Source organism: Actinoplanes aureus (genome assembly GCF_015704865.1).
Classification (GTDB): Bacteria; Actinomycetota; Actinomycetes; order Mycobacteriales; family Micromonosporaceae; genus Actinoplanes; species Actinoplanes aureus.
The window spans coordinates 1-57,671 of record NZ_JADQTO010000033.1; the positions used below are offsets into that span (position 1 = coordinate 1).

Genomic DNA, 57,671 nt, shown 5'->3' on the forward strand with positions numbered 1-57,671 from the left:
CAAGATCGAACGCTTCCACCGCACCCTGGCCGACGGCTGGGCCTTCGCCAAGCACTACACCAGCGAAAAAACCCGCCGCGCTGCCCTACCCGGCTTCCTGCACGACTACAACCACCACCGGCCCCACCGCGATCGGCAAGCTGGCACCCATCACCCGGTTGAACAACCTGGCTGGACATCACAGCTAGCGCGGCCGCCGCATGCCGGCGGTAGACGCCTCTGCGGCTACCAGCCTGTCGGCGGCCTCCAACGCGCCAGGCCCAACGGCCTCGGCGATCATCGGGCTCACCGGTTTCGGCCGTGAAGTCGACAATTTGCAGCTCTGCAGATGAGTCGAGCGCGTGTTGATCTTGTTTTGGGGTAGTGCGTGGCGGGTGGCGGGGCGCTCAGGATGATCGTTCGTGAGCCGATCCCTATGGACCTTGATGACCTTGCGCAGTCCCAAGACCGCCAGCACCCGCTGCAGGGTGAGGTACGCGGCTACACCTCCGAGGTCGGCGTGCCGGTGCGCAACGCGGCGGCTGACGAGCCGGGGACCGGCAGGTACGCATGGACGCTGCCGGTCAACGGTCAGGACCAGCACATCCTGATGCCGGACACCGACCTGGCCGGCGGTGAAGGGCCTGAGCTCCGCAGCGCCCTGCCTAAAGATCAACGACTCCTGGTCATGGTGGAACGACGCCGCCAGCGCCGCGGGCCTGTCCGCCCAGGGTGGGCTATCCGTTACACTGCCGCCGTGACCGGGATCTTGGTCGGCTACGCCCGCTGTTCCACCGACAAGCAAGACCTCGAAGCGAATCGGCAGATCCTGCTCAACCTCGGCGTGAGTGCCGGTCAACTCTTCCTCGACCGGGCGTACTCCGGCACCAACCGCGCCCGCCCCGGCCTGGACCAGGCCCTCGCCGCAGTCCGCCCCGGCGACACCCTCGTAGTACCGAAGCTGGACCGGCTCGCCCGCTCCGTCCCGGACGCCCGGCAGATCGGCGACTCCCTCGCCGCGCGTCGCATCCGGCTTCAACTCGGCACGATGATCTACGACCCGACGGACTCGATGGGCAAGGTGTTCTTCAACATCCTGGCCACCTTCGCCGAGTTCGAGATCGACCTGCTGCGCCTGCGCACCCGCGAAGGTATGGCGATCGCGAAGGCCAAAGGCAAACTCAAAGGCCGCGCGCCGAAGCTGTCACCGACCCAGCAGGCACACCTGGTCAAGCTGCACGCCGCCGATGAGCACACCATCGTTGAACTGGCCGAGCTGTTCGGCGTGTCGCGCCCGACGGTGTACCGGGTACTCGAGCGCGCCGCGGCCACACGGTCGAGTACCGCCACGTGATGCTTCTAGACAGCACGGCGCAGCGCGAGAGCGACACGACCGTACGGCTGCGGGTCACCGGCGAGGTGGACATGAGCTGCGCAGAGCAGCTCGTGTCCGTAGCGTGGGAGGTCATCACGGCCGGGCAGGTCCACGCGATCCTGATCGACTTTGCCGCCGCCGGGTTCCTTGACGCCGCCCGGCATCACCGCGCTGCTGACCGCACGCCGCGCCGCCGGCGAACACGGGAGCAAACTGCGGGTGGCCGACTCCCACAGCACCGCGCGGCGCGTCCTGAGCCTCGTCCACGTACTCCCATTGCTGGAGGGCGCGCTTCCCGAAGCCGTGTGACTTCTCCTTCCCGCTCTGACAGGTCGACCGGCGACCCGGCCGCCACCCACCTTGCCGGGCCTGAAAGCCCCTTTCTCGGAAAGTGAGCACCACACCGTGTCGATCAGCACTGACAGCACCGCCGCCCGCACCGATCCGGCGCGACTGGCCGCGGTGCACCGCTACGAGATCCTCGACGCTCCCACCGACGGCCAGTTCGACACCATCGCCGCCGCCGCGGCCGCCGTGTGCGGCACCCCCATCGCCACCGTCAGCATCGTCGACGCTGACCGGGTGTGGTTCGCCGCCGCCAAAGGCCTGGACGGTGTGACCCAGGTCGGCACCGAGCCTGGGCTGTGCGCCTCGGCGTTCTGCGCCGACGACCCGTACGTGGTCACCGACGCCGCCCTCGACCCGCGCACCCTCGACCACCCGCTGGTTCGCGGCGAACTAGGTCTGCGGTTCTACGCTGCCGCCCCGATCGTCACCACGGACGGGCACCATTTGGGCACCGTCACCGCAATCGACGCCATGCCGCGGGAGCTGACCGAGGCACAAACCACGGTGCTCGGCCATCTCGCCGACCAGGTCGCGCAGCATTTGGAGCTACGCCTGGCCGCCCTCACCGCGGTACGCGCCGAACGACAACTACGCGACGACGCCGAGCAACGCGCCGCCGCCGCCGCCGAACTCGCCGACCGGATGCGCGCCGCCGCCGCCACGCACGCCGCCACACCACACCCCGAGCACTGCCAGCTCGGTGGCAGCAACGGGTGCACCGCACCGGCCGAACTGAAGATTGCCGACTCGTGGGGCGACTCCGCATGGGGCTGCACCGCCCACGTCGAGGAAGCAATCATCAACGTGCGATCGGTGTTCATCGCCAACGAAGAACTCGGCGGGCTGAGCGCCTACCTGCACCGCTGAACCGCCGCGGGCAGGGCCGCCGAAGCCGACCGTCGACCAACTCGCTCTGATCCACGCCACCCTCTTCCCCTGGAACAGCGATGGCAGCCCGGGCGCCATGGCTGAGGTTCCACGCCCGGCTCTACCAGCGGTTCATGGCGGCCCGTAGCACTACCAGGCGATTACGGGCCGCCGGCTATCGACGTATTCATTGAGCAACGCACACCGGGCGCCGGAGCTTAACCTGGGCATGACAGCGCCGCCCGCGCCCCCAGGCCGACTGCCGCCGCCCGATCACGCCGTAGCCACTGGGGGAACGATGCCAGCAGGATCCGTACCGCTGCGCAGCGCGGAGCCCGCACTGCTCGAGTCGCCGGCAGTGCTCGCCGCCGCGTTGGAGGCCTACTTCGCTTTCGACGCCACCGGGCGGGTGGTGGCATGGAACCCCGCGGCCGAGACCACATTCGGCTACAGCACGGCGCAGGCATGCGGCCGATCGATCGAAGAGTTGATCGTGCGGCCCGAGGCGCGGGTGGCGGGCCGCGCGGAAGTGGCCGCGTTGGCGTGCGGCGAGCCCGGGCAGACCCTGGACCGGCGGCGGCAGTGGATGGCCTGGCACGCCGACGGCCACGCGTTCCCCGTTGAGATGACCTTGACCGCCACCGACGAACCCGGCGGGCGGGTGTTCCACGCATTCGCCCACGACATTACGACCGCCCGGCGCGCTCGCCGCTTCACCGCGGTCGAGGCCGCCGTCGCCCGGGGCCTGGCCGAAGCGGACTCGAGCGCGACCGCCGCGGCCCGGGTGGTCGAGGCCCTGGGCGTGAAGATGGACTGGCCGGTGGCCGAGCTGTGGCTGGCCGACGACGACCGGCAGCTACTGACCTGCGCCGCCCGCCACGTGCAACCGGGCCGGCGGCTGCGTGACTTCGCGCTCGACCAGCTCGAACCCCGCGTCGGGCTACCCGGCCGGGTCTACGCCGAGGCTCGCTCGCTGTGGATCCCCGACCTGAGCGCCGACAGCGGATCGATACGCAGCCGCGCCGCCGCCCGGGCCGGACTGCGCGTCGCGGTCGGCGTCCCGTTGTGCACCGGCCGGCACATACTCGGAGCACTGTGCATCTACGGCGACCGCGCCGAAGACCCCGAGGACACCCTGATGAGCCTGCTCAGCGGCCTGGCCGCGCAGGTCGGACAGTACGTGGAACGACGCCGCGCCGAAGAACTCACCATCGAACTGGCCCGCACCAAGGACGAATTCCTGGCCATGGTCACCCACGAACTGCGCAACCCACTGGCGGCGATCACCGGCACCGCCGCACTGTTTAACGACGACCTCGACGAACTGACCCGTGACGAGCAGCGCGAGTACCTGCAGATCATCACCCGCAACGCCGAACGGCTGTCGATCATGGCCGAGGACCTGCTCGACCTCGCCCGCCTGGAATCCGGGCACCTGGCCATCAACGCCACCGCCACCGACCTGTGCACCGTCATCGAGCAGGCCGTGCACGCCGCCACGCCGGCCGAGGACAAGCAACTCACCATCGCCCTGCACCTGCCCGAGCAGCTCGAGTTGTACGCCGATCCGCACCGGCTGCGCCAGGTCGCCGACAATCTCATCGGTAACGCGATCAAATACACGCCCGCCGGCGGCACCATCACCATCACCGCTTCCAGCGACGACGTCGAACAGAACATCAGGTGGACCGTCGCCGACACCGGCATCGGCATCCCCGCCGCGGAACGACCCCGGCTGTTCCGCCGCTTCTACCGCGCCTCCACAGCCCTGGACCTGCGCATCCCCGGCACCGGACTCGGGCTGGTCATCACCCGCGCCATCGTCGAACGCCACCACGGCACCATCACCCTGGCCGAGCACCACGGCCCGGGCACCACCTTCACCGTCGACCTGCCCGTCAAACCGCAGTGATCCGACACGAAAGACGGGGCGAATAGGCGGACCGACGACGTCCCGCTTGGGACACGATCATGTCGTCATCGATGACACGATCCTGCCGCTCAACAAGCCGTTTGGCCGATCGCGCCAAGTCGACAAGAGTTAGTCGAACATAGGTTCGACTGACTCACCAGCCCACACCGTCGGTGGGGTGACTCTGTGCGGACGAAGCTGCACGCTCGCCTGACCGGCAGGAGCTAGGTCATGGGCGCCTTGATGCCCAGGAGGCGCACGTACCGCTGGCCGAACTTGCCGCATCGATCTGTCATCCCCGGACCAGGTGCTCTTGAGTCAGCGCAGGCAGGATCCGGCCACTGAGATCATCCTTGCGCCCACATACCACCCGATGATCCGATGTCCCTATATCGGCAGGTCAGCGGCTATGGCTAGCCGCCCCTGCAGGGAGCAGGTTTGGGTTGCATCCGGCCGTCCACATCCACCTGCGTCTCGGTCACGTTAGCGCAGGTCATCCGCCGGGCGTGGCGCGGTTGGATACTCGTTTCGGCCGCGCTATCGGGATACCAATCTGCTCCGTCGAGACTCGATCTCGGCAGCCGCGAGCACACGTGCCCCCGGCCGGCAGCCGACGTCGGCAACTCGTCTACATCATGGACCGGCGTTCTGATCACCGCTGAGCGCAGACCCGGGCCGCCTGTCACCGAGGTACCCCTAGCCTTGACCGGCGGAGCGGGTCATGGGCGGGACGGTGTGGACATGGCGGACCTCGCCGAGCCGTCTGCCCTCGCCATCAGCGAACGCAGACGCATGGCTACCGGCGACTCTGCCCCGCCTGAGCGGCTACTTGAGCAGGGCGATAATGGCCGCCACCGCCGCGACTCCCGCCATGATGGTATTGGCCCACGAGAGCCGGTAGGCGTTGCGTGCGAGGTTCTCCGTCGCCTTCATCGCCCGGTTCCGCTCCCGGCGGTCGAGCTCGGAGAGGTAGTAGTTAACCCCCACCGCCGTGTGCTTTGGCAGCTCGTCGTGCTCCTTGACCAGATCGTCGTCGGGAGTATTCCGCAGCTGCTCGATGTTCTTGGACACGGGCTTAGGGTAGGACGACGGCACCACTGGTCATCCAAACAAGTGAGCACCTGGAGCCTCGGTTCCGCGGCCTACCGTGCGGTGTCGGCGTACAGGTTCCGACTCGTACGCCCACACGCGGCCGGCTCCGGGTGTGGGCTCGACGAGGGATGGCCGCCGGTGGCGTCGTCTGCGAGGTCTGCGGTGCGCCAGCGGGGCCCGGCCATCACACTCCACCGGGGGCATCACGCCCCAGCAGGAGAGCGTCGCCGTAGCGGACATGTCGTCGACATCAATTCCGCCGCCAGGCAGCCGTCGCGAATCCCGCTGACGTCGAGATGACGAGCCAGCCCTAAGTGGTCCCGACCTCCGCCGGGGCAGTCAGTCAGACCAGCACGATCAGCGCGTTGGGGCCACCACGCGCGTCGCGACGGTTAGATGGGCAGGACAGTCAGCCGTGATGGCCAGGCGTCCCCGTGGGAAGCAGTTTAGGAATCGGCTGCTGCGGCCGCGCTCGATCTCCACCGAACCAGTGTGCGGCCGCCCCAAAATCCGATGCCTCGTGGCCCACAGGGCTCCGTTGCGTTGAGCGAGGCAGACTTGGGCGGTGAAGTCGTCGATCCGCTCATCGCGTTGGCTGCCTCCGACTTCGGCGTTCGCCGGCTTCCGGTTTCCGGCCGAGGAGATCGTGGTGGCGGTGCGCTGGTACCTGCGTTACGGGCTCTCCTACCGTGACGTTGAGGAGCTGCTCGCCGAACGCGGCGTCGAGGTCGACCACGTCACGGTCTATCGCTGAGTGCAGCGTTTCACTCCGCTGCTGGCCGACGCCGCCCGGTTCCGCCGTCACCGTCCGGGAGACAGGTGGTTCGTCGACGACACGTACGTGAGGGTGAACGGGGTCTGGCGCTACGTGTACCGGGCGGTCGACCAGTACGGCCAGGTCATCGACGCTTTGGTGTCGGCCCGCCGCGACAGTGCTGCGGCTCGCCGGTTCTTCACCCGTGCTCTACGGATGCCGCGGGTCACGCCGGGAGAGGTGGTCACCGATGCCGCGCCGGTCTATCCCGGCGTGCTCGACGAGCTGGTTCCGTCGGCCTGGCACCATGTCGAGCGGTACGCGAACAATCCCATCGAGGCGGACCACGGGCAGCTCAAACGCCGGCTGCAACCGATGCGCGGGCTGCAGACTGATCGCACAGCCCAAGTCATCATCGCCGGACATGCCTTCCTGCAAAACCTGCGCCGCGGCCACTACGAACTCGCTACCGACGCCCCGCCGGCAACGCGGGTCGCCACGGCCTTCACCGAACTCGCCGCAGCCATCTAAAGGCACTCTTCACCGACCAACCCGCGCCCCGGATCGATGAATGCAACAGCCCCCCGACTTACCTGCCCGGTGCGTCACGGGTATCCGCACATGCCGAGGTGAGTGCGTTGGATCATGCCGATGAGGGCCCATTCGCTTATGTAACTGACGTAGCTGACGCACCCCCACTTGGATGGGTTCGCCGTTCTATGGGTCCCCTCAGTTTGTATTGGCTGTCCACCGGCCGGCGCCGATGACGCGACGGCGGACACGATCCCCGGCGCCGACGGTTCGGCCGTCGGTGAGTACCTTTCGCATGCCTATGGCTGGACAATTGATCGTGGGCACGATAGGACAGCAGGTTCGGGCTCTCGGCCGAGGGTGCCGAACGGATGAGAGGTCGGCTTGCCAGGTTTTGCCTTAACCGCTTGGGTTACCACACTCAAGGTGTTCTTGATGCGAACGAACGTGCCGATGAGTGGCGGCCGCCGGGATCATCCGCCCGATGTTGCCTGGTTGCAGCATTTCGACGGCGACGGTGTATCGCAGTTGCGCCGGACATTGCACTGCTGGGCCGAGCGGGCCGGGCTCGACGGGGACACGCTGGAGGACTTCCTTACCGCGGCCTACGAGCTGATTACCAACGCGGTGCGGCACGGCGGCGGCCACGGCACCGTACACGTGTGGACGCAGGCCGACGCGGTGGTGTGCGAAGTCCGCGACGAAGGTCCGGGTTTCTCGGTGCCGCCGCCGGCCACACTGCGTCCCCCTGCGGCGAACGTGCCCGGGGGTCGGGGTTTGTGGCTGGCTCAGCAACTTACCCACACGTTGACACTGCAAAGCAGTAAAGCAGGTGTGACTGCCTCTGTTACGGTGCTGCGTCAGGCTCAGGCGTCGGCAGGTCAGTTGCGGCGTTAGCGTAAGCGCGCCTTTGGCGGGAGTACGTTCGCGCGTCTGCACGGTCATGGTGAAACGGTTGGCGCATCCGGCGCATCGTTTCGTCGCTGCGGTCCATGCTGAGCCCGTTGTTCGAGGGCGCAGAACGGCGTGGTGACGTATTTCGCCTGTTTGCTTCAGCGGCTTTGTCATTCTGGTATGGGAGTGTCGATTGCTGTTTGTCGGCGTATGGCGAGTACGGCGATGTCGTCCAGGGGCTGGTCGGGGCCGAGGCGGGACATCACCGTAGCGCAGACGGCTTCTGGGTTGTCGGGTGTAACGACGTCGATCAGGTCTTTGATACCGACGTCGATGATCTGGTGGCGTCGCTCGACGAGGCCGTCGGTGTAGCTGAGCAGGAGCGCACCGGCCGGTAGTTCGATGGTGGTCGCGCGCCGCGGGCTTCGGAAACGGCCGACGCCCAGAGGCGCGTCGACGGGCAAGTCCAGGAGAGCGGCGGGTCGGTCCGGTAGCGCGATCACTGGGCGTAGGTGTCCGGCGGAGGAGATCCGTACTGATTGGCGATCGGGAGAGATCATTGCGTACAGGGCGGTGGTGAGGGCTCCCGCCTCGAAGTGCTGGATTTTACGGTCGAGCAGAGTCAACGCTTGGGCAGGATCCTCGGTGTTGAGGGCATAGGCGCGTAGGGCGCTGCGGATGCGGCCCATTACGACCGCGGAGGCAAGGCCGTGACCGGATACGTCGCCGATGACCATGCCTACCCAGCCCGAGGGGAGGCGGAATACGTCGTACCAGTCGCCGCCGATGCCGAAGGTGTGGCCGGGTACGTAGCGGGCGGCCATCTGCAGGCCGTGGATGTCGGCGAGTTGCGGGGGCAGCAGGCTGCGTTGCAGGGCAAGGGCGGCGGTCTGTTCCGGTTTGCGGAAGCGAATCTGTCCGGCCGCGCTGGCACGGTCGGCGGCGTGTTCCAGCAGAGCGATGTCGTCGGTGGTGAACGACCGCGGGTGCAGGGTGCCGATGTGCAGCACCCCGATGACGTCACCGGCGGCGAAGATCGGTACGCCGAGCAGCGACCGGATTCCCTTGCTGAGTAGCAAAGGATTTACCACGTCGGCAGGCGTGACGTCGGCGATGATCACCGGCTGGCGGGTCTGGGCCACTCTGCCGGCGAAGCCGCGACCGATCTCCAGCCGGAAGGCCTGCCGGACTTCTTCCTCCAGGCCTTTGGAAGCGGTGGCGACGAGCTGGCGGGTGTACGGGTCGACCAGCAATACTGCGGCGGTGTCCGCAGAGAGCACAGTACGGACTCGTTTCAGTAACTCATCCAGTAGATCGGCGACATTGAGCCGGGACAACGCGGTGTCGGTGATTGTCTCCAGATGGCGCAATCGCTGCTGGTCGCGTATCGCACCAGGGGTATTCATGGCCGAAGCCTAGTCTGCGGATAGCTCACTCGCCTTACCCGATCTACTGGGGGAATACGGCCGTCATGACGTCACCGACCGTATCTGTATGGCAATGGGGTGTGGCGGGAGGTCGTCATGCCGGTGAGCATCGGTAGGTCCCGTCCGTTTCATGAATGTCGTTCGCCGTCTGGGCTCAGCTTCGTCACGGCTAGGCAGTGTGTCGAAGTCGGATGTGTGGTCTGAACTGGCCTGACGTGATTGGGTGTGTGTCGGAAATCGACAATGAGTGAGGTCTCCGGTAGTTGGTTCATCGACCAAGAAAACCTGCACCGGAGACCTCGTGGACACGATAGCGGTGACCAGGCGGCACGACCTGACCGACGCGCAATGGGCGGCACTGGAACCGTTGCTGCCCGGACCTGTCCGGCCGGGGCGGCCGTCGTTGTTCAGTGAGCGGCAGTTGATCGATGGGATCCGGTGGCGGGTCCGTGTCGGCGCCCATGGCGGGACGTACTGTCCTGTTACGGATCATGGTCTGCGGTCGCCGGGGTGTTCCGGCGGTGGCAGCGAGCCGGGGTCTGGGCGCAGATCCTGACCGCGTTGCAGGCTGTTGCCGACGCGGCCGGGCAGATCGTCTGGGACGTATCGGTGGACTCCACGACCGCCCGGGCGCATCTGCACGCCGCCGGCGCACGGAAAAGGGGGATCTGCAGGCTGCGCCGTACCTGCTCGTGCGGGAGCTGACCCCCCTGCTCGCCGCGTCCGCACCGGTCCGGGTCGTCAACGTCGCCTCCATGGGACAGGCCCCCATCGACCTCGACGACCTGATGTTCACCCGCGACCACGACGCCGTGCAGGCCTACTGCCGCAGCAAACTCGCCATGATCATGGCGACGTTCGAACTCGCCGCCCAGCTCGAAGAACGCGGGATCACCGTCAACGCCGTACACCCGGCACACCTCATGGACACCTCGATGGTCCGCGAGGGCGGCCTCACCCCCGTCACCACCGTCGACGACGGCGTGCTGCCCACCCGCCAGCTGATCACCGACTCGGACCTGCGCGGCGTCACCGGCCGCTACTTCTTCCGGTTCGACGAGGCCCGGGCCCACGAACAGGCCTACGACCCGGCCGTCCGCGCAGCCCTCCTCGCCCGCACCGACGCCATGACCAGCGCCGCCGCGCTCACCCCGCAGCAGATCTGAAACAGGCCACGCCGCCGGATCTTGTACGGTGCCTGCGTGGAAGACGTGAACCTGCGCCTCGCGGTCCTCGACGCGCTCCTCGAGTCCGGTGCGATCCCGCGCGGCGACGTCGAGGCGCGCATCGGCGCACCGGCTGGCGACCTGGACGACGACGACCTGGACGACGACGACGATGACGAACGTGACTACCGGTACCGCCCCGAGGTGACCGAGGCGCTGCTGGCCGTCCCGGTCACCGCCGCACAGCGCGCCACCGTCACCCGCCTGACCTGGCAGGCGGGCTGCGGCGACGTCATGACCATGATCTGGAAGTACTGGGACGGCGAGAGCGACGAATTCTGCATCCGGTCCTTCGACGGCATCGCCGAGGCCCTGCCCCACCTGCGGGAACTCGCCGTCGACATGCACTCGGTCAGCGACCTCACACCCCTGGCCGGCTGCACGGACCTGCACACGCTGCACCTCGACGGCGGGTTCAGCGTCACCGACCTCGGGCCGCTCGCCTCGCTCACCGCCCTGCGTGACGTCTGGCTGGGCCACCAGGCGTTCACCGACCTCGCGCCACTGGCCGGCACCGCGATCGAACGGCTGGAACTGTTGGGCAACGGCGGCGGCGGCACCGGCCCCTGGGTGGTCGACCTCGCTGCGCTGCGCGACATGCCGGCCCTGCGGCAATTCACCTGCCTGCAGACCGTCCGCCGCGCCAGCGAGGTCATCCCGATGCGCACCGCGTTCGACAACGCACGCGTCCTGGAAGAGATCCAGGCCCGCGGCGTGACCGTTCGCATCAACTAAGCAGTGTGTCGAAGTCGGTCACAGCCACTCGTTGATCGCGGCGATGTGCAGTGTGGCTTCGTAGCGCACGGCGAGCTTGTCGAACCTGGTGGCGACGCCGCGTTGCGTTTGAGCCGGTTGATGCCGCACTCGACGGCGTGACGCTGTTTGTAGGTCTCGGGGTCGAAGGCCGGTGGGCGGCCGCCCTTCGACCCAAGTTTGCGGCGGTTGGCGTCCTGATCTGTCTTGGACGGGATGCAGGCTTTGATCCCACGACGGCGGAGATACCGCCGGTTGGCGCGGGACGTGTACGCCTTGTCGGCCAGGACCCGATCCGGTCGGGTCCGGGCCTCCCGCCATGCAGCCGGGGTACCCGGATACCGTTCAGGACCACCATGAACTGTGGGCTGTCGCCCCGCTGGCCGGCGGTCAGCACCAGCGACAGCGGTTTCTGGCCCTGCTCACACCCCAGGTGGACCTTTCACTCGCCGGGGGAACGTCGAGATACGTCGGGTGGGGCATCCCAGCCAGGGACTCCCGTACTGCGAACGACCAGGTAGACACAGGTTCCTGATAACAGTCTGGATACAGGCTGTGTGATTGCCGATTGCCGCCCTTGCGGCCGGGTATCCGCTGCTCGCCGTCGTCAGACGGCTTGAAGACGCCCCCCAGGAGATAATCATGGCTACGAGCACCCACCCCCACAACGAGAACGCCACCGTGAAAGGCGCCCGTTTCCGTGGTGAGGAAACCAAGCCGTCCTTCAAGACCACTGAGCTGGTCGTCTACGTGCTCGCGGTCATCGGTGTACTGATCGCCTCGTACGCCGTCGGTGACGGATCTGCCAACAACGGCGCTGACTACTTCGCTGCCGACAAGGCGTGGTGGTACATCACCCTGCTGACCATCGGCTACATGATCAGCCGGGGCCTGGCTAAGGCCGGCAGCCGTAGCAGCGACACCGACCCGCGCACGCACTGATCAAGCTGCAGCATCCGCGGGTGCGGTCGAGTCGTAAGGCTCGGCTGCGCCCGCAGCGCTGTGCGACCTGGCCGCCGTGGCAGCAGAACAGGCACGGGTGAGAGAGCGCTGCGAACGCCCTTAACTGCCGCGATAGTGCGTTTCGCCGGTGATGTGCGGCCGCGGACGGCACCCTGGTGACGGTAATGGTGGGTGGATCCGGCGATCCTGCCAAGGCCCGTACGGTGGTGGCTACCGCCTCACGGGAGGCCCGCGAGTTCGGTGTGCATTCCGGGATGCCGATGCGGATGGCCGCCCGTAAATGCCCCGACGCGGTGTTCCTGCGCACCGACATGCCGGCCTACCGGCAGGCTTCGGCCCGGGTCATGGCCACGTTACGGGATTTACCCGTACGGCTTGAGGTCTACGGACCGGACGAAGCCTTCCTCGGCGCTGACATCGACGACCACAGCGGCTCGCGGCCGACCTCAAGGCGGCGGTCCTCGATCAGATCGGGTTGACCTGCGCGGTCGGGGTCGGCTGGACAAGAACCAGGCGAAGATCGCCGCCCGGTTCGCCAAGCAGGACCCGGCCGGCATCGCCACCCTGACCGACGAGACCTGGATGCCGGTGATGGGCGCCCGGCGGGTCGGCGATCTGTGGGGCGTCGGGCCGAAAACGGTCCAGAAACTCGACGACTTGAGCCTGCCGACGATCGCCGACCTGGCAGCGGCGGGCCTCGAGACGTTATTGCAGCGCTTCCCGCTGCGGGCGGCCCAGTGGCTGTCCGTGATCGCCCGCGGTGGCGGTGAAACTGAGGTGGTGACCGAGCCATGGGTGGCCAAATCGCGTAGCAAGGAGGTCACGTTCGCCCGCGACCTGACCGAACGCGCGGACATCGAGCAACAGTTGACCATCCTGGCCCGCGAGCTCGGCACGGAGGTGGTCGCAGCCGGGCGGCAGGTGGTCCGGGTGGCAGTGAAGGTGCGCTCCTCGAGCTTCTACACGCAAACGCGCCAGGCGAAACTGCGTGGTGGTCCGAGCACCGACCTCGAGGTGATCTCTCGTGCGGCTTTGTCGGTGCTGGAGAAGATCGAGCTGAGACGGCCGGTACGCCTGCTCGGCGCGAGCTGTGGTCAAGAACCGGCAGCACCACCGACGGCATAGGTCGCCGGCCGTCCGGCATCCCTGGCCGTGCGACCACGAGCACGAAGGCCGGCAGCCCGCCGGCCTACTGGTGGAGCCCGTTCCAGCGCTCCCAGCGACCCACTCATGAGTCCACTTCGGCTCGGATGTGCAGGCGATCGCTCGACGACGTGACGCCCTAAACTGCCGATGAGCGGGCACTGCAGGAAGCCCTGCCGCAGCTGGTGAGGACTGGTCCAGCGCCTCTGCGTCTTCGCGGCATGGGTTTTGCGGGACCCTTGTTTACAGCTGGGCTGCCGTGCGGACGAGGCCGGCGACGGCGCGGGAGCGGCTGTGCGCGGGCCAGGCGAGAACGGTGGTGACGTGCGATGCGTCGGTCAGGGGGATGGCTGCGTGTGCGCTCCACAGCCACGATCGGGAAGAGGCGCAGAGGACGGCTAGCGTGTGCCCGAGGGCGATCAGCTGGGCCAACTGCGACTGGTCGTGGATCTCGGGGCCTGGGCCGGGTTCGTAGGTGCCGTCTTGACGGGGCCAGCGGGCGATCGGTAGGTCCGGCACGTCGCTGATGTCAGCAAGGGTCAGGGCCGTGCGCGCGGCGAGGGGGTGCCCGGCGGGCAGGATGGCGATCTGTTGTTCGGTCAGCAGATCCTCGGTGTCGAAGCCGGCGAGGGCGTCGAAGGGCTGCTGCATGAGTGCCGCGTCGGCGCGGCCATCACGCAACATTCGTGCCTGTTCTCCCATGCCGCACAGCAGCACGTCGATCTCGGCCGCCTCGGGTTCGGTGGCGTGGGCGTCGAGGAGCTTCCGCAACAGTTCGTGATTCGAGCCGGCCTTCGTCGCCAGGGTCAGGCGGTTCGTGGAGGACGCGGCGCGGCGGGTGCGGCGGGCGGCTGCTGCGGTCGCGTCAAGGATGACGCGGGCCTCGTCGAGTAGTACCTGGCCCGCACCGGTAAGCGTGACGCCGTGGCGGTTGCGTTCGAGCAGGGTGACACCGAGGCGCCGTTCGAGCTGCTGAATCGCCCGGGACAGGGGCGGCTGGGCGATGCCGAGGCGCTCGGCCGCCCGGCTGAAGTGCAGTTCCTCCGCGACGGTGATGAAGTATCTGAGCTCGCGGGTCTCCAGCGTGTCCACCAGACGACGGTATCGCGGTGATACCGGCCGGGTATGACAGCAAACCTAACCGGTGTAACGACAGCACTCGTCGCGGAGCCACCATCGGGTCATGAGCGATAAGAAAACCGCGTTGGTTACCGGTGCGAACAAGGGGCTCGGATACGAGATCGCGGCAGGGCTGGGTACCCGGGGCTACCGCGTGGCGGTGGGTGCCCGCGACCAGGCCCGGGGCGAGGCAGCCGTGAAGATGCTGCACGCCGCCGGGGTGGACGCGTTCGCCGTCCCCCTGGATGTCACGAGTGACCGGAGCGTCACCGAGGCCGTGGACCTGATCGAACGCCCGGGCGGACGCCTGGATGTTCTCGTCAACAACGCCGGCATCTCGGGAGAGACCGGACCAGGGTGGGTGCAGGATCCGACCACGCTCGACCTCGACGTCGTCCGCGAGGTCGTGGACACCAACGTCTACGGTGTGATCCGGGTGACCAACGCGATGCTGCCGTTGCTGCGGCGCTCGGCGTCGCCGCGCATCGTCAACATCTCCAGCAGCGTCGGGTCGCTGACCTGGCAGGCAGACCCGAACATCGAAGTCGGCCCGATCATGGCGGCCTACTCGCCGACGAAGTCGTACCTGAACGCCATCACCGTGCACTACGCCCGACAGTTCGCCGACACGAACATCCTCATCAACGCCGCCTGCCCGGGCCTGGTCGCGACCGACTTCACCGGCTTCCAGGGCCGGCCCGTCCAGGAAGCCGCGGCAACCGCGATCCGGCTCGCCACGCTCCCCGACGGCGGGCCGACCGGCTCCTTCTTCAACGACGACGGCATTATCCCCTGGTGACTCCAGCCTCGACGAGGCCGTGATCCGGACGTCCCACCACCACGGTCGGACATCCGGATCTGCCGCTGAGTCTGCGCGGGAACCCAGATGACCGACGCGAGCGACGGCGGCATACTTCATCCGGGCCGGTGGCAGGGCCGGGTTATTGCAGCACTCAGAGTCGAAAGCTGGGCACGCGCCGGCGGCTTGAAGGTGTGTGGGGCCAACGCCGTGCCGCGCCCCACTAGGGGTTCAAATCCCCTTCGGTCCGCAGCTTCCTCTTCTGCCGCGACGCGCGCGCCGACGTCCCGGCATGACGTCACGCTACGTGTATGCGTCTGCTGCCCGGGCGCACGACTTTGCCGAGGAGAGTGCGCAGTGTCATCACGCAAGAATGAGCCGGTTGAGCGAATGTCCGCAGGGGGTAGCCGGGCTCAGTTGCCGGTTGATTCATCTGTTGGTGGGTCGACAGTTACCAGTCGTCGGACGTGCGGCCACAGATCGTCGAGCGATCCCACGCCGCCGGCGAGTTTCGCCAGCAGCACGGCACCCTCGATCTGCGCGACCTGTACCGCGCCAGAACTGTCGCACGTGACGTGAGCTGGGATCTGTGGCCGTCACGCACGATCGAGAGCATGCTCGTACGCCTGATGTACTTGACCGTCGTCCAGATGTTCGGCTGGTTACCCCAAGCCACCCGCGGCGATACGGCGATGGCCGCCGAGCTGCTGGTCCTGCGCCACGAAGTCGCCGTGCTGCGTCGTCAGGTCGGTCGCCCGCGCCTGTCGTGGCCGGAACGGGCCGTGTTGTCGGCGCTGGTTCGTGCCCTGCCGGCCGAGTTGTGGCGGCATCGAATCGTCACCCCGGCCACCCTGTTGTCCTGGCACCGCCGCCTGATTAGCCGGCACTGGACCTACCCGCATCGACCCGGACGCCCACGCATCAGCGACGAGATACGCGACCTTGTCCTGCGGCTCGCCCGCGAGAATCCCGGCTGGGGGCACCGGCGCGTACAAGGCGAACTCGTCGGGCTCGGTCACCGGGTCGGCGCCGGCACCATCCGCCGGATCCTCGCCGCCGCCAGGATCGGCCCGGCACCCCGCGAGGCCGACACCAGCTGGCGGACGTTCCTGCGAGCGCAGGCGGCCGGGCTGCTGGCGACCGGCTTCTTCCACATCGACACCATCATGCTGCGGCGGTTGTACGTGCTGGTCGTGATGGAGATCGCCACCCGTCGGGTACACATCCTCGGCGTCACCGCCCACCCGACGGCCGCGTGGACCACCCAGCAGGCCTGCAACCTCGTCCTGGACCTCGGCGACCGGATCGACGGCTTCGGGTTTCTCGTCCGCGACCGAGACGCAAAGTCGCCGGTTCCTTCGACGCGGTGTTCGCCGCCGCCGGCATCGACGTGGTCCGGACCCCGCCGCGCACGCCGCGGGCGAACTGCTACGCGGAACGGTTCGTTCGTAGCGTCCGTGCCGAGGGCACCGACCGGATGCTGATCTACAACGAGCGGCACGCCCGCGGCGCTCTTGCCGCGTACGAGCGCCACTTCAACGATCACCGGTCACACCAGAGCCTCGACCAGCACCCGCCCAACCACGACCCAGACATGGTTGCGTTCGACGGTCCGCTGCGGCGAACACGAGTCCTCGGCGGCCTCATCAACCAGTACCGACGAGCGGCCTGACCCACTCAACAAAGCCGCAGGTCACGCGCCATAACCGTGGTATTGGCACGGTACAGGATGCCCTCGACAGCGAGGTCCAGCGTGCGTCCGCATGGGACTCGCGGTCGAACCGTCGTCTCGTCTCAGCCATGAACTCTATCCCTCAAGGCCTGGCCTCCACGCTGACGAGGGAAGGTCACATCCGGTGTTTCTGATTGGGACCGGCACCCCTATGGACTGGGCCTTGCAAGGTCCACGGCGCCTCATTGGCGGGGCCATGAATCGGGGCACGAGGGTCTAGAGTGGACGCGTGCTGGGAGTCGTGGCGGCCGCGCTTGGCGGTCCTGAGGTGTTGCAGGTGACCGAACTGCCCGAACCTGAGGCGGGGCCGGGGCAGGTGGTGGTCCGGATCCGCGCGGTCTGTGTGCACCCGGCTGACGTCGCCGCCACCACTGGAGAGATTCCTCGCGGGCCGGTTCAGCCGCCGTTCTCGCCCGGGTGGGACATCGCCGGCGAGGTGGCTTCGGTCGGCCCCGACACGACGGATTTCGGGGTGGGTGATCGCGTCGTCGGAATGATCCCGTGGTACTTGACCCGGGGCGCACCCGGTGGCTATGCCGAATTTGTGGCCGCCAACGCGGACTGGTTGGTGCGGCTGCCGGACGAGCTTGACTTCGTCTCCGCAGCCACGGTGCCGCTTAACGCCCAGACCGCACACCAGGGGCTGTCACTGGTGTCATTGGCCATGCTGCCGACCGGCAGCAGCATTCTGGTGACCGGTGCCAGCGGTGGTGTCGGCGGCTTCGCCACCCAGCTTGCCCTTCAGGGTGGCTACCGTGTCGTGGCCCAGGCAAGCCACGGCGATGAGCAATGGGTGCACGGTCTTGGCGCTCACGAGGTGGTTTCCCGTTCCGTCGATCTGGCCACGGTAGGGCCGGTGGGCGCGGTGTTCGACGCGGTCCCCGTCGGCGAGGCGGCGGCCGCTGCCGTCGAGGACAGGGGAGTCGTGGTCGCGACCCGGCCCACGCCGGCCATCGTTCCGGCCCGTGGTGTGCGCCAGGAGCTGCAACTCATCCGGCTCGACCGCGAGCTGCTGGCCGACTTGGTGGGGCAGGTGGCGGCCGGGCGCCTGCGCACGCGCGTCGCGGTCACGATGCCGTTGACCGAAGCGGCCGACGCTCACCGGCGGGTGTTGGCCGGTGGGCTGCGCGGAAAGCTCGTGCTGACGGTGGGCTGACGGGGAGTGCGGCGGCGACCGAGCCTGCCGCGGTGGCGGCCGTCAGCTCGCGGAATCACATGGCGGCGGAGGACTTCCGGTCCAGGTACGGATCGGCTTCGGCTCGGATCGTGAGACAGTTGGTGGGGATCGTGTCGACCATCGTGCCGGCGCCGTTCAGGCATCGGTAGCGGACCAGGGCCGCCCATTCGCAGGCGCTTTCGACCACTCCCGCACGACGGGCGCCACTCCGGTGCACCCACACCCGGTCGCCCGGCCGGCACGCCACTGCGGGTCCCGAGGCGGTCAGACCCGGCGGGGAGACGGGGATGGCGGTCGGCTCGTACGTCTCGATGTGGTCGCCGCTCTCGGTGGCTACGACCCAGGTGATACCGGCCTTGTCAGTGGTTTTGGCGTGCCGCTTGGCGCTGAACATCGCCTGGTCCGCGCGGCGCAGCAGGTCGGGAAGGTCGGCGGAACGCCCAGCCGGTACGACGCCGATCGAGGCGGTGACGGACAGGGTGTGACCCTGCACGTCCATCGGGGGCGCGATCGCAGCGCTCAGCGAGCCGGCCATCTCGTGCCACCACGCCTCCGGGACGTCGGCGCGCGGGGCGCGCGGCAGCGCGGCGAACTCATCACCGCCGAATCGGGCCACCAGGCGGTCGCCGAGGCAGGCGGCCATGCGCCGGGCGACCATACAGAGGACCTCATCGCCGGTATCGTGCCCGTAGGTATCGTTGATCGGCTTGAAACCGTTGAGGTCGAGGATCAGGACGGCCGACGACCAATCATCGCCGCGCAGCAGCTCCGGGGCGAGAGCGTGGAAAAGGCGGCGGTTGGCGAGTCCGGTGAGCTCGTCGTGGCCGGCCATCCATCGGAGCGAGGCTCTCTCCTGCTCCAGCTGCTGGACATGCGCCGCGAGTTGATCGATGCGAGCCTGAAGGCGGGCGGTTTCGGGCTCGGTCCCCAGCTGGGCGTTGTCTTGCGGTACACCGCCCGTGTCGGCGGCGGCAGGATCGAGGATCCGCATCGGCCGTCCTCTCAGAACTGCGGCGAACCAGCGTGAGCTGTCGAGTCGACGGCAACGGATTGCCAAGCGCCACAGTGGAATCATGGCAGTCGGACGAGGGGGCGTGCAAGATTTCACGGGGACAACTGTCGCGGTGACATAATGCATCCGAGGCGGGTTTCGGCTACTCTAGGTACGTGCACTTTCGTGGTGAAAGAGCCGCCCTTGGACGGAAAATCGTGATCCTGCACTTCGGGCGGACATTGAGGGCCACACCCGGTCACTCAATCGGTGACAGCTTGATTACCCACAGTGAGCACTCCAAAAGGAGGGGCACTGATGAGTAGCGAAACTGGCTGGATTATTTCGAGCAGGTCGACAGGCAACGGAGGCAGTTGCGTCGAGGCCCGCCGCCAGGGCGGTCTCATCGAGGTCCGCAACAGCAAGGCACGCGAGGCCGGCACCGTGGTGTTCACGATCGAGGAGTGGGACTCGTTCCTGTTCGGCGCCAAACGCGGCGAGTTCGACCAGCTCCTGACCGACTGATCACGCCGACCTGCTCAGGGCAGGCAGCCTCCATCAGCGGCACTTCTTCTGAGTCTTCTCCGCAGCCGCTCGCCGACGATCGGAGTGAGAAACCCGGCTGTGCCGGGGTTTCGTGAGGAGCAGTGTGACCGGCTTCCGATGTCGTCCTGTGCGCCCTCGCCCACGCGGGTCACGCCGTTTCTCGGTTCGTCCACCGGAACTCTCCGACCGGTACGGAATCTTTGCTGATGAGATCGAAGATCCGCCGATATTCGTCGACCTCGGCCTGCTCCTCCAGGTAGAGCGCACCGACGTGGGATTCGAGGTAAACCACGTCGGGATCGTCCGGGTCGTCGAACTCCAGGATCCGGAAGGCACCGGCCATGGCCGCGTGCGCCCCGACCGAGAACGGCAGCACCCGGATGTCGACCGTATCCTCTCGGGACAGCCGCCGTAGATGCTCGATCTGCCCCTTCATCACCTGTTCGCCGCCGACCGGCCGGATCAGTGCTCCCTCGCCGAGCACCGTCACGAGGCGGGCCGGTGGGGTGCGAGCGAAGAGCGTCTTCTGCCGCTGCATGCGGAGGTTGATGTGGCGCTCGGCGACGTCCGAGTCGGCCGGCTGCTCGGCGCCGAAGACAGCTCGCGCGTACTCCGGGGTCTGCAGCTCGCCGGGAACGACCTCGCCGTCGTACCCGAACAGTCGGGATGCGGACGCCTCCAGCCCGACGTACAACTTGAACCACTCGGGGATCACCGGGCTGGCGTCCCACCACTCCTGCTGTGACGTGCCCAGCGCGAGGTCGGCAAGCGCGTCGGTGATGCTCTGGTCCGCACCGTAGAGCCAGCAGAGCGCGCGTACGTTGGCCCCGGTGACCGGCACCTTGCCCGTCTCGATGCGGTGCAGCGTCGGCTCCGAGATGCCCAGCCGCGCTTCCACCACATCACGCCGACTCATCCCGGACGCCGTGCGTAGCCGCGTCAATCGCCGCCCCAACGCCCGCCGCACGACGCGTTGGCCTGTGACCGGCACGCCCTACCTCCGCCTAGCCAACCCATGTGGACGGTGACGCCGACCACCGTACCCGCAACCGCGCGTTGTCAACAGGCGACCCGTCGTTGCGCATCGAACGTGTTATGGGACGAGCCGGTGTTCGCGGTGATGCGTGCCGGCACGCTACGCCCCCGCGGGCCCCGCCCCGGCGTTGCGGCGCCGCCACCACGATCACCTCCGGCGGGAACCGGAACCCCGCGAATGCGGAAGGAGGAGGCGACCACGGACGCGACCGGGTTACGGACTTCAACCGGTCAACCATGCCTGAACATCTGGCCACCGTCCCAGCGCTCAATCGCCCAACGCAACAGCGCCAACGCGCGGATCACATCGCGCGCGGTGTCCTCGTGCGCGGCGACCAGACGAGCGATCGCCGGCACCGGCGTCCCCGATGCCGACGCCATGATGATCAACGCCCGGCGTACCCGGACCGACTAGTGTTTCCCGCGCCGCACGAGTTGCTGCAGCTTACGGCCTTCTTCCTGCGTCAACCGCCGTGCCCGTACCGGCTCGGCCACCAGACCACCTCACTCTCAACGGCCAACATCACCGCCGTCGAGAGTGGGTCCTCACCGCCTGATCCGATTGGACGTCGCCCGGCGTGTCACCGACCCGGTGAACGTTCATGGCCAGCGCACTAGTCACCGCCACCAACACTGCGTACCCGTCAGCCGTAAGCACCCTGACCTACCCGATTTCTCTTGATTACGTCCGGTCGTGGACACCCGTGCGGACCTTTGCGAACTGATCGCCCACGCACTCGACAAAGACCCGCACGCTCAGGTCGGCTGGGCCGACGGTGTACTCACCATCAGCGACACCGGCCCCGGCATCCCCGGCTCGTGCTCGCCCGCAGCTCCGAGATCGGCTAGATCCGGTGCGAGACCACCGACTACGGTTTCACCCCCCACGTCGAGGGCGCCGGCTGCTCGACGGCCGGCTTTCGTCACTGTCCGGCCAGGGCACCGAAATAGGTGGCCGTCACGTCCTTGCCGTTGCGCGACAGCACCCGCACCCGCCCACGCTCGACATAGCTGACCGCGCGCACCCCGTCGTACTCGAACTCGGAACGCCCACCCGTCCCCACCTCCGGCATACCCACCCGCTCCGGCTACCCGCCCCTGATCAAGAAGATGCCATCCACCCCTTGAACTACTCCCATGTAGTTCTCCCGCACCCGTCTCGACTGAATCCGATCATCCGATGGCATCGATCTCTCGACCGCGAGAACCTCGCCCCATGCCGGGCGAACTGAGCATCACAGGCCCCATCGTGGCCATCCGGATCGACGCCGCCGTCCGCACGTTGCCTGACCGGACTCCCTTGACGGACGACCAGGAGGTTCGGGTCATCGTGGCGGCTCGCGGTGAACCCGGCGCCGACACCAAAGTGCCTTCCGGGGAGTTCGTGCGGGCGCGGGAGAACGCCAAGGCCGAGCTGACCGGCATCTGCCGGAACGCTTTCGGCACCGACGAGGTCGAGGTGACCCAGCTGACCCTGCAGCAGGGGACCCTAGAGGTCTTCATCCTGGTCGCGGTGGCCGTCAAGCTGGTGCAAGATTTCGGGTCGCTTGCTCAGGGCATCCGCGAGATCGCCCGGCTGGTGCCGGAGCCGGTCACCCGTTACGTGCGTGCCGTCAGCACCTACGCCTTGGGACCACAAACCACGGTGACCACGGGTGAGCCACGCGTCGAGATGCAGGCCGGGTTGCTGTCAGCCCACCAGTCGCCCACGAATCCGGCGGCTCCCCGCGCCCGAGCCGGCCGTCGCCGTGGCCGGGCCGCCCAGCCACCGGCCGACGAACAGGCCCAGCAGGCGCAGTCCGCCCACGCCAGCACCACACCGCCCGAGCCGGAGAGGCGGCTGGTGGCGTACCTCTTGATCAGTCACGCCCTGCTGACGGTGGCCCTGGTGGCCACGGCCCTGATCCTCGTCGCCTGGCGCTCGTGAGGCGGGCGCCGGCAACAAGCGTCATGAGGATTCTCAAACTTTCAACTGTCTCGGGAGGTCGACGCTATCGACCTCCGGTCGTCGACAAGGCGTCAACCGATGGCGACGCGGTTGCACCAGAGGGCGGATCGGGCTTGTCCAGTCCGCAGCCCGAGGCGCAAAGTCGCTCGGTGAGGCGGCAGGAACTAACGGATCGGTCAGGCTTCCCCTCCGGAGAACGGCCACCGCAAGTGCAGTCATCACCGTCCTGGTGAGATCGGATGGGGTTTCTTGCTGCCTGCCTCCGGTGTGACCTCCTGCCCGCCCGCGATGACCGAAGGTCCGGGTGTTCGTCCTGCTCAGCCCCGGATTGCGGCCGGTCTTTCATCGTCAGCACATCTTCGGCAGCCGCTTCCGCCGTCTCCGCCGCGTCGTGTTCTGCCTGCACCGCCCGCGGTGTGATCGGCTGGTTGTCGGCGGTCTCGATCACGACGGTGCCCGCGCCGCAGACGATGACCGCGTCGCATCGGCGCAGATGTGCGGCGACGTCACTGGCGCTGCTGTAGTCGGCGAGCGCCGCGTTGCCGGCGATCAGCTGCTCGACGAGCCGAGTCTCCGACCAGTACACCCAGCGCGGCGCGTCCTCGCTCACCGGCTGCGCGCTGGTGTGCCCGTGCCGGCACCGGTAACCGGGTCGCCCGTTCACCCAGTGCCCGGCCAGCCGCCGCCTGCAACTGGCGCAGATCAGCAGGTCGGTCAGCGCATACCGGCGCTGCGAGCCGTTCTCGGGCACGGCCTGGGCGGTGATGCCCTGCGCGGCGGTGAAGTCGTCGTCGCTGACCAACGCCGGATGGGTGCGGTCCTCGGAGATCACCCAGTCGGAACGCGGATTCCAGATCCGGACCGGGCCGAGGCTGCTGCGCTTGTCACCCGGCACGGCTTCGCGGTGGTCGGTGAATTGCCGGTTCCACACCTGCCGACCGGTGTACCGCGGGTTCGCCAGGATCGCCGCGACCGTGCGCAGCGTCCATACCGCCTGGGCCCGGTGCGGGTTACGGACCCGGTCATACACACCCGGTGACGGGATCCGCCGTTCGTTGAGCTCCCGGGCGATCCCCGCAGCGCTCATCCCTGCGAGCCGGCGGGCGAAGATCCACCTCACGTGCGGAGCCGCCACCGGATCCACCTCGAGGCGATGCCGACGCCGGCCCCAGCTCGCCTGCATCTGGTTCGGATGCGGGCCTGCGTCGACCAGCTGGTAGCCGTACGGTGGGCGGCCGCCCTGATGCCGGCCCTGCTCGCGGACCTGAACGGCCATTGCCGAACGCACCCGCAACCGGGTCCGCAGCACCTCGCGCTGCGATTGATGACCCAGCAGCATCAACAACGCCCGATGATCCGGCTCATCGAGGTTGATCGGCCCTTCAACCTCCGGAAGCCACAGCTGCACCCCGAAGCCACGCAAGGTTTCGATCACCCGGCGGGCCTCACCGCCGGCGAACGCCCGCTCGAACTCCCCCACCACGACCGCATCGAACTCCCGATCCCGTGCGGCGGCCGCGGTCAGCAGTGCCGCCGCCTGCGGACGCTTCACCCAGGGCAGGCTTCGCGAGGCACCCGGGTCGAAGAACTCCACCACGATCCGGCCACGACCGGCGACCAGCCGCTGCGCCGCCTCCAGCTGCCACGCCCGCGACGACACCGGATCCTGATACTCACTCGTCGAGATCCGCCCGTAGAACGCGAACCGTAAACCGCTGACAGCGCGCGGTTGCCTATCGCCTCGGACTCGCGGTGCCGATGGCATGGCAGACACCCAAATGTCGAACGAACTCGGAGAAGAAGACGGAGAGCACGCAGGAGCAGACATCGCCGATCACCTCACAGCAGAGGAAACGAGCGGTTCCTATATCGATAGGAACCGACCGCCTACGCCGTCGCTGGCCGATCCGCCCAGGTCACCCCCACCACGCTGGGCATAATCCGACGACCACTCCACGAGGTGACAAGGCACTCCCAGACATCGCGACCCACTGTCCGCAAAGCCGCTGTACCCCTTCTCTTCCCGGACGATCAACGCAGCGGCAACCGACAGGGCCGCCGACCGGTGGGCGCCGTTGAGACTCTCGTCGCCTCCGGCCTGCTGCCGCAGCCACATCCGCGGCGGAAAGGCGTTCTCGGGCAGCACCACGTCGGGCCGGCGGCTCACCTTCTCGATGAACTCCCGCTCCGACATCTCCGACGTGGCCACCGCCCAGCTCAACGCGAAGGCCAGGCCTGGATCTGGGGACGGCCACCACCACCGAAACGCGTCTACCGGCTGAAAATGACGTACAGGATTTGAGGAACGGCGCACTAGGCGTAGCCGGCCGCCGACGACGCCCGGCCTGGGCGCCCAGGCCGGGCTCGCCGCCGGGATCAGCGCACCGCGGCGAGGACCGGGCCTGCTTCGGGGGCGAGGTCGTCCACCTCGCTGCTGTCCGGACTGCGCGGCAGCAGCCGGTCCAGCCAGGACGGCAGCCACCAGTTGGCCCGGCCCAGCAGGGTCATGGTCGCCGGAACCAGCACCATGCGGACCAGAGTGGCGTCCACGAAGATCGCGGTGGCCAGGCCGAAGCCGAACATCTTGGTCGACGGGTCGCTCGCGACGGCGAAGGACAGGAACACCGCGACCATGATCAGCGCGGCCGAGGTGATGACCCGGGCGCTGCTCGCGATGCCTCGTACGATCGCAGTCGCGTTGTCGCCGGTGCGCAGGTACTCCTCGCGGACCCGGGACAGCAGGAACACCTCGTAGTCCATCGACAGTCCGAACAGGATCGCGAACAGGAACATCGGGATGAACGACACGATCGGCACCGTGGACTCCAGCCCGATCAGCGACGCACCCCACCCCCACTGGAACACCGCGACCATCAGGCCGTAGGTCGCGCCGATGCTCAGCAGGTTCAGCAGGACCGCTTTCAGCGGCACCAGCACCGATCGGAAGACCAGAAGCAACAGTACGAACGACAGCGCCAGCACCGCGCCGATGAACAGGGGCAGACGCTCACTGGTCCGCTCCCCCACGTCCGACAGGCTGGCCGCGGCACCGCCGACGTGGGCTTTCGCCGGTCCCGCACCGACCGCACCGGGCAGCACGTCGGCGCGCAGCCGGGCGACGGTGTCGGTGGTCGCCTTCTCCTGAGGTCCGGTGGCCGGGATGACCACCAGGCTCGCGATGCCGGTGGCCTGGTCGATCTGCGCCGGCATGACCGAGGCGACACCGGGGTCCTTGGCGACCGCTGTGACCAGCCGGTTCACCACGCCCAGGTCGGCGGCGGCGTCCACGGCGATGACGAGCGGCCCGTTCGCACCCGGCCCGAATCCTTCGCCGACCAGGTCGTACGCGCGGCGTTCGGTGCGGCTCGTCGGCTGCGACCCGTCGTCGGGCAGGCCCACCCGCAGGCTGAACACCGGCAGGGTCGCGAGCACCAGCAGCCCTGCCGCGCCGGCCGCGTACAGCACCGGATGCCGGTTGACGTGCCTGATCCAGCGTTGCCATCCCCCGCCGCCCGCACCGGACCGGCGGGCGAACCGGTGGACCTTGGTCAGCCGGCGCCCGGTGAGCCCCAGGAAGGCCGGCAGCAGCGTCACCGACGCGACCACCATGATCGCGACCACGAGGGCGACGGCGATGCCGCCCATCGTCATGAACGGCACGTTCGCGGCCGCCATGCCGAGGATCGACACGACGACGGTCGCCCCGGCGAACAGCACCGGCCGCCCGGCGGTGGCCACCGCCCGCCCGGCCGCCTCGTGCGCGTCGATGCCGCGGGCCAGGTACTCGCGGTGCCGGGCGAGCACGAACAACGCGTAGTCGATTCCGACCCCGAGCCCGACCATGCTGCCCAGCACCGGCCCGAAGGTCGGAATCTCGGTCACCGACGCGAGCACCGTCATGAGGCTGACGCCGACGGTCAGCCCGAACAGCGCCATGCCGATCGGCAGCGCCGCGGCGACGAGTGAACCGAACGCCAGGAACAGGATCGTCGCGGCCGCGAGCAGGCCGACCAGCTCGCCGATCCCGGCGCCCGCGTCGGAGAAGGCGAAGAACAGGTCCCCGCCCATCTCGATGCGCAGCGGCAACTCGCCGCGCATCCGGTCACCAAGCCCGATCAGAGCGTCCAGGTCGGCGCCCGACAACTGGCTCTGTTCGGGGTACTGCACCCGGATCACCGCGATCCGGCCGTCCGCGGAGACCAGACCGCCGGCCTCGGCGTCGCTGGTCGACAGCACGTGCGGCAGGGCGCGTACCTCGGTCTGCAGCCGCACCAGAGCGGTACGCGCGGCACCGCCGGCGAGGAACGTCGCCCCGGCCTCGGCCGGGGTGACGACCACCTGGGCGGTCATGCCCTGCTGGCCGGTTCCCGCGCGTTCGAGCAGCTCCGCGGCGTAGCCGGAGTCGAGTCCCGGCGCGGTCATCGAGTCGGCGGTCTTACCGCCGGAGGCGGCCGCGGCGGCGACCGCGATCGCCGCGGTCAGCAGCCACAGCGCGATCACCCGCCATGGCCGGCGCGCGGCGCCGGCACCCAGCCGGAAGAGGGTTCGGGAAAGCATCGGATTCTCCAAGTCGTCTCTACGGGTTGGCCTTCTGTTTTCCGCCGCGGGCCGGCACGGCGTCGATGACGAGGGTCGTCGCGATGCCGTCGCTCGGTATCGGCCCGTGAGCCGCCGATCCGTCGGTCCCCGAGCCGAGCAGCGCACCGTTCTTTCGGCCGATGTGCGATCCCGGCCGATCCCTAGGCTGAGAACGTGCTGCGAGACGACCTGCGAGCCTTCTGGACCGAACCGCGGCCACCCGATGCCCCGGTCCGGGTGTGGCGCGACTGGGTCATTCTCGCCGGGGGCCTGTCCGGTGCGGTGCTGGAGGCCTCGCTGCGTACGGATCTCGTCTGGCGGCCGGTGGCCGTGGTGGTCGCGGTCTGGCTGTGCGTGCTGACCCTGTGGCGGCGGACCCGCCCGCTGGCGGCGGCCGCCTCCGGCTTCGGCGCGGTCATCGTGCTCCAGGTGCTCACGGTGGTCCTCGCCGCACCGGAACCGGTCGGGTTGTACGCCGACCTGGTCGTGCTCACCCTGGTGTACGCGCTGCCCCGCTGGGGGTCAGGGCGCGAGATCGTCCTGGGTGGTGCGCTGATCCTGACGACCTTCGTGCTGTCCGTGATCACCGACGACATCCCCGTCGGCGACCAGATCGGCGGCTTCGTCTTCCTGTCCATGCCCGCCGTGATCGGGGCGACCGTACGGTTCTGGGCGACCGCCCGCGAACGGCAACTGGAGCGGGCCCGATCCTTCGAACGCGAGCGGATCGCCCGGGAGCTGCACGACACGGTCGCCCACCACGTCTCCGCCATGGTGATCCGTGCCCAGGCCGGCCGGGTCGTCGCCGCCACGGACCCGGCCGCCGCCGTCGAGGCCCTCGAAGGGGTCGAGGAGGAGGGCGCCCGCACCCTGGAGGAGATGCGTGCCATGGTCGCCACGCTGCGCGACAGCCGGACGACCGGCACCGACCTCGCTCCGCAGGCCGGTGTCGGCGACCTGCACCGCCTGCTGCGCTCGCACGCCGGTCACCTGCGCGTCGGTCTGGACCTCGACGGCGAACTGGCCGCACTGTCGCCGGCCGTCGACGCCGCGGTCTACCGCATCGTGCAGGAGTCGGTGACCAACGCGATGCGCCACGCGGTCAGCGCCACCGAGGTCGTGGTCCGGGTCGTCGCAGACCCCCAGCGGGTACGCGTCACCGTCGCCGACGACGGTGCCCGCCCCGGCCGGGGCCGCGACGGATACGGTCTGACCGGGCTGCGCGAGCGCGCCGGCCTGCTCGGCGGTCAGCTGCGGGCCGGTCCGGGCATCGACCGGGGCTGGCAGGTGGAGGCCGAGCTGCCCAGGGGAAGGACGGACAGCCGTGTCCACTCGCGTACTCGTCGCTGACGACCAGGCCGTCATCCGCACCGGCCTGCGGGTCATGCTCGACGCTCAACCCGACGTCGAGGTGGTCGGCGAGGCGTCCGACGGGCGCGAGGCCGTACGCCTGGCCCGCGACCTGCGCCCCGACGTCTGCCTGTTCGACATCCGCATGCCCGAGCTCGACGGGCTGGAGGCCACCCGGCAACTGGCCGGTCCCGGCGTACCCGACCCGATGGTCGTCGTCGTGATCACCACGTTCGACCTCGACGAGTACGTCTACGGCGCCCTACGCGCCGGCGCCCGCGGCTTCCTGCTCAAGGACGCCGGGCCGGACCTGCTGGTCCAGGCCGTACGATCCGCCGCCGCCGGAGACGCGCTCATCGCCCCGAGCGTCACCGTGCGCCTGCTGCAGACGTTCGCGGACGTACCCACCGGCCGGCCCGCCGTCCAGCCGATCAGCCCGATCACCGCCCGCGAGGACGAGGTGCTGCTCGCGGTGGCCCGTGGCCTGACCAACACCGAGATCGCCGACACCCTCTACATCAGCCTCAGCACCGTGAAGACGCACCTGGCGAGCCTGATGGCCAAGCTCGGCGCCCGCAACCGGGTCGAGATCGCGATGTGGGCCTACGAGACGCGCAGGATCATTCCGGCCACCTGACCCGGGCGCGCGAGCCGGCGGTCGACCGGGCCCCGCCGAGCGGTGCCCGGCCGGCCCGCGCAGGCCACCGGCGCCTTCGACGAAACGCGCCAGGCGGCCCTGAGGATCCGCGGCCCAGTCGCCTTCGAGGGCGATGAGGACTCGAACGGTGACCATCGAGCTGGATTCGTCCTCCACCTCGACCTCCGGGCAGTCGTACCCGCCGTCAAGGCGGACACGGACCGCCGGACCGTTACCGCTCTCCATCCATGTCACGTCATCGCCGGCTGCCAGTCTGTCCAGTGCCTGCGGCCCACGACTGAAGCTTCGAGAAAAAGCATCAGGAGCGTGTTGCCTTGATGAACATGCTCTGCACGGTGATCTCGGCTTCCCACAGATCGGCGCTTTCCGCCGACAGGACCGTGATGCGGACCTCGTTCTCGCCGTCGGACAGCCGGACGAGCTCGAACGGGAACAATCACCCATCCGCCCGACCTCGTTACCCCATGGCTGCCCTTACGACGCCGGCCAGGGCGGAAGGAACCACCACTGGTCAGGCCGATTGTATGAACAGTCCCACTGGATGGCCTGTACGGGAGTCGTGGCGCCATTGGGAACGGCCAGGCACTTATCGCTATTGAGGTTCACCAGTCGATAATAGATCTTCTGATAGCTATTGGTCCCGACCTCTTCGAGCCTCCAGATCTGATCTGCCACTCCAAGATAGTCCCACTGGATTATCTTGCCCCCGTTCGCCTTGCTTCCTCCGCTGACACCCATCGCCTTCCATGAGGATGTGCCAGCATTAACAATGTACGAGGACGTGCTGCTGGACGTCGGCTTGATGAATTTCCACGCCTGATCCTGCTTGCCCTCTCTCTTCCATTGGATGATCGGCGCGCCATTATTGGGGCTCGAACCGCTGACGCCGAGGTTGAGATCGCTGACGAAACTTCTGATATACACCCACTGGGTAGGCGGCACTGCCGGGCCGGCCAGCGCATTGGATTCAGCCGCGCTCACCTGCTGCGCAGACGTGGCGTCGGCCCGCGATACGGACCCGAAGCTCAGGATGGTAACCAGCGACGCGACGAGGACGATGCCCCATCGCCGCCGAGCGACGTTCTTGAATTGGAAGGCGGTGCCCAGCACGACGTTCCCCCGGTCAGTAGGTAGTGGACAGTCGCCGATCAACGTAATCGTATACGATCCCGAAGGCAATAGAAGATCGCACGGATCTGCCACCGGCGATGTTGATGCTTCCAGATGTCACGGTCAGCGGCCCGTAGCGCGTCGGCGCAGCGTCGGCACCGCAACGAGGTGGTGGCCCTCGATCGCCTGGAACGCCGGATGATCGCGGTCCTCAAGGTGGCCGGTGAGACCGATGAGCTGAGATGTCAGCCAACGCCTGCCGGAGAGCGGAGCCCTCTCCTTCCGCCCCGAAAGAAAGACACCGCCCGGGTTACTTCACCCGGGCGGTGTTGCTTAACCGCTATTGCAGTCGAATAGTCGCAGACAGGGTGGCGATTTGTTGGGAATTAATTTGTGTCGATCCCGATACACACCCTGGTCCTGGTCGGCAAACGTGACCACGAAGATGATCCGCTTGACCCGGCGACGATATCGCTGGATGCGGGTCACGTCCGCGACCAGGCGCTCGTAGGCCATCGACTCGTCGAACCCGTCCGGATCCGCCGCTAGGTGGGTCGGAAGGGCGGACGGTGCGGTAGCGCGGGCGTCGGTCGGCCCCAGGTCGGGTAGGGCGACCAGCCGCCTGGCTTGCAGTTCCGTCCGCGGGTGTGCGCTGACCAGCCCTCGACGGGGCCATGACCGGGCAGGTGGCGATGCGCCAGGCCTTGGCGGCGAACGCGGCGATGGCGGTGGACTTTCAGAATCGGGGGGAGCCCAGCCCACGGACATCGGAGCCTTCATGCGCCGTCGCACTGCCGTCACCGTCGTCGCCACCACCGGCCTCGTCGCCGCTATTGCATTCGCCTCGCCGGCTGCCCTCGCCCTCGCGGATCTGTTCTGGAAGCCCGACTGGCGGCATCTAGCCGACATCGGCCAGGCGTACGGCGTCGCGTCCGCCATCTTCAGCGCGCTCGCCGTCGCCGGCGTGGCGGCGAGCCTCGTCTACCAAGCCCGAGCGCTACGTCTGGCCAGAGTGCAGGCCATCCGCACCACGCACTGGGAACTATTGACTACGGCAATGGAGCGACCCAGCCTCTTCGCTCCTGCGGCCGGGCTCAAGCAATGGCAGGCAACCACCATGAAGCCAGAGCAATTCTGGTATGCCACCGCCTTCGTCAACTACTGGCACTCGGCGTTCGACGCCGGGCTCCACACGGAGGCCAGCCTCCGAGACGGTTCCCTACCCAACTTCTTTGCCAGCGAGTTGGGAAGGCAATGGTGGACGACGTCTCACTCGGCCAAGACCTGGCGTACAAGCATCGACCCAGTAACGCGGCGCTTCGCGCAGATCCTCGACGAGGAGTACGCGAAAGCTGCGGCTGCAGGTCCGCCACTGCCAGCCTCTGCCTTCCGCCCTGAGCAGCCCGATACACCACGAACCGAGCCTCGAACTGCTCGACCCCCTGGGAACTTGACCGGCACTATCCTGCTCGGCGCAGTAGCGACTGCCGCAATGGTGGGCTGGCTCGCCGGTCGACGCCGTTGAGGGTCAGTCCGTGCCACGGCGACGAGGTCGACTTTCCAACTAACTTCGATGTTCGATCACGGCGGAAAGTACGGCACAACCCCCGGCCTGCGTATCGAGCTGATCGGACCTCCTGCGGGGAGCCCGGATGTCGGCGTGAGGCACACCCAACACCACAGTGAGCGTTTTCCAACTGGCTTTGCGCAGCTGAGCCGCGGGCTGAGGGCTGGGGGCCAGGATGCCGGTGAGGTGAGGCTCCCGGTAAGACAAGCAATCGACCAAGAAAGACGCCCCTGCCGGGAGCCTCGTTGCTGTCTTACCCTGCCGCGATTCCGCTGTCCACCCGCTCGCTGAACCACCTCGCCGATCTGATCCGCACCCATCGCCTGCGGCGGTGTTCCCACTGCAGGCGCTGCTCGCACTGGCGCACCTGCGCAATGGCGACACGTTCACCCGCCTGGCCGCCGCTTCCAGATCGGGGTGGCAACCGCCTGGCGCTGCGTCCGAGAGGCGATCACCCTGCTCGCGGCGACCGCCGACGACCTGCAGGCGGCCATGTAACGCATCCGCCTGCTGGCCTACGCGATCCTCGACGGCACCTCTGCTTCCGATCGACCGGGTCCACCATCAGAAGCCGTACTCGGGGAAACAGCGACGTCACGGCGTGAACGTCCAGGTCATCGCTAACGCCGCAGGCCGCCTGGTCTGGGCCTCGGCGGCAGTACCCGGCTCGGTGGCGAGTACGCCGACAACTGGAGTTTGGGAGTGCGCGAACCGCATCGGCGGTTTGCGTTGCGGGTAGGGCCGGACCTTGGGGTCCAGCTCTTCATGAATCCCGGCATCGGGACCTTGAAGGTGAAAGCGGTCGAGCGCTAGAGCTAGAGATCGCGGCGGGCGTACAGGCGCGCGGAGAGCGTGGTGGAGGCGAGTCCGAGGATGCTGAGGGTCGCGATCGCGGCGACGGTGAGCCGGGCGGGGTTCGCGACGTCGAGCCACGACAGCACCGCAGTGCGGACAGCGGGGAACCCCCATGCTCCAAATATGACGGCCATGATGATGGCGGGCGGGAAGACGGCGACGATGCGAATCGGGCCCGGGCCGGTCGCGAAGAACGCGGGTAGTTGGGCGGCAAGCAGCATGCCGATGAGCGTGACGCTGGCGACGGCGACGGCGGCGACGACGGCCCACTCGAACTCGGCGCCGAAGGCGAGCGCGGCAACCGGAGCCACGAGGGTCCCTGCGACGGTGAATGCGATCAGCATCAGTAGGCAGGTCGCATAACGGCCGAGGACGACGTGCTGGCGCCGGATGCCGAGCGCGGCGTAGAGGGTGTCGAGGCGGCCGCGTTCGTCGTTTCCGAACAGGTGCATCACCGTGTTGAGGACCGCCAAGCAGGACATCGCCGGGATCAGCAGGTACGGGCTCAGGAGCACTGCGCTGAGCACCAGGACCGCGACGACGACGATCCCCGCAGGGATGATCAAGAACTTCGCGTTGGGACGCATGGACCGCAGGTCCAGGCCGACGAAGCGGGCAATGGCATGCACGTCAGGGCTCCTCGTCTCCGGGCCGCACATGATGAACGACGACCCGATCGATCGTCGGGGTCTCGATCTGGACGCCCGGGCCGAACCCGGCGGTGTCGGCGGTGCGGATGATGCCGTCGAAGTTGTGCCGGCCGCGGCGCAGGCCCCGGATCAGTGGTGTGTTCTCCGCGGTGAGGTCCGTCAACGCTCCTTGAATGTAGGCGAACTCCTCGATGAGTTCGTCCACGGCGCCGGAGTGGACGACCTGACCGCCATCGACGAACACAAGGTAGTCGGCGAAGTGCTCCAGGTCGCTGGTGATGTGCGTGGAGAACAGTAGCGACGCCTCCTGACGGCGCATGTACTCGCGCAGCAGGTCGACCAGGTCGGCACGCGCGGCCGGGTCAAGGCCGCTGGTGGGCTCATCCAGGATCAGCAGATCGGGATGATTGCCCATCGCCAGCGCGATCATCAGCTTGTTGCCCTGGCCCCGCGACAGCTTGTTCACCCGCTCGTCGGCCCCCAGTCTGAACCGGCGGCACAGCCGGCCGAACCAGTCCTGGTCCCAACCGGGTCGAGACGCGGCATAAGCGGCCGCCGCGTCACGGACGCGCCAGTACGGCAGCACGAACGGCTGGTCGAACACGACCCCGACCTCGCCGATCGGCGGCATCGCGATCCTTCCCGCGTCCGCGCGGACGAGCCCGAGCAGCGTGCGCAACGTCGTCGTCTTGCCCGAGCCGTTGGCACCGACCATTCCGGTGACGAATCCCCGCGGAACGCGAAGGTCCAGCGGGCCGAGCGTGAAGTCTCCGCGGCGCTTCACGAGCCCGACGGCCTCCACAACGTGCTCTGACGTGTTCATCGCTCCCATTCCTCCGCGAGCATCGCGGTCAGCTCCTCCAGTGAGACCAGCCCGGTGTGCCGGGTGCGGGCGACGATCTGCCGTAATCCGGCCCGGGCCCGCTCCAGCGAGCTCCGGCGAGCCTCGTCCGGGTCGATCTGTGCGACGAACGAGCCCTTGCCAGGCACGTTCACGATCAGCCCTGCGGCCGCCAGGTCGTTGTACGCCCGCGTGGTTGTGATCAGGCTGACCCGCAACTCTGCGGCCAGCGCGCGTAATGACGGCAGCGGCGTCCCGGCCGCGAGCTCTCCGGCCATGATCTGCTGTCGAATCTGCTCAACGATCTGCTCGTACAGGGGTACTCCGGGGCCAGGCGAGACGATGACGTGCATCCGCGAAGCCTCCTACACATCTACTGTCTATGTTCAGTATGGACAGATGCCGACTGCGGGGTCAAGAGGGCTAGGTCGCGCCGGCCTGCGAAGCCGCCCGCGGCACAGACCGGCACCCGTGTTGTCTCGTTTCTGAACTGAACCGTCGCTACGGTCACCACGGGCCCTCGGGCTCAGCCCGTACGCAATGACAATCACGAGATCTTGGGTCTTGGGTTGCGGTCGCCCGGCGTGCCATTCAATACGACCGGTGACGCTCGGCAGAGCGAACATGAGCCGGTCCAAGTTCGGTTCGCGCAGCGACGCGTCCGGTCCACTCCGCGAGGAAGCCCTAGTGCGCCGGTGACCCGCCTCCACGAACCGAAGATGGGCCATCATGCGTCGAGTAGTTGGACGAGGTGCGCGCAGTCCGGCGACTCGATGTCCAACGCTCCGGGCGCGTTACGGCGCAGGGCATCGCGCCGTGGAGTGGCACCTCATGCCCGCTCGGGTGACAGCGGTGGGGCGGTGACGGCACTAGGAAGGTGAAGTCTTCGCGGGCCTTGGCGTCGATGGGCAGGGGCAGGCGGATGCGCCCGGAGTCGACCATGCCTCGCACGGCAGGACGGCTCAGGTCGAACCCGGCGGTGAGCAGCTTCTCGACCCGAATGGGTGCCGGGAGCTCGAACCTGATGATGACCTCGAGGCGTGCGGCATCCTCGCGCTGGAGGTCGTAGAACGGTATGTCGGTGTCCAGCTGCCAGGTGCCGGTCCAGTCGAGCTGGTAGGCGGCCTTGTGGGCGAGCGTCGCGTCCATGGTCACCTGTCGCACCATGGCCGGATCGTTGTTCTCGAACCTCAGTAGCCGCTCGTTGTCCAGCGCCCGCACGTTGATGCGCTCGTGGACGGGGATTTCGACGTGCGGCCGCACAGGTCGCAGCAGATCAGCAGCCACACGTCAGCAGCTTGTGGTTTGCGTTGACCCGGATCTTCCCGTGGGACGGTGACGGGTGGACCTGCACGACACGCAGGTTTTGACGGTGGTCGGCAGTCCGAGCTCGCTGACCACCCATAGCGCTCTGCGGCAAACTGATCTTCAAGGCGGACGCCGGCCTGTGGCCGAACCCCGACGCCTACAGCATCGACAACGAACTCCGGTCCGCCACCATCACCATCAGATAGCCATCACCTCCCTGAGCAGGCGATCGTCAGGTCGCCCGCTCAGGCAGGACGGCGGCGACCAGCTCCTGGTAGGCGGCGACGCCGTCCGGGTCGGTATAGCCGCCGGCCGGAGCCGTGGTGGTGCCGAGGTACCAGTTGTCGAGTTGCCAGTAGGAGACGACCTGGAAGCCGTGCGTGGTCAGCCAGGTGCGGGAGGCGCGGATGGCCGGGCCGCGGGAAGCGCGTACGCCCTGGTCGTCGTCGATGCCCCACTCCGGCAGGGTAAGGGGTTTGCCGAGGCCGCTGACGGCGTTGTACCAGCGGATCATGCCGGGTCGTTGCCGACGCTGACCGGGTTGTCGGGCTCGCTGCCGCGGGTGCTGGCCTGCCAGTAGAGATCGAAGCCGTACGCGTCGGCGTGGGTGGCCGGGACGAGCCAGTCCTGAATCTCGTAGTTACCGCCGGTGCCGTTGTTGGTGACCTTTGTCGAGCCGGGACGCCACTGATACGACATGTAGATCGGTACGACGTTGAGTGCCGGGTTGAGAGCCTTGGCGAGGGCGTAGACGCGCTTGAATGCCGGTACGAACTGCGTACCCGTCATGTCGTTCTCGGGCTCGTGGAAGTAGGTGAGAAAGATGCCTGCGGGCATCGCCGCGGCGATGTTCTGGATCTCGGTGTCGCAGCTGCCGGCAGCGACGGCGACCGGCGTGCACGTGGGCCCGCGGCCGTCGGTCAGCTGGGCCGCGATATCGACCTGCCATTGCCGCGACGACGCCGATCCTGATAGCCGTCGATGGTGATCCGTCCGCAGAACGCGAACCGCACCCCATGGCCACGTTCCGCCGGACGCCGACCACGGCGACGGCAGTCGCCCGGCGAGGAGCTCAGCCACGGCGTGAACAGATCGTCAGGTGCCGCAACGGGCGGAGTTAGGGATACGAACATGACGTCACCAACAGAAAGGAGCTGATACAAGGTGGCCATACCCCGATTGCCGCGCCGCCCACCGGCTTCTGCGCATGGTCACTCAGACGAGCTACCAGCCGGGCCACAGTGCTACTGAGGGGCGTCCCGGGCAGGGCTTTCGCCACAGCGATCCGCCGAGGCCACGCAGGATGTCCACGTGGATCTGCGCCCCCAGTTGCTGCTGCCACCGGTCACCCCCGAACGATCACCGAGACCGCCACCGCGGTCAAGCACATCGCCGACCTGGTCGATAGCGACGAGCCCGTCACGTCACAGAAAGTAGCTATGAGACATGAGAAGGGCAGTCCCTGTTGGTGGCCGTGGAGTCACGTAGGGCGCCCTGACCGTCAGCGTGCCCTTCGGCCGGCCGTCACGCGGCCTTCACGAAGTACTGCGCCGGAGTGCCGTTGCAGTCCCAGATCTGCAATCGGGTCCCGTTCGCTGTAGCGCCTGATGGCGAGTCGATGCACCTGTTGCTTTGCGGATTGCGCATCCGATTGCCTTCCTGCACCCAGTTCTGCGCCCCACTGCCGTTGCAGTCCCAGAGTTGAAGCTTGGCGCCATTGGCTGTGCTGCCGGCCTGGACGTCGAGGCAGCGGCCGAGGGTGCGGAGCGTCTGCCCGTTCCACGTCCACTGCTGGTCGATCGCCGCCGGGCCCTGGCAGCTCCACAACTGCACAGCCGCGCCGTTGCCACCCGTGTTGTCACCGGCCACGTCGACGCACTTGCCGCCGGGCCCGTTGATCTGCGTCGCGGGTCCCCCCGGGGTAGGCGGCGTCGTGCCCCCGCCGTCCTGGTAGTAGCGCACGTAGTCGATCGATGCGGTGAGCGGGAACTGGCTTTGCACGGGGTTCTGTCCGGGGTATGTGCCACCCAGCGCCAGGTTGAAGATGAGGTGGAACGGCTTGCGGAACTCCTCCAAGGTCGCCGGCGTGGTGTCGATGACATGCGTCTGTGCACCGTCGATGTACCAGCGGATCTGCGAGGCGGTCCACTCGATCGCATAAACGTGGAAGGCCGCGGCGTTGTTGACGGCGGGGTTCGCGACGTAGTTGGCGTTCTGACCCGCTGTCCACGGGAACACGCCGGTCCGGACGTCCCAGAAGATGTTGTTCGTCACGGTCGCGTTCGCGTTCGCGTGTTCCATGATGTCGACCTCGCCGCAACTGGCCCAGTTGGTGGGCAGGCGGTCGTAATAGGTCTGGGCAGGGTTGTAGGCGCTGGTCGATGTCTCGTCGCAGGCGTCACCGAGCATCCAGAATGCCGGCCACGAGCCGGTGGCGGTCGGGAGCGCCATGCGCGCCTCGATGCGGCCGTACTGGAAGGATCGCTTCGTGTCCGTCGTCATGCGGCACGAGGTCTGGTAGAAGTTGCGGCCGTTGACGACGATCGGGGTCGTCAGCCAGTTGGCGCGCATTACGAGATTACCGCCGGACTGCGTGCAGTTCTCGGGGCGGTACCACTCCCACTCGCCGTTGCCCCAGCCGTCGAAAGCATTGAGGCCGGGGTTGAGGCCGTTGCCGACGTTGTAGTTCCAGTTGGCGCTGCTGGGCGCGCCGGACCCGTTGAACTCGTCGGCCCACACGAGGTTCCACGCGGCGTGTGCGGGCTGCTGCTGGACGACCGCGCTGCCGACGAGTGCGGTAGCGGCCGCGGTGAGGAGGACCATGAAGCGCCGGCGGATGCGTGACAGCGCTCGGTCCGCGAAACCTGCATTCATTGTCACGGAGAACGTCCTCTCATACGGAGTCGTTCGATCTACTGCGAGGGGCGACATGAGACGCGTTTCTGTAAACATTATTACGTAAACATTTCCAACTGTCGATGCGACGGGACGGCACTCTCAGACCGAGCCTAGGAAAGTACCTGGCGGTTGTTCCGGTTTGTTGCGTTTGCGCCCGGGGAGGCGGACGGCACGGCCTGTGACCGCTCCGCCACTCGGGGTCGTTCGTGCGGCTGCGCACCCGGTGTCCGGCGTGCCGGGCACCGGGTGCGCCGACACTCGGCGCGTCAGGGACCGAACTCGTCGGAGTCGACGGCCGCCTGTTCGCCTCGGTCGAGCGTGATCAGGTCGGCCATCTCGGCGTCGGACAGCGCGAAGCCGGACACGTGGAGATTGCTCCGAAGGCGCTGGGGGTCGCTCGACTTGGGGATCGGCACGAGCCCTTGTTGCACGTGCCAGCGCAGCACGATCTGCGGGGGCGTCCGGCCGTGCGCCGCGGCGAGCCCGGCCACGAGCGGTACCGTCAGCGCGTCGACGTCGCCGCCACCGAGAGGCGCCCGCGACTGCGTGAGGACACCGTGCGCGGCGTGGAAGGCGCTGCCGGTCGCGACACGAGCGGGTTCAGCTGGATCTGGTTGACGTCCGGCACCAGTCCGGCCTCGTCCAGCAGCCGTCGCAGATGCGCCGGCTTAAACTAGACGTACCGACGGCTCGCACGGGCTCTGTTGCATTAAGGCTTCGTCAAGATCGTTCGCCGCAAAGTCTCCGGCGAGATCGACTTGCGGCGGTCCGCTTTATAGCGCAGATCGGGCAAAGTACTCAGGGCCAGTCACCGATACAGCAACTCGATCTGCCCCGCGCTGAGATCATCCGGAGGATTTGCGGACCTCGCGACGCTGGAGCGCTAAATGCAACATAGCCCTGGGAAATGCTGGGCCCGGACCGGGAAGATCAGCCGAGCTGGTGAAGGCGCGGCAGGCGGCCGGCTCTGACACGGCCGGACTCTGACACGGCCGGCGGCTGCGTGCGGTCCGCCATCACGAGAGCGATCAGGTTGTCACGTTGAGCCAGCCGCCGTCGATGTAGTAGGTGGAGCCCACCGCGTACGCCGCCCGTGGCGAGCAGAGGAAGACGAAGAAGTCGGCGATCTCCTCCGGCGTGGCGAACCGCCCGATCGGCGCCTTCTCCTCCGCGATCCGCTGCAGGTACTCCTCCCAGCTCTGCGGGGTGCCGTCGGTGAGCTGCTTCGCGGTCTTCACCCAGTCCCCGGTCATCACCAGGCCCGGGTTCACGGCGTTGACCCGGATGTTGTCGGCGATCAACTCGTTCGCCAGGCATTTCGAGAACATCACCAGCGCGGCCTTCGTGACGTTGTAGATCGGCTCGTACCCGAGCGGCTGGGTGGCGCATATCGACGCGTTGTGCAGGATGACCCCGCCGCCGCGGGCCTTCATACCGGGCGCGAGGGCCCGGGCCAGGCGGACCGCCGCCATCACGTGCAGATCCCAGTACGCCTGCCAGCGCTCGTCCGGCGCGGTGAGGATCTTCTCCTCGCTGCCGGTGCCGGCGTTGTTGATCAGGAGGTCGGCGCCACCGTATTCGCGTGTCACGGCGGCGGCGAGCTCAGCCACGCCCTCGGGAACGCTCAGATCAGCGGGGACGGCGATTGCCCGTACCCCGAAATCGGTTGTGATCGTGTCGGTGGCCGCCTCGAGGCGCGCCGCATCGCGGGCGCACAACGCTACGTGCGTTCCTTCGGCCGCAAGGCCGCGGGCGATCGCCAGGCCGATGCCGGCGCTCCCGCCGGTGACGACGGCAACCTTGCCGGTGAGCTGCAGGTCCATGCGGCGGGTATATCACGCCGGCTGAGCCGCCGGCCCCCCGGTTGTGAAGCGGTTCCTCGATGTCCTCGCCTCACAACCGGACGCTGACGTCAGGGAATGGCTGTGGTGTTGAAGGCGAATCTGGCTGTCGAGTCGGCGATGGCGTCGGCGTTGACGTCCAACGCGGTCGTGGTCCGGTCGCTGCAATCCGCCCCGGCGACCAGATGGCTGTGAACAGGGCGGATGAGGTTTTCGGCATCCGCAACCTTCCACAACGCGTTCCGAGCGCAGAAGAACGCCCTGATTTTCATCGACCAACTCGTCGACCAGGGACTATCGGCAGGCTCTCGGATGACCAGTCACAGGGCGCTCGGCGCGTCTATTCGGACAGCTCACGACGCCAGCTCGACGAGCTGAAGGATCGGCATGCCAGCGAGCACTGGGCCCGCATCCTGGCATCTCCGTTCTCGCTTCCCCTCCCACCGCTGCCCGCGACGTCGAAGGAGCGAGCTGGTTTCGCCGACGCGTTAAAGGTGGTGGCCTCAGCCAGTTAATCGCCCATCCCGACGGCAACCGCGGCCCCGGGCACCCCATGCCGCCGAGCGGCCCGATCGATCCATCCTTGAAGATCCGGCAGAAGCATCATATCGAGCAACGTACCTGTCAGCCGCGTGCGTCCGGCAATTGTGCAACGCCGGGCTGTGCACAATCGGCTGACCTGCGTGAACAACTTCTCTTGTGCACGATCGCCGCCGGGCTGTTCCGCGGCTGCGGCCGGAGCCGGAACCCTCCTTCGCAAACGGCCGCGACAAGCCGGTCGGCAACGTGGGAGGGGGCGCGTCATGCTGCGCGCGTTGTTGTCTGCCGCACTCGTAGCGGCAATGGCGGTGGTGGCTCCGGCCGGTCCGGCGGCGAGCGCCCCGGCCTGCGCCGAGGTGGCCGCCGGGGAATCCCGGGCACTGGCGCTGGCCGGGCAGTGCCGGCGGGAAGTAGTCGTCGCGGAGTCGAGAACAGAGCTGACCCAGGTGGTCGCGCGGCCGGACGGCCGGTTGACGTTCGAGTCGGCGGTGGTGCCGCAGCGGGCGCGGACCCGCGGCGGCGGCTGGGCCGATGTGGATCTCCGCCTGGCGCGCGGTGCGGACGGGCGGCTGCGACCGGCGGCGTCGGTCGCGGACGTCAGCTTCAGCGGTGGCGACGGCCCGCTGATCTCGGTGACCCGGCGCGGGCAGGAAATGACGCTGTCGTGGCCGGAGAAGCTGCCGGAGCCGAAGATTTCCGGTGACTCGGCGACGTACCCGGGCGTGCTGCCCGGCGTCGACCTGATGGTGCGGGCGACGTACACCGGGTTCACCCACACGCTCGTGGTCCGCACCGCCGAGGCGGCGGCCAACCCGGCGGTACGTGCCACCAAGCTGACCGTGGGCGGCGATGTGGCACTGAACCAGGACACGGACGGCACCCTGCGGGCCACTGCCGGCGGCGCACCGGTGGCCGAGGCGGCACCCGCACTGATGTGGGACTCGAGGGCCGGTTCCGGGGCCCGTTCGACGGCACTGGCGGCCGGTGATGTCGCGAAGGTGGCGCGGGTCCGTACCGAAGTCTCCGGGAAGACCCTGGTGCTGAAGGCCGACGCGAAGGTCCTCGACGCCAAGGACCGGGTGTTCCCGATCTTCATCGACCCGGACTGGTCGGTGTTCAAGAGCAAGTGGGCGTACGCGACGAACAACGGGGCGACCAACGACCTCAGCAGTGCCCGGGTGGGCCGCAACCCGGACTCCGGCGCGCTGTACCGGTCGTATTTCGCCTTCCCGACCACGGCCAACGGCGTCCACCTCGGCGGCAAGTACATCCATGCGGCCCGGGTGGAGATGAAGCTGGACCACTCGTGGGGCTGCGCGTCGACCCCGTCGTCGCTTTACCACACCTCGGCGATCAACTCCATACCGAAGGCGAGCTGGTCGGGGATGGCGCTGTGGACGTACCTGGGTGAGGCGTGGGGGAGCGCCAACGAGGCCGGCGGGTGCAACCCGCCGCGGCCGGACATGTACATGAACTTCCAGAGCGCCAACCTGAACGCCATCATCCAGCAGGCCGCGAACGACTGGTGGGGTGAGGTGAACGTCGCGCTGACCGCCCGCGACAGCAGCCACGGCGGCGAGTCGGTGCAGGCGCGGTGGAAGCGGTTCTTCCCGAACGACGCCAAGCTGGTCGTCGACTACGACTCGGTGCCCACCCCGCCGACCGGCCTGCAGGTCGCCGGGGTGGCCTGCCCGGAGAGCGGCGTGCTGTCGGTCGGCACCTACACCCCGACGCTGTCGGCGATCCTGCCCGACGCCGACTCCCAGACGATCATGGGCTACTTTGAGTACGTCGAGGTCCCCGCCTCGGGCAACCCGGACGACGCCACGGTGCGCACCAACCCCAAACCCGACCCGGTCGCGACCGCGAACACCCGTGCCTCCACCGCGCCGATCACGATCGTGCAGGGCAAGACGTACGCCTTCCACGTGACCTCGAAGGATCCCGCGCCGTACAACCGGTGGAGCGGCTGGGGCCCGTGGTGCAAGTTCGCCGTGGACACCACGGTTCCCGGCGGGCCGGAGATCAGCTCGACCACCCCGCAGGGCGCAGGCCGTCCCGTCACGTTCGTCTTCCACACCACCGAGTCCGACGTGGTCAAGTTCCGCTACGGCTGGTCCAGCCCGCCCGCCACCGAGGTCGCCGCCACCACGGGCGTCAACAAGGACGCGACAGTCACGCTGACCGCGCCCCGCTTCGGCAAGAACACCCTCTGGGTCCGCAGCATCGACGCCACCGGCAACCTCGGCAACCTCAACTCGCACACGATCACCGTCGGCCGGCCGTCACCGCCCGTCGCCAGCTGGGGCCTGGAGACCTACCCCGGGATCACCCAAGCGCAGGCACTGACCGACCGGCATCCCGGCCGGGCCGGTGACACCCCGCTGGCCTCCACCGGGCACTCCCCGGTGGAGTGGACGGACGACACGCACCTGGTCGGCGGCAAGGTCGCCTACTTCAACCGCAACTCGAACCTGTCCACGACCACTCCGATCGTCAACACCACGGGCAGCTTCAGCGTGGCGGCGTGGGCCCGGCTCATGGACGACAACCCGGCCACCCCCGCGCCCGATCTGCCCGATGGCAACCGTACGGTGGCCGGGCAGTCCGGCACGCACCGCAGCGCGCTGTTCTTCGGCTACCGCATCGTCGACGGACAGCCGCGGTGGGGCCTCTACCTGCCCGGCGGCGACCTCGACCCGAGCGGCACCACGATCGCCTCGCCCAACCTGGTCACTACGGCCGACATCGGCCGGTGGGTGCACCTGGCCGCCGTCTACGACGCCGCGACCAAGCAGATGAGCCTGTACGTCGACGGCACGCTCGCCGGCTCCCGGACGGTGATGGCGGTGCCGTTCAACGCGGCCGGCGCCTTCACGGTGGGCGCCGCGCTGTGGTCGGGCGAGGGCGGCAGCGCGGTGATGGCCGACCACTGGCTCGGGCAGATCGCCGACGTGCAGGTCTTCGACCGGGTGCTGCTGGCCGAGGACTTCACCGGCCAGCTCGCCTCCGATCCGCAGTCCGGGGGCTTCAACGAGCCAGGCATCCTGACCCCGGTCCAGGTCGGCTCGTGGAACTTCAACGCGGCCGTGCCCTGCTACGACGCCAGCGTCCCGGACACCTGCGAGGCGCCCGACTCGGCCACCTCGTTCAACCGGTGGCTGGCGCTGAGCCGCGGCGTCGACGTCGGCGCCGGCCGGACCACCGGCGAGGCCGGCATCTGGCTGGACGACAAATACTTCCCGGACCAGCAAGCACAGGTGGAAACCACCGAGGAGTACGGCCGCAGCGCGATCAAGACGGGCGGTGGATGGCAGGACGCGCCGGTTCTGCGTACCGATCAGGCTTTCACGGTTTCTGCCTGGGTGATGCCGACCGACCTGACGGCGAACCGCACCGTTGTCGCCGCTCAGGACGCGACCGCGATCACCTATGACGCGGCCGCCGGGCGGTGGCGGTTCCGGCTCGGCAACACCAGCGTCGACTCGGCCGAGGCGCCCGACGCCAACGTCTGGACCCACCTGGCGGCGGCCCACGATGCCGGGCGCAAGCAGATCCGTCTGTACGTCAACGGGAAGCTCAGCGGTACGAAGACGCTCACCGCGGCGGCCCCGAACGTGAGCGGGCGGCTGCTGGTCGGCCGCGGACCGTTCGGCGGCCAGTGGACCGGCGGCGTCGACGAGGTGGCCGTCTTCCAGGGCGCGCTCACCGACACCACAGTGGCCACGCAGTACCAGGCCCAGATCGGTCCGGAGCCCGGCGCCAACGCACTGCTGCGTGGCACCCGGTTGAACGCCGGCGATTCGATCCCGTCGGACGTCGGCGACTTCGAGCTGCGCATGCAGAGCGACGGCAACCTGGTCGTCGCCCAGGGCGGCACGACCGTCTGGGACACCCGCACGTGGGGCAACCCAGGCGCCTATTGCTACGTGCAGAGCGACGGCAACTTCGTCGTCTACCGCAGCGACGGCACGCCGTTGTGGGACACCCGCACGTGGGGCACCGGCGCCGACCGCCTCCTCCTGAAGAGCGACGGTGACCTGCTGCTGCAGGACGCCGCCGGCCGTGTCCTGTGGCGCCGAGCGTAAGGGAGAGATTCGATGTTCCGTCGCCTCGCGGCGCCATTGGCCGCTGTCCTTCTGTTCACTCTGCCTGCGGGTGTTCCCACCGCGACTCCCGCGGAGGCTGCCGCCGAACGGCTCAAGCCGCCCGCTGAGAAGATCGACAAGCACGGCGGCCCGGTCGCTGCCGGCAAGCCGTGGACGCAGAACCGTGTGCGGTACGCCCCCGCCCCGGCGCCGAAGTGGCCGGAGGCGGTCACCGCGACTGTGGATCTGAAGGCGTCGAAGACCCGGGTCGCCGGATCCCCGGTGTCGGTGTCCGGGACAGATCAGGTCACCGTACGTGTGCTGGACCGGGCCGCGTTGCCTCCGCAGTGGCGTGACCGGGTTGTCATGTCGCTGTCCGGGCAGGCGAAGGTCGCGGTGGACTACAGCGGCTTCCGCTATGCCTACGGCGGTGACTGGGCGTCCCGGCTGCGGCTGTGGTCGGTGCCCGCGTGTGCCCTCACCACGCCGGATGTTCCCGCTTGTCGCTCGACGCCGGTGCGCAGCACGAACGACGTCGCGGCGGGCGTGGTTTCCTCTGCCGCGCCGGTCAAGGCTTCCTATGTGGTGCTCGCGGCGGCCGAGTCGGGCGGCGACGGCGACTTCAGCGCGACCTCGCTCGCTGCTTCCAGCACCTGGACCTCCGGCGGTAGTTCCGGGGACTTCACCTGGAACTATCCGTTGCGGGTGCCTCCGGCGACCGGTCCGGCACCGGAGATCGCGCTGGCCTATTCGGCGCAGTCGGTGGACGGCCGTTCCGAGGTGACCAACAACCAGCCGTCGATGATCGGCGAGGGCTTCGACTACTCACCCGGCTTCCTGGAGCGGCGTTACGTCCCGTGCTGGGACGACCGGGGCGCAGGCGCCAACAACGCGTCCCGGCAGACCAGCGACCAGTGCTGGAAGTCCGACAACGCCACGATCAGCTTCAACGGCCGCGGCGGGGAGCTGGTGTACCAGGCCGGCAAGGGTTGGCATCTCCGCAACGAGGACGGCACACGTGTCGAGCGGCTGACCGGGGCGGCCAACGGTGCCCGTGACGGTGAGTATTGGAAGCTGACGACCACCGACGGCACCCAGTACTTCTTCGGGCTCAACGCGTTGCCGGGCCATTCGGAGAAGACGAACAGCACGCTGACCGTGCCGGTGTACGGGAACCATTCGCACGAGCCCTGCTACAAGGCTGGCAACTTCGCCGGTTCGTACTGCACGCAGGCGTGGCGGTGGCAGCTCGACTACGTCGTGGATGTGCGTGGCAACACTATGTCGTACTGGTACGGCAAGGATTCCAACAAGTACGCGCGGAACAACACCGACGCCGACGACACCACCTATGACCGGGCTGGTCATCTGACCCGGATCGATTACGGCACTTACGACCGGGTCGCGGATGTGCACGGTGTCACCGAGCGGTCGGTCACCCCGCACGCGCAGGTGCTGTTCGAGAACGCGTTGCGGTGTGTCGCGGACTGCGGCAGCGAGGCGGCGCCGGTCAAGGCGAACTGGAAGGACACTCCGTGGGATCAGGAGTGCAAGACCGATTCCTGCCCGCAGAAGTACGCGCCGACGTTCTGGACCACCAAGCGGCTGGCCAAGGTCACCACGCGGGTCTGGGACACCACCAAGGCGACTGCGGCGTGGCAGGACGTGGATCAGTGGACGTTGACCCACACGTTCGCGGCCAGCGCGGACAGCACGCATACCGGCCTGTGGCTTGACAAGATCGACCACGCCGGGCTGGTCGGCGGCACGGCCGCGATGCCGCCGGTGACCTTCGGCGCGGTGTCCAAGGCCAACCGGGTGCTCACCGCGAACGGCACCACCCACAACTGGCTGCGTATCTCCGACATCGTCACCGAGACCGGCGCCCGCATCCACGTCGACTACAGCAGGCCCCAATGCACCGCGAACAACCCACCGACCCCGCACACCAACACGTCGCTGTGCTATCCGGTGCTGATGCTCGACCCCCTCGACCCGAACCAGAAGAAGCTGATCACCGAGTGGTGGCACAAGTACCGCGTGGAGCACGTCAGCCAGGACGACGTGCAACTGGCCGGCGGCAAGCAGGCGCGCTCGGTGCACACCTGGTACGAGTACGGCGGAACGCCCGCCTGGCACTACGCCGACGACGACGGGGTGACCCGGCCGGAGCGGCGGACCTGGTCGCAGTGGCGTGGCTACGGCACCGTGAAGACCCGGGTCGGTGACAGCTTGGACGGCCCGACCACGCTGACGGTCACCAACTTCCTGCGTGGCATGCACGGCGACCGGGCGGCACCGGCCGGCGGCACGCGCACGGTCACCTCGCCCGCGTCACTCGGTGACGAAACCGTGCACGACGAGGACCAGTTCGCCGGTCAGGTCCGAGAGCAGGTCGTCTACAACGGCACCGAAACCAAGCCGGTGTCCAAGACCGTGAACGTGCCGTCGCGATCCGAACCGACCGCGGCCCGGGGAGACGTGGAAGCCCGGTTCACCGGCACCGCGGTCGCGTACACGGCGGCCGCGCTGGGCGACCACGGCAGCCGGGGCTGGCGAGTCAGCCGGCAGAACAACGAATTCGACTGGTCCTACGGCTCGATCGTCCGGACCCAGCAGGACGCCGACATCGCGGCGACCGGCGACGAGAGATGCACCACCAACACCTACAACCGCAACACCGCCAAGAACCTGACGCAGACCCTGCGTCAGACGACCGTCACGGCTCTACCGTGCGGCCAAGCGCCTGACGGCGCCGACGACGTCATCTCCGATCAACAGCTGACGTACGACGGAGCGGCCGGGCCGTCGACCCCGCCGGTGTACGGGTCGGTGACCCGCACCGAGCAGCTCAAGGACTTGACGGCCGCAGCCGGCACCGTGTGGCACACCGTCAGCAGCAGCACCTACCGACCGGACGGCCGGGTGGCCACCGCAACCGACATCAAGGGCAACGTGACCACCACCGAGTACACGCTCACCACGGTGACGACCACCGGGCCGATGCCGGGCTGGACGGCCAAGCGCGAGGTCAACCCGTACTGGGGATCCGACGTCAAGGTCGTCGACGTGAACGGCCGGGTCACCGCCGAGCTGGCGTACGACCCGCTCGGCCGCGTCGCCAAGGTGTGGCGGCTCGGCTGGCCGCGTGCCGGGCACGAGAACCAGCCGCTCAGCGAGTACCGCTACGTGTTCGCCCCGGGGCGCGACTCCTATCCGTACACCGCGACCAGCCAGCTCAACAGCGACGGCAACGTGGTGACGTCGTACCAGATCGTTGACGGGTGGTTGCGGCCCCGGCAGACCCAAACGCAGTCCGCGGCCGGCGACGGCAACCGCGTCGTCACCGACACCATCCACGATCAATACGGTCGCGCGACCACCAAGTACGCGGCTCACGTCGAACCCGGAGCGGCATCCGGGACGCTGTGGCACGAACCGGAATGGTCGGTGCCGGCGGTGTCGCGCACGGTGCAGGACCTCACCGACCGGGTCACCGCCGAGGTGTTCCTGTCCGGCGACGGCCGGGAGAACCTGGTGGAGAAGTGGCGCACCACCAAGACCCACGAAGGGGACCGGTCGACCACGACCCCGCCCGCAGGCGGCGTGGCAACCACGACCGTCACCGACGCCGATGGCCGCACCGTCGCCCTGCGCCAGCACACCACCGCGGCCGGCGTCGCGGGCGCCTACCGGGAAACCCGGTACGTCTACGACCGCAAGGGCCACCGGGTCAAGGTCATCGACCCGGCCGGCAACGAATGGACCTCCCAATTCGACGTCCGCGGGCGCGAAATCCAGACGACCGACCCGGACCGGGGCATCACGAGGACGGTCTACAACGACGCCGGCGAGACCGTCACCGTCACCGACGCGCGCGGCGAGGCGCTCTGGTACGGATACGACCAGATCGGCCGCAAGACCGAGGTGCGCGACGGCTCTCCGACCGGGGCTCTGCGCGCGCAGTGGAAGTACGACGCGCTCTACAGCGGCCAGGCGGGCTTCCGAGGGCAGCTCACCCAGAGCATCCGGTACGAGCCGGCCGGCTCCGCCAACGCCTACAAGTGGCAGGTTCGCCAGTTCGACGCCCGCTACCAGCCCACCGGCGTCAACTACGTCATCCCAGCCGTCGAGGACAAGCTCAGCCGCACCTACGTCTACAGCTACAGTTTCGCTGCGACGACCGGCCAGCCTCTGACCATGTCGTACGCGGACGGCCCGGAGGGTAGCGGCCTGGCCACCGAGCAACTGACCACCGACTATCACGACACCACCGGCCTACCGGTCCGGCTCGACACCAGCCTCACCGGGGCGGCCGGCCCGCTGCTCACCGCCAGCTACACCCCGTACGGCGAAGTCAACGGCTCCGTGCGTAGCGTCGTGGGCGAGACCGCCGTCGAGGACGTGATCTACCGCGACGAGGCGACCCGCCGGATCGAACGCACCACCGCCGGGGACGTCTCCGACCGGCGCTACACCCACGACCCGTACGGCAACGTCACCGAGATCACCGAGCCGGACGACCGGCAATGCTTCCGGCACGACCGGCTCGCCCAGCTCACGAGCGCGTGGACGCCGAAGCAGGGCGTGACCTGCGCCGCTGAACCGGCGGTGGCCGATCTGGGCGGTCCCGCGCCGTACTGGACGGACTGGACGTTCGACTCCACCGGCAGCCGGCTCACCGAGGTGTCGCATGCGGCGGCAGGGGAAACGACCCGCACGTACAAGATGCCGACCGGCGGCGCCGGTGTCGCCCGCCCGCACGCCCTCACCGAGATGACCACGACGGCGCCGGGCAAGGCGGCGGTCGTCAACCGCTACACCTACGACCAGGCCGGAAACACCGTCTGCCGGCCGGCCGGCAGCGAAACCAACGACTGCGGCAACGGCGCCGGCAGCCAGGTCGCCTCGTGGAACGCCGAAGGCCGGATGGCCGCGATCACGGCCGGCGGCAAGACCCAGCAGACCAACGTGTACGACGCCGACGGCACACGCCTGATCCGGCGCGACACCGCCGGCACCACGCTGTACTTGCCGGGTCAGGAGATTCGCCAGGAAGGCACGACGGTCACCGGCACCCGGCACTACTCCTTCGCCGGCGGCGTCATCGCAGCACGTAGGAGCGGCGCCGCGGTGGCGGCCAACCTCATCTGGCTCTACGCCGATCATCAGGGCACCCAGCAGACGGCCGTCAACGCCGCCACCCACGCTGCGACAGTGCGGCGTCAGACACCGTACGGCGGGCCGCGTGGCGCCCAACCGGCCTGGCCGACCGACAAGGGCTTCGTCGGCGGCGACACCGACCCGACCGGCCTGACTCACCTGGGCGCCCGCGAGTACGACCCGGCGACCGGCCGCTTCATCTCGGTCGACCCGCTGATGGACCTTGCCGACCCCACCCAATGGAACGGGTATTCGTACGCCAACAACAGCCCGGTCAGCAGCAGCGACCCTGACGGCCTGGCCCCGTGCCACGGCTACCAGGATGGGGACCTGTGCCCCGGACAGAAGATCGGGCCGTGGGCCGGCACCGTGGCCGGAGACACCGCACGCGACAAGCACTTCGGCGGCGGCACCAAGAAGCGCAAGCGCGACGACCGCTACACCGGCAACTGGGGTTCGCCGAAGCCCCGAACGTGCAGCACGGCCACGCCTGAGTACTGCCACGCGCCCGGAGCCCAGGACATGACGCCGTACCGGCTCGGGGTTGTCTGGGCTGTGCATTCCACCAAGATTCCCTGCCCGGACGACGACACTGCCTGCGCCAAGACCTACTACTTCCGTGAGGGTGATCCGTTCACCGAGCAGATTCGCGGATTGGACACCATTGAAAGTGCTCGGCAGGCCGTCGCCGCAGCCATAGCGGCTGGGGAGATCGGCGGACGAGTCGACCTGCATTACACCAAGTTCGATAAAGGGCAGCGTGGGTGGCAGGTCATGCAGGATGCCGTCGGGGTACTCGGCGATGTCGGCGTCCTAGGTATATTCGGCAGCGCAGTCGGGAGCCCGGAGGCCGAGGCATTCCTTGGATCTTACGATCTCGAATGGAGCGTCGTGGGTTACGATTCTTCCCGTAAGCCGGTTGTGGAATACCATTTGACCAATGCGACGACCAGAGGCTCCGCGACCGCGAACCCCTTCGGGTCCTACCACGGTAGAGGGAGCGCCGGAGCAGGGGGCGACGCGCGTCCCGGCGAGAGGTTCCAGACTCAGTCCGTTCGATGGCGCGAGACCGTCGAATAACCACCCGGCACGTCCGATCGGAAATCTCTGACACCGGACCCGGCCGCTCCTGCAATTCGGTGGGGCTGTCGGGTCCGGCGCCGGCTGCGGGTTGAAAACCTGGTTCAGCGGGCCGCGGCTTGCTCGCCAGATGCACCTCGAAGGCCGGCGGTGGCGCTGCGGCCGCCGGCGCCCGGCAGGAACGGGAACGTGACGCAGGCGACCGCCAGCGCAGCTATCCGGCGCCGTGTCGTGATCATCGGAGCCAGAGGCCCGCATACGCCTCAGGCGCACTGACGCCGTCCGGCCGGTCGGCGAAGTACAGGTCGCTGACGAGGGCGTAATAGGTGGGCCTCGTGAACGTACTGGTCTGCAGGATGAGGTATGCCGTGCCCGCGGCGTCGACGGTGACGGTGTGGGTGGTCTTGTAGATCGGCCGCTCCGTGGGGTCCTCGAACGCGTACAGGTGAAGGTCGGCCCGGCCGGCCGGGAAACCGCCGAGGTAAACCTGCACGGTCGATCCGGGGAATCCGACGCGCGGGAAGATCTGGACGGTCGGCTCGCGTGCCGGTTCGACCACGAACTCCGTGGTCGCCTTCTCGGGGTTCTTGCCCTGCTGGACGCTGACTCGATAGCGGCCGGGTGGGCTCCCCGGCGCCAGCGGCAGAGGGATCTCGTCCGAGCCGCCGGCCCACGGCCGGGTGACTGTCAGGACCGAGCCGCTGGGGGTGGCCAGCGTCACCCGCAGATCGTCGTCGAGGGTGGACAGCAGGCAGATGTATGGGATGCCGGGGACCGTGCGGTTACTGGACACGTCCACGTCGAGGGGCGGTTGGAGACTCACGGTTTGGCAGTCGGTCCCGCCGCCCGAGAAGAAGTCGAGCTGTTCGGCGACGCCCTCCGGCACCTGGTCGTCGCGTTCGAGCAGGTCGTCGAGGGAAGCGGTCTGCGGCCGGCCATCCGGGGCTTTCCCGCCCGGTGGCTCTTCCTCCGGCGTCCTGCCGTCCGGCGGCGGAGTCGTCGGCTGGGGGACGCCCGGCAGCGAGACGCCCGGGCGGGCTCCGGACGCAGAGGTCACACCGGCATGCACCCGAGGCGACGGTGAAATGCCGGACGTAGCGGAGAACGACGGCGACCAGCCGGGCGGCGTCGAGAACGGCGGCGACACCGGCGTGGCCTTCTCGGGAGCCGACGGTGGCGGGCCGGCGACGGCGGGCGGAACAGATTGTCCCGGGGCGCCGCTGTCGAGAAGCCGGACGGCGATGTCGGCCGCCAGCGTCAGCACGACGATCGCCGGCACCACGACGTAGCGCCTGGCGATCAAGGACTGGCCTCGGAGCCGGCCGTCGCGCGACGTTCCGGCAGGCTGCCGGCCATGACGGCCTCGCGTGACGTCGCCCGTTTCGATCACCGACCGCGCCCCCCAACCGCTGTCCTGGATCGATGGCAGTCTACCGAGGCGTGTCGATCCGTTTTGTGCCGTCAACTGACCTTGAGCAGCGCCGCAGCCACCTGCGCGAAGACCGCACCGGCCTGTGCCATGATCGGGAAGTGCCGGTTCCACCATCCGCGGCCACCCCGGCCATCCGTACCTCCTTGTTGCTGCTCGCCTACTGCGCCTTCATCAGCCTCGGCCTCCCCGACGGCCTGCTCGGCGTCGGCTGGCCGTCGATGGCGGGAGACCTGGGCCTCTCCACCGACACCGTCGGCGTCCTGCTGTTCGCCAGCACCGTCGGTTACCTGATCTCCAGCGTCGCGGCCGGGTTCAGCCTCGCCCGGCTCGGCGTCGGCCGGCTCCTCGCCGGCAGCACGGCCATGGCCAGCCTTGCCCTGGCCGGGTACGCGGTGTCGCCCGCGCTCGGTCTGCTGGTGCCATGCGCCCTGTTGGCCGGTTTCGGCGGTGGGGCGATCGACGCGGGGCTCAACGCGTACGCGGCCGGCGCGTTCGGTCCCAAGCACATGAACTGGATGCACGCGTTCTTCGGTCTCGGCGTCGCCATCGGGCCGCTGATCATGACCGGGGTGCTCAGCGGCGGACTGTCGTGGCGCTGGGGCTACGGGCTCGTCGCCGGCGCTCAGGCGCTGCTGGCCATCGCCTTCTTGGTCTCGGCGCGAACATGGGCGCGCGACAACGTCGGCGATGCGCCTGCGCCCGAGGTGGCGAGTTCGCGGATCGGTGCGACGCTGCGGATGCCGGCGGTGTGGCTCAGCGTCGTCGCGTTCGCCGTCTACGTCGGCGTCGAGGTGGCGACCGGTCTGTGGGCGTACCTGCTGCTCACCGAGGACCGCGGGCTGAGCGCGGCGATCGCCGGTTTCTGCGTGTCGGCCTACTGGGCGAGCCTGTTCGTCGGCCGGGTCGTGCAGGGCTTCACCGTCGAGCACCTGGGCACCGTACGTACGCTCACTGCCGGCCTCGGTGGCATGCTCGCCGGATCCGTACTGGTGGCCGTACCGGGACCGGACTGGCTGGCCGTGGCCGGCCTGATGGTGATCGGCTTCGCCGCGGCGCCGGTCTTCCCGTTGCTGACCTTGACCACCGCGGACCGGGTCGGGGCCGCGCACGCCGACCGGGTGATCGGCATGCAGATCGCCGCGGCCGGGCTGGGCGGCGCGCTCATCCCGGCCGGTGTGGGTGTGCTCATCGAGCGGGTCGGCGTGTACACCCTCGGCCCCTCGCTGGTGGTGCTCTCCCTGATCCTGCTGACGCTGTACGTGGTGGTGAACCGCCGCACGACGTGACGGCGCGCGCCACGGCCGGCAAGTCTCGTCCGCGCCGGGCCTAGCATCGCAAGGAACAGGGCCGCACGAGCGCCGGTCACGAGCGATCAAGATCCATGATCATCTCCAGCTGACCTCCAGTGTCGCGTTCTCGCCGACGAACGAGCACTGGGTGACAGCGGGACTGGCCGGCTGACGCGCAGAGTCGTGCTGGAACGCCGGAACGAGCACTGGGCGTCAGCCAGCCCGCCACGACCGGGCGTGACCTCCGCTATTTCGGCGTCCGGATCGACGGTTGCTTGAGGTCGAAGTAGACCGGCTCGCCGAGGCTGAGCTTGCCCATCTCCTCCATGACCGTCCGCAGCTCGCCGGGGATCTCCCGCTCCGGGTCGCTGGTGCGACCCTGCATGATCGGCTCCGTTGCGTTGCGAGATCGGCGGACAGGCTGAGCCGCGCCCGACAGGTGGTTAGAGCGCTTGGGCGAGTTCGGTGAACGCGGCTTGTCCGCCGCGGGTCCTGCTCTCCATTCCTTAATGCGCTGAAGCTTGAAGTGCTAGATCCGCTGGAGCTGGAAACGCTGGTTGGCGCCGCCGCCGGGGGTCCATTGCGAGATTCGCGCACCGTCGGCGGTGGAGGCCTGCCACACGTCCAAGGCCAGTCCGCTCTGGCGGTTGACCAGCCTGACCACTCCGCTGCCCTGGTCCTCCACCAGCCACTGCTGGCTGGCGGAGTTGGCATCGGGCTGCTGAGTGACGTCGGCACCGGTGCCGGTGCCGGCGACCTGCAGGACGAGACCGCTGTGCCGGGCCCGGATCCGGTAGTAGCCACCGCCGGAGGACAGGAAGTCGAACTGCTGATTGAGAGCGCTGCCGGCCTGCCACTGGATCAGCAGCGCGCCCGCGGCGGTCGACGCGCCGTTGATGTCGGCGGCCTTTCCGCTGTGCTGGGCGACCAGCCGGTAGTTCACGCCGGTTTCCACCGGCCCCGACCGCGCGGCCGAGCCGCGATAGGTGTGGCCGGCCTGGACGGCGAACTGCACGAGGTCGGTCTCCAGCCGCGTCGGTTGCACTGTGGCGCCGCTCGTGTCGTCGCGCAGTTCGAAGGTGCCGGTGAAGACACGGCTGCGGACCCGGACCGTGCCGCTGCGGTCGGAGGTGATGACGAGTTCGCTTCCGGTGGCGTTCCAGGAGGCACCGACGGTGTACCCGCCCCGGCCGCGCAGCCCGGTGACGCTACCGGCCGGCCAGGCCGACGGCAGCGCGGGCAGCACGTGCAGTTCCCCGTTGTGGCTGTGCAGCAGCATCTCGGCGATGCCCGAGGTGGCGCCGAAGTTGCCGTCGATCTGGAACGGCGGGTGCAGGTCGAACATGTTCGGCGCAAGCCGGTCGGTCCGTACCAGGTCACGGACGAGTTTGTGGGCGCGCGCACCGTCTTCCAGCCGCGCCCAGAAATTGATCTTCCACGCCAGCGACCAGCCGGTGCCGTCGTCGCCGCGCAGTTCCAGGGTCTGGCGCGCGGCCTGGTACAGCTGCGGCGTTCCCCGCCGCGTGATCTGGTTGCTCGGATGCAGGCCGTACAGGTGTGAGACGTGCCGGTGTGTCCGTTCGGCCTCCACCCAGTCGGCGAGCCACTCCTGGATGTTGCCGCGTGAGCCGACCCGGGTCGGTGCCAGCCTGTCTCGTGCCGCCACAACCTGGCTACGGAAGGATGCGTCCACACCGAGGACCTCGGCGGCCCGTGCGACGGCGTTGAACAGGTCGCGCAGGATCTGGTTGTCCATCGTCGGCCCGGCGCACACGCTGGCGTTCGAGTGGTGGGGCAGTTCCGGGGAGTTCGAGGGGTTGGTGACCAGATATCCGAGCGACGGGTGGGTCACCAGCGAGTCGAGGAAGAACTGTGCGGCGCCTTTCATCGCGGAATAGTTGGCGCGGAGGAAGTCGACGTCTCCGGTGAACTGGTAGTGGTCCCAGAGCATCGTGGCGAGCCAGGCGCCGCCGGTCTGCCACATGCCCCACAACGCGCCGTCGACGACGGACGACCCGCGCCAGGCGTCAGTGTTGTGGTGGGTCAACCAGCCGCCGGCGCCGTACTGCACGCTGGCGGTGCGGGCGCCGGTGACCGTCAGGTCCTTGACCATGTCGGCGACCGGCAGGAAGCATTCGGAGAGGTTGGTGGAATCGGCCGGCCAGTAGTTCATCGGCAGGTTCGCGTTGATGGTGTATTTGGAGTCCCAGGACGGCGCCATCTCCTGGTTCCAGATGCCTTGCAGGTTCGCCGGCTGGGTGCCCGGTCGTGAGGAGGCGATCAGCAGGTACCGGCCGTACTGGAACAGCAGGGCCGAGAACTGCGGGTCGTTGACGTTCGCGTGCTGGGCGATGCGCACGTCGGTGGTCTGATCGGCCGCCGCGGTGCGCCCCAGGTCGATCGTCACCCGGTTGAAGAGCGCCTGGTGGTCGGCGACGTGCCGGGCGCGCAGCTGGTCGAAGGCGAGGTTGCGGGCGGCGGTGAGGTGCCGCCGCGCGATGCCCTGATAGTCGCCGTTGACCGTGCGGTAGTTGACGTAGCTGGATCCGATGGACACCAGCACGGTGACGCTCGTGGCACCGGAGACCCGCAGCGTGCCGCCGGAGCTGCTGACCGTGCCCCCGGTGGCGCTCGCGGCAGCCAGGGCGAGGAACCGGACGGAGCCGGCGATGCCTTCCATGGCGCCGGAGATGCCGTCGAGGGCGATCGTCGTGGAATCCGGGCTGGACGCGGTCGTCTTCTGCGGGCTGTCGAACGTGGCGGTGAAGGTGGTCGCGTTGGCGCGGTCGGCCGTCAGCCGGATTGCGACGACCTGGTCGGGGGCGCTCGCGAACACTTCCCGTTGGTACCGTACGCCGTTGAGCACGTACGTGGCGGTCGCCGTGGCGGTGGTCAGGTCCAGAGTCCGGTTGTACTGCGAGGCGCCGCTGGCACTGCCGAACGCGAGCCGGAGATTGCCGACGGGCTGGTACGCCAGCTGCCCCACGGGGTTGCCGAGCATCGTCTGGTTGATCAGGTCCTGGGCTGACGTCCACTGGTCGGCGAAGACTCGCCGCCGGATCTCGGCGAGGTTGGCAGCACCCCGGGTATTGGCCGAGTCGTAGGGGCCGCCCGCCCACACGGTGTCCTCGTTGAGCTGCAGGCGTTCGGTGTCGATGTTGCCGAACACCATGGCGCCGAGGCGCCCGTTGCCGATCGGCAGCGCCCGCAGCCAGTCCGTTCCCGCGGGCTCGTCGTACCAGAGCGCCAGGTCCCCGGCGGCCAGCACACCCGCCGGCGGCGCCGCGCCGGCCCGGGCGGCAGCGGTCCACCCGGTCGGCAGCAGCGCGGCGCCGGCACCGGCCATCCCGGCGGCTAGCAGGTTCCTGCGTGTCACCTCAGTCATGGGATGTCTCCTCGCGGTGCGTCACGGGAACGTCCAGCGCTGATTGCCAGCCGTATCCGGCCGACTCAGGGGGTCGGTGATGGGTTCCGGCGGCAAGCTCCTGTGAGCGCTAACAAAAGCGACCGGCCACCAGGGTGCTCTCGTAGCGCACGTGATCATTCGTATGACGTCTGATGTTAAGAAAGGGATAGAGGCGTGTCAATGCACTTAGTCAGAACCCGCAGGAAATCATAAGTCGTATGATGTGTCTTTTCATAGACAGAGGCCGATGCCAAGGTCAGGCTCTGACCTCGTCCTACCCCACCAGGGAGAAGCATGTTGCGACGCATCGGAGACTCCCGGGTCCGCGCGGTACTGGCAGGCGCCGCCACGGCGCTCATCGCCATCCCCCTGGCCTTGGTGTCCGCGGCACCGAGCGCGTCGGCCG

Annotated in this window: 45 protein-coding genes and 8 pseudogenes (1 of these 53 running past the window's edge); 27 read left to right on the forward strand and 26 right to left on the reverse strand. The window is 68.3% G+C overall.

What is annotated here, in order from left to right; translation table 11 throughout:
• The 4 genes and pseudogenes from I4J89_RS41795 to I4J89_RS41810 all read left to right on the forward strand — a co-directional run.
• Window positions 1-188, forward strand: a pseudogene (locus tag I4J89_RS41795) (integrase core domain-containing protein); the annotation flags it as partial.
• Between the two features lie 179 nt (window positions 189-367).
• The gene (locus tag I4J89_RS41800) at window positions 368-1,333 is read left to right on the forward strand and encodes a recombinase family protein (RefSeq protein WP_309238710.1); all 966 of its coding nucleotides are present in this window, start codon (window positions 368-370) and stop codon (window positions 1,331-1,333) included.
• Window positions 1,334-1,759: 426 nt separating this feature from the next.
• The gene (locus I4J89_RS41805) at window positions 1,760-2,569 is read left to right on the forward strand and encodes a GAF domain-containing protein (RefSeq protein WP_309238711.1); all 810 of its coding nucleotides are present in this window, start codon (window positions 1,760-1,762) and stop codon (window positions 2,567-2,569) included.
• Between the two features lie 298 nt (window positions 2,570-2,867).
• Window positions 2,868-4,481, forward strand: a complete 1,614-nt coding sequence (locus I4J89_RS41810) for a sensor histidine kinase (protein WP_196419772.1) — start codon at window positions 2,868-2,870, stop codon at window positions 4,479-4,481.
• Between the two features lie 825 nt (window positions 4,482-5,306).
• Here the strand turns inward: I4J89_RS41810 and I4J89_RS41815 are convergent.
• Window positions 5,307-5,552, reverse strand: a complete 246-nt coding sequence (locus I4J89_RS41815) for a hypothetical protein (protein WP_196419773.1) — start codon at window positions 5,550-5,552, stop codon at window positions 5,307-5,309.
• A gap of 616 nt (window positions 5,553-6,168) precedes the next feature.
• On the opposite strand from I4J89_RS41815, the pseudogene I4J89_RS41820 reads away from it, so the two are divergent.
• A pseudogene (locus tag I4J89_RS41820) lies at window positions 6,169-6,858 on the forward strand (IS6 family transposase).
• A 435-nt stretch (window positions 6,859-7,293) separates the two neighbouring features.
• Window positions 7,294-7,755, forward strand: coding sequence for an ATP-binding protein (locus tag I4J89_RS41825; protein WP_196419774.1), 462 nt, complete (start codon window positions 7,294-7,296; stop codon window positions 7,753-7,755).
• Window positions 7,756-7,922: 167 nt separating this feature from the next.
• Here the strand turns inward: I4J89_RS41825 and I4J89_RS41830 are convergent, their stop codons facing one another.
• Complete coding sequence (locus I4J89_RS41830; protein ID WP_196419775.1) at window positions 7,923-9,158, reverse strand: PP2C family protein-serine/threonine phosphatase; 1,236 nt, start codon at window positions 9,156-9,158, stop codon at window positions 7,923-7,925.
• A 322-nt stretch (window positions 9,159-9,480) separates the two neighbouring features.
• Here I4J89_RS41830 and I4J89_RS41835 point away from each other — a divergent pair.
• The 3 genes and pseudogenes from I4J89_RS41835 to I4J89_RS41845 form a co-directional block, all read left to right on the forward strand.
• Window positions 9,481-9,845: pseudogene (locus I4J89_RS41835) on the forward strand (transposase); the annotation flags it as partial.
• Between the two features lie 26 nt (window positions 9,846-9,871).
• Window positions 9,872-10,345: an SDR family NAD(P)-dependent oxidoreductase gene (locus tag I4J89_RS41840; protein ID WP_309238712.1), complete on the forward strand. Its 474-nt coding sequence runs from the start codon at window positions 9,872-9,874 to the stop codon at window positions 10,343-10,345.
• 36 nt (window positions 10,346-10,381) lie between these two features.
• Window positions 10,382-11,140, forward strand: coding sequence for a DUF6892 domain-containing protein (locus I4J89_RS41845; RefSeq protein ID WP_196419776.1), 759 nt, complete (start codon window positions 10,382-10,384; stop codon window positions 11,138-11,140).
• 18 nt (window positions 11,141-11,158) lie between these two features.
• Here the strand turns inward: I4J89_RS41845 and I4J89_RS41850 are convergent.
• Window positions 11,159-11,600: pseudogene (locus I4J89_RS41850) on the reverse strand (transposase); the annotation flags it as partial.
• Between the two features lie 200 nt (window positions 11,601-11,800).
• Here I4J89_RS41850 and I4J89_RS41855 point away from each other — a divergent pair.
• The 3 genes from I4J89_RS41855 (at window position 11,801) to I4J89_RS41865 (ending at window position 13,246) form a co-directional block, all read left to right on the forward strand.
• Window positions 11,801-12,100, forward strand: a complete 300-nt coding sequence (locus tag I4J89_RS41855; protein ID WP_196419777.1) for a hypothetical protein — start codon at window positions 11,801-11,803, stop codon at window positions 12,098-12,100.
• Window positions 12,101-12,327: 227 nt separating this feature from the next.
• Window positions 12,328-12,600, forward strand: coding sequence for a Y-family DNA polymerase (locus tag I4J89_RS41860; RefSeq protein WP_196419778.1), 273 nt, complete (start codon window positions 12,328-12,330; stop codon window positions 12,598-12,600).
• Window positions 12,601-12,703: 103 nt separating this feature from the next.
• Complete coding sequence (locus tag I4J89_RS41865) at window positions 12,704-13,246, forward strand: DinB/UmuC family translesion DNA polymerase (protein ID WP_196419779.1); 543 nt, start codon at window positions 12,704-12,706, stop codon at window positions 13,244-13,246.
• A gap of 261 nt (window positions 13,247-13,507) precedes the next feature.
• Here the strand turns inward: I4J89_RS41865 and I4J89_RS41870 are convergent, their stop codons facing one another.
• Window positions 13,508-14,347, reverse strand: a complete 840-nt coding sequence (locus I4J89_RS41870) for a LysR family transcriptional regulator (RefSeq protein ID WP_230860516.1) — start codon at window positions 14,345-14,347, stop codon at window positions 13,508-13,510.
• 100 nt (window positions 14,348-14,447) lie between these two features.
• Here I4J89_RS41870 and I4J89_RS41875 point away from each other — a divergent pair, with 100 nt between their 5' ends.
• From I4J89_RS41875 to I4J89_RS41890, 5 genes and pseudogenes are all read left to right on the forward strand, one after another.
• Entirely contained in the window at window positions 14,448-15,182 is a 735-nt protein-coding gene (locus tag I4J89_RS41875; RefSeq protein WP_196419781.1) for an SDR family oxidoreductase, read from the forward strand.
• 122 nt (window positions 15,183-15,304) lie between these two features.
• A pseudogene (locus I4J89_RS41880) lies at window positions 15,305-15,432 on the forward strand.
• A gap of 217 nt (window positions 15,433-15,649) precedes the next feature.
• On the forward strand, window positions 15,650-16,666 hold the full coding sequence (locus tag I4J89_RS51800; RefSeq protein ID WP_309238713.1) for an integrase catalytic region: 1,017 nt from the start codon (window positions 15,650-15,652) through the stop codon (window positions 16,664-16,666).
• On the forward strand, window positions 16,573-16,854 hold the full coding sequence (locus tag I4J89_RS50440; RefSeq protein ID WP_309238723.1) for an integrase core domain-containing protein: 282 nt from the start codon (window positions 16,573-16,575) through the stop codon (window positions 16,852-16,854). Before I4J89_RS51800 ends, I4J89_RS50440 begins: the two co-directional genes overlap by 94 nt.
• A 289-nt stretch (window positions 16,855-17,143) precedes the next feature.
• Complete coding sequence (locus I4J89_RS41890; protein WP_196419782.1) at window positions 17,144-18,070, forward strand: NADP-dependent oxidoreductase; 927 nt, start codon at window positions 17,144-17,146, stop codon at window positions 18,068-18,070.
• Between the two features lie 55 nt (window positions 18,071-18,125).
• On the opposite strand, the gene I4J89_RS41895 is transcribed toward I4J89_RS41890, so the two are convergent.
• Window positions 18,126-19,082 carry a GGDEF domain-containing protein gene (locus tag I4J89_RS41895; protein WP_196419783.1) on the reverse strand — a complete coding sequence of 319 codons (957 nt, stop codon included), beginning with the start codon at window positions 19,080-19,082 and terminating at the stop codon, window positions 18,126-18,128.
• A 318-nt stretch (window positions 19,083-19,400) separates the two neighbouring features.
• On the opposite strand from I4J89_RS41895, the gene I4J89_RS41900 reads away from it, so the two are divergent.
• Window positions 19,401-19,607 carry a DUF397 domain-containing protein gene (locus tag I4J89_RS41900; protein ID WP_196419784.1) on the forward strand — a complete coding sequence of 69 codons (207 nt, stop codon included), beginning with the start codon at window positions 19,401-19,403 and terminating at the stop codon, window positions 19,605-19,607.
• 169 nt (window positions 19,608-19,776) lie between these two features.
• On the opposite strand, the gene I4J89_RS41905 is transcribed toward I4J89_RS41900, so the two are convergent.
• From I4J89_RS41905 to I4J89_RS41915, 3 genes and pseudogenes are all read right to left on the reverse strand, one after another.
• The gene (locus I4J89_RS41905) at window positions 19,777-20,619 is read right to left on the reverse strand and encodes a helix-turn-helix domain-containing protein (protein ID WP_196419785.1); all 843 of its coding nucleotides are present in this window, start codon (window positions 20,617-20,619) and stop codon (window positions 19,777-19,779) included.
• Between the two features lie 293 nt (window positions 20,620-20,912).
• Window positions 20,913-21,158: pseudogene (locus tag I4J89_RS51805) on the reverse strand (IS630 family transposase); the annotation flags it as partial.
• Between the two features lie 428 nt (window positions 21,159-21,586).
• The gene (locus tag I4J89_RS41915) at window positions 21,587-21,742 is read right to left on the reverse strand and encodes a hypothetical protein (RefSeq protein ID WP_196419786.1); all 156 of its coding nucleotides are present in this window, start codon (window positions 21,740-21,742) and stop codon (window positions 21,587-21,589) included.
• Between the two features lie 137 nt (window positions 21,743-21,879).
• On the opposite strand from I4J89_RS41915, the gene I4J89_RS41920 reads away from it, so the two are divergent.
• Window positions 21,880-22,590: a hypothetical protein gene (locus I4J89_RS41920; RefSeq protein WP_196419787.1), complete on the forward strand. Its 711-nt coding sequence runs from the start codon at window positions 21,880-21,882 to the stop codon at window positions 22,588-22,590.
• Between the two features lie 64 nt (window positions 22,591-22,654).
• Here the strand turns inward: I4J89_RS41920 and I4J89_RS41925 are convergent, their stop codons facing one another.
• On the reverse strand, window positions 22,655-24,439 hold the full coding sequence (locus I4J89_RS41925; RefSeq protein ID WP_309238714.1) for a recombinase family protein: 1,785 nt from the start codon (window positions 24,437-24,439) through the stop codon (window positions 22,655-22,657).
• A gap of 548 nt (window positions 24,440-24,987) precedes the next feature.
• Window positions 24,988-27,168 (reverse strand): MMPL family transporter, encoded by a 2,181-nt coding sequence (locus tag I4J89_RS41930; RefSeq protein WP_196419789.1) that lies wholly within the window; start codon window positions 27,166-27,168, stop codon window positions 24,988-24,990.
• A 195-nt stretch (window positions 27,169-27,363) separates the two neighbouring features.
• Between I4J89_RS41930 and I4J89_RS41935 the strand changes: the two genes are divergently transcribed.
• The gene (locus tag I4J89_RS41935; RefSeq protein WP_196419790.1) at window positions 27,364-28,539 is read left to right on the forward strand and encodes a sensor histidine kinase; all 1,176 of its coding nucleotides are present in this window, start codon (window positions 27,364-27,366) and stop codon (window positions 28,537-28,539) included.
• Window positions 28,514-29,176, forward strand: coding sequence for a response regulator (locus I4J89_RS41940; protein ID WP_196419791.1), 663 nt, complete (start codon window positions 28,514-28,516; stop codon window positions 29,174-29,176). The genes I4J89_RS41935 and I4J89_RS41940 overlap by 26 nt, the downstream gene beginning before the upstream one ends.
• A 90-nt stretch (window positions 29,177-29,266) precedes the next feature.
• Here the strand turns inward: I4J89_RS41940 and I4J89_RS52095 are convergent.
• From I4J89_RS52095 to I4J89_RS41950, 3 genes and pseudogenes are all read right to left on the reverse strand, one after another.
• A pseudogene (locus I4J89_RS52095) lies at window positions 29,267-29,554 on the reverse strand (DUF5959 family protein); the annotation flags it as partial.
• Entirely contained in the window at window positions 29,496-29,633 is a 138-nt protein-coding gene (locus I4J89_RS41945) for a hypothetical protein (protein WP_196419792.1), read from the reverse strand. The gene I4J89_RS41945 and the pseudogene I4J89_RS52095, both read right to left, overlap by 59 nt.
• A 38-nt stretch (window positions 29,634-29,671) precedes the next feature.
• Entirely contained in the window at window positions 29,672-30,307 is a 636-nt protein-coding gene (locus tag I4J89_RS41950; RefSeq protein ID WP_196419793.1) for an RICIN domain-containing protein, read from the reverse strand.
• Window positions 30,308-31,085: 778 nt separating this feature from the next.
• Between I4J89_RS41950 and I4J89_RS41955 the strand changes: the two genes are divergently transcribed.
• Both I4J89_RS41955 and I4J89_RS41960 read left to right on the forward strand, forming a co-directional pair.
• Window positions 31,086-31,832 carry a DUF6082 family protein gene (locus tag I4J89_RS41955; protein WP_196419794.1) on the forward strand — a complete coding sequence of 249 codons (747 nt, stop codon included), beginning with the start codon at window positions 31,086-31,088 and terminating at the stop codon, window positions 31,830-31,832.
• Between the two features lie 287 nt (window positions 31,833-32,119).
• Window positions 32,120-32,547, forward strand: a pseudogene (locus I4J89_RS41960) (transposase family protein); the annotation flags it as partial.
• Window positions 32,548-32,689: 142 nt separating this feature from the next.
• On the opposite strand, the gene I4J89_RS41965 reads toward I4J89_RS41960, so the two are convergent.
• From I4J89_RS41965 to I4J89_RS42010, 10 genes are all read right to left on the reverse strand, one after another.
• Window positions 32,690-33,358 (reverse strand): ABC-2 transporter permease, encoded by a 669-nt coding sequence (locus tag I4J89_RS41965; protein WP_196419795.1) that lies wholly within the window; start codon window positions 33,356-33,358, stop codon window positions 32,690-32,692.
• 1 nt (window position 33,359) lies between these two features.
• Window positions 33,360-34,202, reverse strand: coding sequence for an ATP-binding cassette domain-containing protein (locus I4J89_RS41970; RefSeq protein ID WP_196419796.1), 843 nt, complete (start codon window positions 34,200-34,202; stop codon window positions 33,360-33,362).
• On the reverse strand, window positions 34,199-34,573 hold the full coding sequence (locus I4J89_RS41975; protein ID WP_196419797.1) for a GntR family transcriptional regulator: 375 nt from the start codon (window positions 34,571-34,573) through the stop codon (window positions 34,199-34,201). Before I4J89_RS41975 ends, I4J89_RS41970 begins: the two co-directional genes overlap by 4 nt.
• Before the next feature lie 331 nt (window positions 34,574-34,904).
• A complete protein-coding gene (locus tag I4J89_RS41980; protein ID WP_309238715.1) occupies window positions 34,905-35,507 on the reverse strand; it encodes a DUF1062 domain-containing protein in 603 nt (200 codons plus the stop codon).
• A gap of 253 nt (window positions 35,508-35,760) precedes the next feature.
• Window positions 35,761-36,042 carry a hypothetical protein gene (locus tag I4J89_RS41985; RefSeq protein ID WP_196419798.1) on the reverse strand — a complete coding sequence of 94 codons (282 nt, stop codon included), beginning with the start codon at window positions 36,040-36,042 and terminating at the stop codon, window positions 35,761-35,763.
• Window positions 36,039-36,608 (reverse strand): hypothetical protein, encoded by a 570-nt coding sequence (locus I4J89_RS41990; protein ID WP_196419799.1) that lies wholly within the window; start codon window positions 36,606-36,608, stop codon window positions 36,039-36,041. The genes I4J89_RS41985 and I4J89_RS41990 overlap by 4 nt, the downstream gene beginning before the upstream one ends.
• A gap of 444 nt (window positions 36,609-37,052) precedes the next feature.
• Window positions 37,053-38,459, reverse strand: a complete 1,407-nt coding sequence (locus I4J89_RS41995; protein ID WP_196419800.1) for a ricin-type beta-trefoil lectin domain protein — start codon at window positions 38,457-38,459, stop codon at window positions 37,053-37,055.
• Window positions 38,460-38,692: 233 nt separating this feature from the next.
• Window positions 38,693-38,917, reverse strand: a complete 225-nt coding sequence (locus I4J89_RS42000) for an aldo/keto reductase (protein WP_196419801.1) — start codon at window positions 38,915-38,917, stop codon at window positions 38,693-38,695.
• Between the two features lie 537 nt (window positions 38,918-39,454).
• On the reverse strand, window positions 39,455-40,249 hold the full coding sequence (locus I4J89_RS42005) for an SDR family NAD(P)-dependent oxidoreductase (RefSeq protein ID WP_196419802.1): 795 nt from the start codon (window positions 40,247-40,249) through the stop codon (window positions 39,455-39,457).
• A gap of 89 nt (window positions 40,250-40,338) precedes the next feature.
• Window positions 40,339-40,539 carry a hypothetical protein gene (locus I4J89_RS42010; protein WP_196419803.1) on the reverse strand — a complete coding sequence of 67 codons (201 nt, stop codon included), beginning with the start codon at window positions 40,537-40,539 and terminating at the stop codon, window positions 40,339-40,341.
• Between the two features lie 531 nt (window positions 40,540-41,070).
• On the opposite strand from I4J89_RS42010, the gene I4J89_RS42015 reads away from it, so the two are divergent.
• Window positions 41,071-44,895: a LamG-like jellyroll fold domain-containing protein gene (locus I4J89_RS42015; protein WP_230860510.1), complete on the forward strand. Its 3,825-nt coding sequence runs from the start codon at window positions 41,071-41,073 to the stop codon at window positions 44,893-44,895.
• Between the two features lie 12 nt (window positions 44,896-44,907).
• A complete protein-coding gene (locus I4J89_RS42020; RefSeq protein ID WP_196419804.1) occupies window positions 44,908-51,138 on the forward strand; it encodes an RHS repeat domain-containing protein in 6,231 nt (2,076 codons plus the stop codon).
• Window positions 51,139-51,373: 235 nt separating this feature from the next.
• On the opposite strand, the gene I4J89_RS42025 is transcribed toward I4J89_RS42020, so the two are convergent.
• Window positions 51,374-52,441: a hypothetical protein gene (locus tag I4J89_RS42025; protein WP_196419805.1), complete on the reverse strand. Its 1,068-nt coding sequence runs from the start codon at window positions 52,439-52,441 to the stop codon at window positions 51,374-51,376.
• 227 nt (window positions 52,442-52,668) lie between these two features.
• On the opposite strand from I4J89_RS42025, the gene I4J89_RS42030 reads away from it, so the two are divergent.
• The gene (locus tag I4J89_RS42030) at window positions 52,669-53,856 is read left to right on the forward strand and encodes an MFS transporter (RefSeq protein ID WP_309238716.1); all 1,188 of its coding nucleotides are present in this window, start codon (window positions 52,669-52,671) and stop codon (window positions 53,854-53,856) included.
• Between the two features lie 250 nt (window positions 53,857-54,106).
• Here I4J89_RS42030 and I4J89_RS42035 read toward each other — a convergent pair whose 3' ends face one another.
• On the reverse strand, window positions 54,107-54,244 hold the full coding sequence (locus tag I4J89_RS42035) for a hypothetical protein (protein WP_196419807.1): 138 nt from the start codon (window positions 54,242-54,244) through the stop codon (window positions 54,107-54,109).
• 144 nt (window positions 54,245-54,388) lie between these two features.
• A complete protein-coding gene (locus I4J89_RS42040; RefSeq protein WP_196419808.1) occupies window positions 54,389-57,244 on the reverse strand; it encodes a glycosyl hydrolase family 95 catalytic domain-containing protein in 2,856 nt (951 codons plus the stop codon).
• A 315-nt stretch (window positions 57,245-57,559) separates the two neighbouring features.
• On the opposite strand from I4J89_RS42040, the gene I4J89_RS42045 reads away from it, so the two are divergent.
• Window positions 57,560-57,671 carry the 5' portion of a ricin-type beta-trefoil lectin domain protein gene (locus I4J89_RS42045; RefSeq protein ID WP_196419809.1) on the forward strand. It continues 1,334 nt past the right edge of the window, so 112 of the gene's 1,446 nt are visible here — the first part of the coding sequence; it begins with the start codon at window positions 57,560-57,562; its stop codon lies off the right edge, out of view.

Excerpts from the sequence above, each read along its gene's own strand:
- I4J89_RS41810 (WP_196419772.1), top strand. The coding sequence starts at position 2,868 with ATGCCAGCAGGATCCGTACCGCTGCGCAGCGCGGAGCCCGCACTGCTC.
- I4J89_RS41825 (WP_196419774.1), top strand. The coding sequence starts at position 7,294 with ATGCGAACGAACGTGCCGATGAGTGGCGGCCGCCGGGATCATCCGCCC.
- I4J89_RS41830 (WP_196419775.1), bottom strand. The coding sequence starts at position 9,158 with ATGAATACCCCTGGTGCGATACGCGACCAGCAGCGATTGCGCCATCTG.
- I4J89_RS41855 (WP_196419777.1), top strand. The coding sequence starts at position 11,801 with ATGGCTACGAGCACCCACCCCCACAACGAGAACGCCACCGTGAAAGGC.
- I4J89_RS41865 (WP_196419779.1), top strand. The coding sequence starts at position 12,704 with ATGCCGGTGATGGGCGCCCGGCGGGTCGGCGATCTGTGGGGCGTCGGG.
- I4J89_RS41875 (WP_196419781.1), top strand. The coding sequence starts at position 14,448 with ATGAGCGATAAGAAAACCGCGTTGGTTACCGGTGCGAACAAGGGGCTC.
- I4J89_RS41895 (WP_196419783.1), bottom strand. The coding sequence starts at position 19,082 with ATGCGGATCCTCGATCCTGCCGCCGCCGACACGGGCGGTGTACCGCAA.
- I4J89_RS41900 (WP_196419784.1), top strand. The coding sequence starts at position 19,401 with ATGAGTAGCGAAACTGGCTGGATTATTTCGAGCAGGTCGACAGGCAAC.
- I4J89_RS41920 (WP_196419787.1), top strand. The coding sequence starts at position 21,880 with ATGCCGGGCGAACTGAGCATCACAGGCCCCATCGTGGCCATCCGGATC.
- I4J89_RS41925 (WP_309238714.1), bottom strand. The coding sequence starts at position 24,439 with ATGTCTGCTCCTGCGTGCTCTCCGTCTTCTTCTCCGAGTTCGTTCGAC.
- I4J89_RS41930 (WP_196419789.1), bottom strand. The coding sequence starts at position 27,168 with ATGCTTTCCCGAACCCTCTTCCGGCTGGGTGCCGGCGCCGCGCGCCGG.
- I4J89_RS41955 (WP_196419794.1), top strand. The coding sequence starts at position 31,086 with ATGCGCCGTCGCACTGCCGTCACCGTCGTCGCCACCACCGGCCTCGTC.
- I4J89_RS41970 (WP_196419796.1), bottom strand. The coding sequence starts at position 34,202 with ATGAACACGTCAGAGCACGTTGTGGAGGCCGTCGGGCTCGTGAAGCGC.
- I4J89_RS41975 (WP_196419797.1), bottom strand. The coding sequence starts at position 34,573 with ATGCACGTCATCGTCTCGCCTGGCCCCGGAGTACCCCTGTACGAGCAG.
- I4J89_RS41985 (WP_196419798.1), bottom strand. The coding sequence starts at position 36,042 with ATGATCCGCTGGTACAACGCCGTCAGCGGCCTCGGCAAACCCCTTACC.
- I4J89_RS41995 (WP_196419800.1), bottom strand. The coding sequence starts at position 38,459 with ATGTCGCCCCTCGCAGTAGATCGAACGACTCCGTATGAGAGGACGTTC.
- I4J89_RS42005 (WP_196419802.1), bottom strand. The coding sequence starts at position 40,249 with ATGGACCTGCAGCTCACCGGCAAGGTTGCCGTCGTCACCGGCGGGAGC.
- I4J89_RS42010 (WP_196419803.1), bottom strand. The coding sequence starts at position 40,539 with ATGAAAATCAGGGCGTTCTTCTGCGCTCGGAACGCGTTGTGGAAGGTT.
- I4J89_RS42015 (WP_230860510.1), top strand. The coding sequence starts at position 41,071 with ATGCTGCGCGCGTTGTTGTCTGCCGCACTCGTAGCGGCAATGGCGGTG.
- I4J89_RS42020 (WP_196419804.1), top strand. The coding sequence starts at position 44,908 with ATGTTCCGTCGCCTCGCGGCGCCATTGGCCGCTGTCCTTCTGTTCACT.
- I4J89_RS42035 (WP_196419807.1), bottom strand. The coding sequence starts at position 54,244 with ATGCAGGGTCGCACCAGCGACCCGGAGCGGGAGATCCCCGGCGAGCTG.
- I4J89_RS42040 (WP_196419808.1), bottom strand. The coding sequence starts at position 57,244 with ATGACTGAGGTGACACGCAGGAACCTGCTAGCCGCCGGGATGGCCGGT.